Below are 57,671 nucleotides of genomic sequence, written 5' to 3' on the forward strand. Positions count from 1 at the left end.
GTTCATCCTGAGCCAAGATCAAACTCTCCATTGTAAAATGTTCTACACCCATGCGAACACGGGCTGATGTCGAGTGCTGACCTTGCTCACATATTTGACGTTATCGTCTAATTCGTTTCGCTTGGTTTGTTTCACTGTGTTCTTCCCGAAGAAAGAGCAGTAAGTGAAACACTTACTATTTTGTCTGTTTCCGTCATTCAAAGAACGTGTGTTACTTCCATTTGAAGTAACAGTGCGGAGTTTGTTTCATCTCCTTTTCGGTGGTATTGCAGCGCCCTGTTCGATTTGCGAGTGCAAAGGTACGAGGACTTTTCTACTTGGCAAGCTTTAGTTAGAAAAGTTTTTGTTGGCTTTTCTTGTCGCTTTTTAAGCTTTCCCGTTTCCTATCGAAGCGGGGTGCAAAGGTACGGTGGCTCTTTTCGGCTTTGCAAGCGGTTCGAAAAATAAATTCTTTCGAGGCTTTTTTTAAGCGTTGCAGGTGGTAGACAATTGTACAGCCTGCAGGAGTTCCGACACTTTCAAAATTTCGCAAGAGACTTTCGTTTCGTGGCGCCCCGTTGTCCGTTTGACGTTTTGGGACTGCAAAGGTAAGAGGAGTTTTTGGAGCAGCAAGGGTGCTCATACGAAATACTTGCAAGCAGGTTATAAGTATCTGATTGATGCGATGAAAAAAATCTGTTTGTCATGTTATGGCGTGTTGTAGTATCGCTGTTGAGCTCATTCAGCTCAGATGTGAAGCCTGGCATTTGGCACTCTAATCGCAACAAATGAGGCAGACTTAATTTGATTTAAAGCTGTTGTTTGAGCTCAATTTCGCCCTATTTGCTTATTCAATAGATAGCAGAAGCTTAAATAAGATTGATAGGTACAAAGAGAAAAGCGCCGTAAGTGGCCCTTAGAGGTCCAGCTTACGACGCTTTTCTTATCTAGCACTTGGCAATGCCACTGTTATACGGTAGCCTTACATGAGCATTAGCGGTGAAGGGTGCTCACTCTATCGGGACCCACACTTACAATGCTGATGGGCACTTGCAGTTCCTGTTCTAGGAAATCCAGGTAGGATTGTAGGTTGGCAGGAAGTTGGGCAGCATCGGTGAGGGCAGTGAGGTCGGTGTTCCAGCCCGGAAGGGTGCGGTACTCGGGGGTGATGGTGGTGAGCTCGCCGGGGTCGGGAAGTTGGGGAGTGCTTTCGCCAGTGGCGGTGCGGTAGTGGGTGCAGGCCTGTATTTCGGTGAAGCCGTCGAGGACGTCGGCTTTCATGAGGTGGAGTTCGGTGACGCCGTTGAGCATGATGGCGTAGCGAAGGGCGGGCAGGTCTATCCAGCCGGTACGGCGGGGGCGGCCGGTGGTGGAACCGAACTCGCGGCCGGCTTGGCGGATTTGCTCACCGACTTCGTCGTGGAGTTCGGTGGGGAACGGGCCGCTACCGACGCGGGTGCAATAGGCTTTGGTGATGCCGTACACTTTATCTATATGACGCGGGGCGATGCCAAGGCCGGTGCAGGCGCCGGCGGCGATGGTGCTGGAAGAGGTGACGTAGGGATAGGAGCCGAAATCGATATCCAATAACGAACCTTGGGCACCTTCGGCGAGGATGCGCTTGCCTTGGCTGAGGAGGTCGTTGAGGAGGTATTCAGTGTCGATGAGTTGCAGGGTGCGTAGGAATTCGACGGCGGAGAAGAATTCAGCTTCGAGGGATTCGATTTCGAGTTCCTTGTGATTGTGAGCGGCGATGGCGGCGTGCTGGGCCACGGCCTCTTTATAACGCTGCTCAAAATCAGGGAGTAGAATGTGGCTGACGCGGAGACCGACACGACCGATTTTGTCGGAATAGGTGGGCCCGATGCCTTTGAGGGTGCTGCCGATTTTGGTGTTGCCGCGGGCTTCTTCGCTGATGCGGTCGAGGGCGCGGTGCGAGGGCAGAATGAGTTGGGCCTTCTTAGAGATATAGAGGTTTTTAGCCCAATCCACTCCCCTATCGGTGAGCTTTTGGAGTTCGGCGCGAAAGACGATGGGGTCGAGGACCACGCCGTTGCCCACGATATTGAGGATGTGCGGGTGAAAAATGCCGCTGGGCACTTGGTGCAGAACGTGCTTGATGCCGTCGAAGGTGAGGGTGTGGCCGGCGTTGGGGCCACCCTGGAAGCGGGCTACGGCGTCGTAAGTGGGTGCGAGGACGTCTACAATTTTGCCTTTGCCTTCATCGCCCCATTGGAGGCCTACTAATACGTCTACTGGCATGTATTCTTGGTGTTCGGTGGTTGGCAGAAACTGCTACCTGATTGAAATTGATTTTTCGACAAAAAAACAGCCGCCCTATTGGGCGGCTGGAATAAGCTGTTGGCGGGCAGCGGCTTCGTCCGAAGCTACTGTAAAAATGTTGGTTAGTTTGGTTAGCGCCAGCATTTTCTTGGGGTGTTCGGCGGGATTGATAAGGACCAATTCGCCGCCGCGGCTGCGGAACTTGGTGAGCAGCGATACGAGGACGCCGATACCGGTGCTGTTGATGTAGCGGACTTCGGACAAATCGACGGCGCAGTAGTTCAGCGACTCGCCGAGGTGTTGGTTAACAGATTCTAAGAGTTGGTCGGTGTCGGGGCTCCCGATTAGGTCGCCGGCGAGGCGAACGTAAAGAATACCGTTCTGAACGGTGCTGGTGGTGGTCATGCGGGAGTAGCGGAAGAGCGAGCGGCAGCCTGAGCGCGACAATCGCCGCAAATGCCGTAAAGATTTAAAGAATGGTGCAAGATATGGAAGTTCAGAAGCTCACCGACCATGGTCTGGATGCCGTGGATGCGGGGGTCGCAGAATTCCACCACTTTATGGCATTCGGTGCAGATGACGTGGTCGTGCTGCCGGTAGCCGTAGCTCTTCTCATACTGGGCAAGATTGCGGCCGAACTGGTGCTTGCTAACCAAACCCTGCTCCACCAATAAGTCGAGGGTATTGTAAACCGTGGCGCGGCTTACTTGCAGGCCGCGTTCCTTCATACCGACGTAGAGTTCCTCCACGTCGAAGTGCCCGGAGCGGGCGTAGATTTCTTCGAGAATGGCATACCGTTCGCCGGTTTTGCGAAGGCCTTTGTTTTCGAGGTGGGCGGTGAAAAGCTTGCGGACTTCCTCGAGCTTATCGGTATTGAGGGTAGCTTGGGAGGCGGCACTTGAGGTATGCTTGGCCGCGTAGCCCGTTTCGGAAGAACCGCCCACCTCCTGCCCTACCGCGTGGGCGGGGGCATTGGGGGCATGCGGAGAAGCTACTTTGGAGGAATTCACAGTATATATAAGGTATAGTGGGACAAAGGTAGAAACGCCGGCTAGCTAAGTAGCAACGTCGGCTTTAGGTTTTACCGTTCGAAATAAAGGTGGTAATGATTGGCGCAACCCGGGTTGAAAGCGGCTTGGCACTTGGGGCAAGTATTGTCGCAGGCCAAGTACTCGGCAATGGTGAGGGTGCTTTTGCAATTGCCACAGTAGATGGCCTCGTGAGAAAATTCTGACTTGGGCCAGACCACCGGCGCATGGTTCACAGCTTCGTTGTGGCACTCTATGCAGGCATAAAAGGCATCGCAGCACTTGAATTTGATGGCAATAATGTCACGGTCGGAATGGTAATGGGCACACTGGGTCCGCTCATTCACACCCGTGCCGTGACAGACCAAATGGCCTTGCGCTTCTTCTCTCATGAATCGAAACGCTCTACCTGAAGCACGCCATTCACCCGACTCAAGCGTTGGATAAGTTTGTTAAGGTGGTCGGTGTCGTTGACAAAGACCATAATCTGGCCTTCAAATATGCCGTCGTTGCTATCCACCGTAATGGCCCGCATGTTTACCTTGAGGCTAGTACTGATAATGCGCGTCACATCGTTGACCAAGCCCACTCGGTCGGTGCCTTTGATGCGAATGCCAGCCAAGAAGGCCAGTTCCAATTGCTCGGTCCATTTGGCCCGCACAATGCGGTTACCGTAGTTCGACATTAAATCAACTGCGCGGGGGCAGCTGGTCCGGTGGATGATGATGCCAGTTTCGGTTTCGAAGCCGAACACGTCATCGCCCGGAATCGGGTTGCAGCAGCGGGCGATGCTGTAGTTGAACTTGTCGGTATGCTCGCCTACCACAAGCATATCCGGCCGTACGCCACGGATTTTCTGCACTTCGTGGTCAAACTTTTTCGGCTCAAGTACCGAAGCCACACTCCCAACGGGCTTGGCGGCGTTGAACAACGACTCGCGAATGGTGCGCCCGTCGACTTGCCCCACCGCCAGCCGGTAGTAGAATTCCTGCGCGGTGGGCACATTGAAATAGGCCAGCAACCGGTTGAAATTTTCCTGGGTGAACGGCACCCCAATAATCTCCAAACGCTTTTCCAGCAAGTGACGGCCATCTTCGGCCTTGGCGCGCCGGTCGTCGCGCAGAAAATCTTTGATTTTAGAACGGGCCTTGGTCGTAATGACATAAGTAAGCCACTCTGACGTCGGACGCTGCTTGTGCGACGTCAGGATTTCAACCTGGTCACCGTTGTGCAACTGGTAGCTCAGCGGCTCCAGCTTCTGGTTGACTTTCGCTCCTAGGCACCGCAAGCCTATTTCGGTGTGAATTTCGAAGGCGAAGTCCAACGCCGTGGCCTTATCCGGCAAAATCACCAGCTTGCCCTTGGGTGTGAAGGCATATACCTCTTTCACGAACAGGTTCTGGCGGAACTCGTCCATGAATTCGAGCGCACTAGAATTGTTCGATTCCAGCATTTCGCGCACCTTATTCACCCAGCCTTCGAGCGAGCTTTCGGGTTGAATGCTACCCGTATCCTTGTATTTCCAATGGGCCGCGTAGCCTTTCTCGGCGATGTCGTCCATGCGCCGCGAGCGGATTTGCACTTCCACCCATTGCCCGGCGCGCGACATTACCGTCGTGTGTAGGCTCTCGTAGCCATTGGCTTTGGGCGTGGACACCCAGTCGCGCAACCGGTCCGGGTTGGGCTGGTAGAAGTCCGTCACAATACTATACACCTGCCAGCAAGCCGCTTTCTCCTGCTCCGGTGGCACATCCAAAATCACCCGAATGGCAAACAGGTCATACACCTCGTCGAAGGTGATGTTCTGCTTCTTCATCTTTTTCAGGATGGAATAAATGCTCTTGGGCCGGCCCTTGATTTCGTATTCAAAGCCCTGCGCCTTCAGCTCATCATCAATCGGCTGCACGAAATCCTTGATAAACCGATTCCGCGCGGCCTGGCTCTGCCGCACCTTGGCCTTGATTTCATTGTACGTTTCGGTATCAGTGAATTTGAGGTACAAATCCTCCAACTCACTCTTTATAGTATAGAGCCCCAGTCGGTGGGCCAACGGCGCATACAAATACAGCGTTTCCGAAGCAATTTTTAATTGCTTGTGCCGCGGCATCGAGTCCAGCGTCCGCATGTTGTGCAGGCGGTCGGCAATCTTGATGAGAATGACGCGCACATCCTCGCTCAGCGTAAGCAGCATTTTCCGGAAATTCTCCGCCTGCTCGCTCGTACCGTACTCAAAGACCCCCGAAATTTTTGTCAGCCCGTCGATAATCCGGGCCACCTTGGTGCCAAACTCGCGCTCGATATCCGAAATTTCCGTCGGCGTGTCCTCCACCACATCGTGTAGCAGCGCGGCCACAATGCTGGTCGTGCCCAGCCCAATTTCCTCCACCGCAATCTGGGCCACCGCCAGCGGATGCAGAATATAGGGCTCCCCAGACTTGCGACGCATCTCCTTATGCGCCTCAAGGCTCTGATTGAAAGCCTTTTTGATGAGCTTCGGGTCGCCGTCCTTTAAGTAAGGCTTGGCGGTACGCAGCAAGCGGCGGTAGTGGCGCAGGATTTCCTGGCGCTCGGCTTCGGGAGAGATAACGGGAGGCATAAGTAGTAAAGTAACAAAGCTCGGGAAGAAAAGGTGGCCCCAAAGGCACTACGCAGACTAGTTACACTTGGGCTTTGCATGCAATGGATTTCCCGAGTACCTTTGCGGGCCCGTAGCAAATGGCCGCGCGGCGCACATATGCGGATATGGCGAAATTGGTAGACGTGCCAGACTTAGGATCTGGTGCCGCAAGGCGTGTGGGTTCGAGTCCCTCTATCCGCACTTTTTTGATGTAGGCCTTCAGTCGCATAGGCTGGAGGCTTTTTTTTCAACTTTTCAACCCGCCAGCGGAAGCCGGCTCCCCTGTTTTGAACATTACCCTCGACAAGAACGACGAGCAGCTCACCGGGCTGCTGACCGTGCACCTGACCGAAGCCGACTACGCTCCCACGGTTGATAAGCAAATCAAAGAGTACACCAAGCGCGCCCAAGTAAAAGGCTTCCGCCCTGGCATGGTGCCCGTGGGCATGGTGCGCAAGATGTACGGCAAGGGCATCTTGGCTGAGGAAATCAACAAAATGCTGGGCAAAGCCGTGGACTCCTATATCAAGGAGAACAACATCAAACTGCTCGGCGAGCCCCTGCCCGTGCAGAGCAACGTGGATTTCGACACCGACAAGGATTTCGACTTCCAGTTTGAGTTGGGCCTGCTGCCCGATTTCGAACTGCCCGCCGAAGGCAAGTTGAACGTGGAGCGCCACCAAGTAACCATCGACGAGGAGACGCTGACCCAGACCAACGAGCAAATTGCCCGTCAGTACGGCGAGACGACCAACCCCGAGGTTTCGGAGGCGGGCGACTACCTCTTCGGCAAATTGAAGAAGGCCGATGAGGAAGGCGAAGGCCGCACGGTGTTGCTGCCCATCAGCAAAGTAACCGGCGATGCTACGCAGTTCGTTGGCAAAAAAGGCGGCGACTCGATTACGTTCGACCTGCAAGCTGCTTTCGGTAACGACGCCGCTTCGATTTCAAACTTCTCGGGCCTGAGCAAGGAAGAGGCCGCTGCTGCAACCGGCGACTACGTGTTCAACGTGGAGAAGGTGAACCGCACGGCGGCGCCCGAAATGAACCAGGAGCTGTTCGACAAAGTATTCGGCCCCGAGGCAGTTGCTTCGCAGGAAGAGTTCGATGCCAAAGTGCGCGAAACCATCCAGTCGAACTACGACCGCGAGAGCGATGGAGCCCTGAACAACAGTATTGTGGAGCAGCTCGTGAACAATGTGGACATCAAGGTGCCCACTGAGTTCTTCAAAAAGTGGCTGGTGCGTGCCAACGAAGGCAAACTGACGCCCGAGAAGGTGGAAGAGCACTACTCCGACTACGAGAAGGAGCTGAAGTGGAGCATGATTCGCAACAAGGTGGTGGAAGACGCCGGCCTGAAGGTGAGCAACGACGAAATCGTGGACCGCACCCTCGACAAAATCATGGGCCAGTTCAACATGCCGAACATGCCCGACGAAATGCGCGAGTCGATGCGCAGCTACGCCGACAGCTTCCTGAAGCAGGACAACGGCAAAAACTACGTGAGCGAGTACGAGGCCATTCTGGCAGAGAAAGTGCTGGAAAACCTGCGCGGCAAAGTTGTTGTTACGGACAAGCCCGTAACGGCCGAAGAATTCCGGACCCTGCACAGCTAGTAGTAGCCGAGCAGCCCTGATTTTGGAAAAGCCCTTACGGAGACGTAGGGGCTTTTTTCGTTGGTGTTCCAACAACATTCGCTTACTTCGCTCGTCTTTGTAACCTCACCCGCGCAAGCTCACACCGTGCGCCCCAATTTTCTCCAATGAATCCATTACTGAATAAGCAAGAGTTTCGCAAGTTTGCCGTGAAGGGCCAAGGACTTAACGGCCTAGGAGTGGACCAGTACCTGACGCACATGGAGGGCATTGCCCGCCAAAACTTTACGGGCATGACCCGCTCGGTGATTGAGGAACGCCCCACGCGTTTCGCCGAAATCGACGTGTTTTCCCGTCTCATCATGGACCGGATTGTGTTCCTGGGCACGGCCGTGGACGACTACATCGCCAACATCCTGACGGCCCAAATGCTGTTCCTGGAGTCGGCCGATGCCAAGAAGGACATTTTGCTGTATATCAACTCGCCCGGTGGCTCGGTATATGCCGGTTTGGGCATTTACGACACCATGCAGTACGTGAACCCCGACGTGGCCACGATTTGCACGGGCCTCGCGGCTTCGATGGGTGCCGTGTTGCTGGCCGGTGGTGCCGCCAACAAGCGTTCGGCCCTTCCCCACGCTCGGGTCATGATTCACCAGCCATCGGGTGGTGCGCAGGGCCAGTCGTCGGACATTGAAATCACGGCCCGCGAAATCCTGAAGCTCAAGAAGGAGCTGTATGACATTTTGGCCCAACACACGGGCAAAACCTACCAGGAAATCCATGACAATTCGGACCGCGACTACTGGATGCGCGCCGACGAAGCCAAAGAATACGGCCTAATTGACGAGGTTTTGGAGAAGAAGAAAGACTAATGACGGATTCAGTCGGCTTCGACTACTTGCAATAAAAAAGCCCCTGCAGATTTGGCAGGGGCTTTTTTATTGCAAGCAATCCGGCCATTCCACTGCTGATAAGCAGCTAAAACTTACCGGTGAGTCCTACTTTGAGGTAGGTTTGGTCGTAGCCCAATTCTGTAAACACACCCAGGTTTTCCAGCAGAAAGTAGCGGCCGCCCACAAAAATACCCGGCGTTAGCTTGGCACTGCTGCCAGCCTCGGGCGAGGCGGTGCTGCCTTCGTACGAAGCTTTGGTGTAGAGCAGCCCAACTCCTAAGCCCGCGTAGGCATCGAACTCGGGCAAAACAGGATAGTGAAATGCGCCGCGCAGGGCCAGCAATACGTCGCTGTACTTCCATTTGCCGCCGCTATTCAGGTTGTAGGTAGCGCCTTGGTAGCCGGCTAGCACACCGGCCCCCAGCACACCCGGCCCAATGGCGAAGAGGCCCCGCTCGTAGGAGAGGTTAATGGCCGGCGATACCGACGGACTGCCGCCAATATTATCTGCGTCGTAATTGCCACGGCTTCCTACTCCAATTCCCAGGTTTAGCACTTGGTTGCCGACCACAAAGGGCCCGTTGGTGAATGTGGTGGGCAACACGGTTTCCAACAGAGAAGGCTCGGATTCGGGCGCTGTCGCTGGCTTAGTAGCGGGCTTAGGCGCTGGGGATGCGGGCCGGGAAGTGGGTTTAGGAATCGGTTTGCGGCTGGATTGGGCCTGAACTCCAAACTGGGGAAGTGCAGCTACCGCAGCGGCCGCTACTAAAAGGCTAAAGGCTCTTTTCATAGAACTACAAAGTAAGAGGTTCGCGAATGAAAAGAGTCGAAAGGGCCCAGCTATGGCAACCATTGAAAAACCAGATGATGCAACCCGTAGTTGTGCCCCAAAACAAACCTCGCGCCGAAGCCGGCCGCAGCACAGGCAACCCTCCGGCCCGAAGTGGTGTCCAGGTACCATCTCCCAGCCTCGTCAGCTCGCTTCCCCAAAGGGCACGCATTTTCCAAGCCCTCCATAAGCTTCCGCTTGCCATTTTAAAGCAAGTGCTACCTAGAAAATAGCTTATCTATGCTTTTCCGAATGGCACCATTTTTCTGGTAACCGGCGTTGGGGCTGTTGTACCTTTGAGCCCGCTTGTTCGAAAACCTGCCTTCCCACCCTCTATTCTATTCCTCTTTTCCGTGGCCGAAATATCCTGTTCCTTTTGCAATAAGAGCAAGCGCGAAGTCGCCGTTATGATTTCGGGCATCAACGCCCATATCTGCGAAAAATGCGTGGGCCAAGCCCAGCACATCCTCGACGAAGAAGCCAAAGCCCAGGACGCCAGCAAGCAACCCAAGTTCAATCTTCTCAAGCCCAAGGCCATCAAAGACCACCTCGACCAATACGTGGTGGGCCAGGACGAAGCCAAGCGCGTGATGTCGGTGGCGGTGTACAACCACTACAAGCGCCTGATGCAAAAGCCCTCCGACGACGAGGTGCAGATTGAAAAATCGAACATCATCATGGTGGGCGAAACCGGCACCGGCAAAACCTTCCTGGCGCGCATGCTGGCCAAAATCCTGCAAGTGCCCTTCTGCATTGCCGATGCTACCGTGCTGACGGAAGCCGGCTACGTGGGCGAAGACGTGGAGAGCATTCTCACCCGCCTGCTGCAAGCGGCCGACTACAACTTGGAAGCGGCCGAGCGCGGCATTGTGTACATCGACGAAATCGACAAAATTGCTCGCAAAAGCGACAACCCCAGCATCACGCGCGACGTGAGCGGCGAGGGCGTGCAGCAGGCCCTGCTGAAGTTGCTCGAAGGCACCAACATCAACGTGCCGCCCCAGGGCGGGCGCAAGCACCCCGAGCAAAAGATGATTTCGGTGAATACCGAGAACATACTCTTCATCTGCGGCGGCGCCTTCTCGGGCCTCGACCGCATCATCAAGAGCCGCCTGAACACCAAGCCGATGGGTTTCGCCAAGACGAACCTCGACGACCAGGTGGACACCCAAAATTTCCTGCGCTACGTCTCGGCCCAGGACATCAAGAGCTTTGGCCTGATTCCGGAGCTCATCGGCCGCCTGCCGGTGCTCACTCACCTCAACCCGCTGGACCGCACCACGCTGCGCATGATTCTGACCGAGCCCAAAAATTCGCTCGTGCGCCAGTACAAGCGCCTGTTCGGCATGGAGAACATCGAGCTCAGCTTCACGGAAGACGCCCTCGAATACATAGTGGAGAAGGCCGACGAGTACCGTCTTGGCGCTCGGGGCCTGCGCTCCATCTGCGAGAGCATCATGACCGATGCCATGTTTGAGATGCCTTCCGAAGAAGGGGCCGATGCGCTACTCATCAACCTGAGCTACTGCCGCAGCAAGTTTGAGAAGTCTCCGCTGCGCCACCTGCGGGCAGCTTAGCAGGAAATCCTATTGGTTTTGAACAGAAAAAGGTCCGCCAATTGGCGGACCTTTTTCTGTTCAAAACCACGCGGTTACGGCGAGCTGTTACTCCACCATCACGCGCTGAATACTGGGGGCGCGACCATCCATCTGCACCGAGAGCAGATAAGTCCCGGCAGCCAAGCCGGCGGTGCTCAGCTCGGTGGCACTGCCACTGAAGGTTCGGGTGGCGACCAGCTGGCCCAGCACGTTGCGAAGCGTAGCCTGCGCCTTGGTGGCAGAAGTAGCCAAGGTCACGTTTAGCAAGGCTTTGCCCGCAACGGGGTTGGGCCACACGCTGAACTCACTTTTGGTGGCATTGGTGGTGGCGGTAGCAGTTGATACGGTGAAGAGGACGCCGTTGCTAGTACCGCCGGTGGTGGTTACTACTACGTTGCCGGTGGTGGCACCAGTGGGTACCTGCACCGTCAGGCTGGTGGCGCTGGCCACCGTGACGGTGGTGGCGGCGGTGCCATTGAATGTTACACTGCTGGAAGCAGCAAACCCGCTGCCTGTGACGGTAAGGGTAGTACCCACCGGGCCACTGGTGGCATTGAGGCTGGTGATAACAGGAACCAGCGGAACCGGAGCACAGCTCGCGCTCAGTGCAAAGGCTCCGGTTTCGCCGTCGTAGCCCCCCACCATTACCAAATAACTCGTACCGGCCACCGAGCGAAAGGTAACCGAAGAGGCCAACGAATTTGCGCCGCAGGTTTCGTCGTCGTCGTTATCGCCAACGCACGTGAGCGCCTGACAAGTCCCCGAAAAAACGAAGAGCTTGGTATCGTAATCCGTGATAGAGCTACAAACAGAAACCGTGATGTTGCCTCCCGTGCCCACTATCGAATAAAATACCCCTCCATTGTCGATGGTTGTGGAGCAGCCGGAGGTTGGGTCACCGGTATTGGTATTAGCCACTGAAGTGCCCCTCACCGTCTGGCCACAAGCCAAGGATATGGCATTGGTACACAAATCATTGGCCGGCGGAATCAGGAAGGAAGTGGTGGAGGTGCCTACTCCCCCGGCAGCCGTAACCACAATGGGGCCCGTGGTGGCCTGGGCCGGCACCGTCACGGTAAGCTTGGTGGATGAATTCACGGTGAAGATGGGCGCTACGGTGCCGTTGAAGGTCACCCGCGTAACGCCGACGAAGTTTTCGCCGGTGAGTTGCACCACCGTGCCCGCCCCCCCGGCCGTGGGGGTAAATGAAAGGATGACGGGTGCCTGAATCACGACAAAATTAGTTGTCGACTGGGCCGTATTCACTGGCGTCGTCACGGCAATGGGGCCGGTAGTAGCCGCGTTGGGCACCGTCGCGGTGAGTTGGGTAGCCGAGTTTACGGTGTAAGCAAGTGACACGGCGCCGTTGAAAGTCACCCGGGTTGCGCCCGTGAACGCCGTTCCCGTGATGACAACGCTGCTCCCGACGGGGCCAGTAGCGGGCGTGAAGCTGGTGATGGTAGGCGGAGCGCCCACCACAAATGGCGTAACCGAAGCCACAGTGCCCGTAGGAGCCGTAATGGTGATGGGACCGGTGGTGGAGCCCGCCGCTACCGTAGCCGTGAGCTGCGTCGCAGAGTTTACCGTGAAGCTGGCCGCGGCGGTTCCATTGAATTTTACCGATGTAGCGCCGGTGAACTGCGAACCCAGCACGGTAACGACCGTGCCCGCCAGCCCGCCGGTGGGCGTGAAGCTGGTGATGGAGGGCCCCACCGACGGCGGAGTAATGGTGAAGTTGGCGTTCGAAATATCGAAAAAGTAGTTGTCGACGGCTTCCACCATCAGGCGGGCCCGGGTTTCGGCGGTAGCGGGGCTGGGCGCCACTACCACGGCCGAGCCGTCGTTCAGTTCATTAGCAGCCAACAAGACGGGATACGTAAGGCCGCCATCGAGGCTGAGGCGGAGGTTGACGCGGGCGCAGCTAACCGGCGCCGCGGTGGTGCCGGCAACGTTCCAGGTAACGGTTTGGGCGGCGCCACCGGTCCAGCTAACGGCCGAGTTGGGGGCCGTCACCAGGAACGGGCCGGCCGAACTGCTTACATCCAAACTCACCAGCGAGCTGTAGTTCACGCCGCCAATTACTCCGAGCGGGCTCACATGCTGGTCTCGGGCTGTACACCGAAACGTGAGGGCGCGCGTCACCGTAGGCAGACGCTCGCCAAGCACGGTATTGTTGACCAGCAGATTACTCAACCGCGGAAAATAGCGCGTGCCGGATGCGGTAGGATTAAACGAGCGAAACAAAGGCACATTCTGTCCCGGAACCTGGGCCGTAGTGGGCGTACCGCTGGGCCCGAGGTCCAGTTCCTCCCAAGAATAAGTGAGGGCGTCGTTTTCGGCATCGGTGGCCGTGGCCGTCAGTTTGAAAGGCGTACCAATGGGCAAGGTTTTGCCGCTGGCCGGTACGGTTACGACAGGCGCGGTATTGCCGGTGGCCTGGCTGGTGCCGCAGGTAGTGCCATCAATAAAAGCACGCATCTCCTCGTAGGTGCCCGTGTGAAAGGTGGCGTCGGAGCTGGCTTGCAGGTCGTTGGCCGAACCACAGATGCCGGCGTAGGCCATGATGGTGCTCCCCGAGCCCGGCTCCCAAGCCGTCTCGCGGTTGCGGTTGCCGCCGGCGCAGTTGTCGGCGTTCCCATTGAAAGGGTGGTTGCCGCCAAACTGGTGGCCCATTTCGTGCGCAACGTAGTCAATATCAAATGCATCGCCCACGGGGTTGGGAGAACCCGTGACGCCCCCGGCTTTCTGGGTGCTGGAACACACCACGCCGAGGTAGGCCACGCCACCACCGCCGGTGCTCACCACGTGGCCAATGTCATAATTGGCAGTACCGATGATGCGGTCCACGTTGATTTGGTTTTGGTCGAGCATCTCGCCGCCATCCTCGTTGGAATACGCTGGGGAGGGCTGCGGACCGGTGCCGCTCAGAAAAACCAGTTGGTCATTGTTCGGCACCAGTACCATGCGCACGGACAGTTCCTTCTCGTACACGCCCACCACCCGGTTCACGGTGGTGGCCTCGGCGGCCAGTACGCTGGCCACGGTGTTGCCTTTGGTCACGGCGTATTCGGGGGTGCAGGCCAGGGCCAGGCGGTAAGTGCGCAGTTGCGGCCCGCTGGCACGCGCCGCTGCCAGACTACCCTTCTGGGCCGCCAGCCGCTTGGCAGTGGCTTTTTGGGTAGCAGCCGTGGGCGCAAAGCCGCAGTTGAGGGCCGTACGGGCAGTGCCCCGGTTCATGTCGCGGTGGTAGAAGCCCAGGTAATGGCGGGAATCATTGCGCGTGACAGGGTCGATGTAGAAGCTGTTGCCATCACCAGCCAGCACTTGGGCATGAAATCCCTGCGGCGTCATCTCCAGCCGCACGGTGGCCGAAACGTCGTCGAGGCCACTGCCGGCGTAGGTTTTAATGCTGGGGAACCGGGCCGCCAGCGCGGGCGCCAGCACCGAGGTTTCGTGCACGGCAAACCGGCCGGTGCCGCCGTTGGGCAAGGGCAGCGCGAGCACCAGCGGCGCGGCCGTGGGTTGGGTTTCTTTCGGGGCAGCTGCCAAGGCTGCGCGCAGGGCGGGAACGTCCAGTGTCAAGGCTTGCGAGCGAAACAGGGCAGCCGCCAGCGGCGATGTTGCCGCTACTGCCCGGGCCTCGGCATTGGCCTGGAAAAACTTGGCTGGCGAACGTTGATAGGCGGTCTGCTGGGCCTTCACACTCAGGGAAGCTCCCCAGGCCAGCAACAGCACCGTCCCGATATGATTTAGATTCGCTTTGAACGTAGAAAAGAAAAACGACCGTTGGGTGGCCAAACGGCCGGAGTACCATTGCTGCATTAAGAATTGGGCCTGAGGTGAATTAGTAAATCTAAGAAAAAAAATAGGCTTGTGGTCAAGCCGACCAGCTAGCTACTCGGCCTGCAAGGAAGAAGCATCAAAATTGCCCTTGTTTACCTCCTGAAAAGGCAATTGCCTCGGTTCTATTGCGGAGGTAAACCGCAAAGAAAAAGCTCCGGCGCTGTGTGCCGGAGCTTTTTCTTTGCGATAATTCGCCAACCCAAACCAATCTCTTGCCTCAGCCAGCCTTTAGGTATTTAACCATCAGCTCGGCGGTTTTTTTGGCGGCTTGCTGCTGCCCCAGCTTCTCACGTATTTCGGCATAGCCGGCCTTCATGCGGGCCATGTAATCGGCATCGGTGAGCAGGAGCTTGAGCTCGTCGAGCAGATTGCGGGCATTGAAGTCGTTTTGAATAAATTCCTTCACCACGGCGCGGCCCGCAATCAGGTTCACCAAGGAGATAAACGGCACCTTGATAACCATTTTGCCGATGGCATAGCTCAGGGCGCTGGTGCGGTAGCACACAATCTGGGGCACGTCAAACAGCGCCGTTTCGAGGGTGGCCGTGCCGCTGGTTACCAAAGCAGCTTTGGCGTGGCTCAGCAGGTCGAAGGTTTGCTCGAACAGAAACCGGATGCCGTTGCGCTCGAAATGGCGGTAATAATTGGGGTCCAGGTTGCTCACGCCAGCCACCACAAACTGGTATTCCTGAAAACCGGGCAAAATGGCAATCATCTCGTGCAGCATTTCCTCGATTTCCTGCTTGCGCGAGCCCGGCAACACAGCAATAATGGGCCTGGCGGGGTCGAGGCGGTTGCGCTCAAAGAAGTCCGGCGACGGCTGGAATTCGGCCACGGCATCGGCCGTAGGATTGCCGGTGTAGTCGACGCCGTAGCCGAATTTGTTGTAAAACTCTGCCTCGAAAGGCAGGATGACGAACATCTTGTCCACCCGCGCCTTTACTTTTTCCACCCGGCCCTGGTTCCAAGCCCATATTTTGGGCGAGATGTAGTAAAACACCTTAATGCCGTGGTCTTTGGCAACTTTGGCCATGCGCAGGTTGAAGCCGGCGTAGTCCACCAGAATCAGCACATCGGGCTTGTAGGCCAGCAAATCGGCCTGGCACTGCTTCAGGTAGCCGCGGAATTTGAGGACGCTGGTGGCCGCCTCCACAAAGCCCATGATGGCCAAATCCTGGTAGTGCCGCACCAGCTCGCCGCCTACGGCCTGCATTTGGTCGCCGCCCCAAAACCGAAACTGGGCGTCGGCGTCCTCGCCCTGCAACTCGCGCATGAGGTTGGCCGCGTGAAAGTCGCCCGACCGTTCGCCGGCAATTAGATAGTATTTCAACTGGTTATGTCATCCTGAGCGCAGCGAAGGACCGTATCACGTCCGCACCGCAAGGGTTAATAATTCTGACGAAAGTGCCCGTGATAGGAGGCTTTCTTCGTCAGCAGGACCCGGAGCTAGCCGCCGTAGTATTCCACGAAGTTGCGCGGAGTTTCGTAGAGTTTCACGCAGTGCAGCTGGGCGGTGGTGATGGCGGGCAGCTCGCGCTCCAGAATTTGCCAAAAGGCAATGGCCAAGTTTTCGGTGCTGGCCATGAGGCCGGCCATGAAGGGCACGTCCAAGTTCAGGTTTTTGTGGTCTACCTGGTCGGTAATGTGGGTGCGCAGCAAGTCAGAAAGCGCCTTCAGGTCTACTACAAAGCCGGTTTCGGGGTCGGGCTGGCCTTTCACCGTCACCACTAGGTCGTAGTTGTGGCCGTGCCAGTTGGTGTTGGCGCAGGGACCAAAAACCTCGCGGTTGCGCTCGTCGCTCCACTTGGGGTTGTGCAGCTTGTGGGCAGCGTTAAAATGTTCCTGGCGGCTAACGTAAATCATTCTCGGGTGTACTGGTGCTATCGATGGGCTGATGTGCTAAAACCGGCGTGCCTCACGCCTGGAACTGCTAGCGGCTTCAACTGAAGCCCTGACAAGCCGCCTGAATCCGCGGCGCCAGCGCATGAGCAAAGCAGCACATCAGCTGTTTTTTCGCAACAAATATACGAAGAAGGGTACCCCGAACAGGGCCGTGACCAAGCCCACCGGCAGGCCAGCGGGCGGGTAGAGCACCCGGGCCAGCAGGTCGCAGGCCAGCAGAAAACCACCGCCCAGCACCGCACACACCAGCAAATTGTAGCGCCCCGTGGTGCCCAGCAGCCCCCGCGTGAGGTGCGGAATGAGCAAGCCCACAAAGCCCACCGGCCCGCACAGCGCCACCACGCCCCCCGTGAGGCCCGCCGCCAGCAGCACCAGCAGCCAGCGCCGCTGCGCCACCGGCAGCCCCAGGGCCGCGGCCCGCTCCTCGCCCAGCAGCAGCAGGTTGAGGTCTTTTTGCAAAAAAGCCAGCACAAATAAACTGATGGCCAGTGCCGCCGCCGGATAGGGCAGCACGCGCCACCCGGCCTGCTCAAAACTGCCGAAAGCCCAGAATACGATGCTGCGCAAGTTGCCCTCGGCGCTGGCCAGAAACGTGAGCAAACTGCCAACAGCCGCAGCCAACGCCCCCACCGCCACGCCCGCCAGCAACAGCGGCGCGGGCAGAATGCGGCCGCGCCGGGTGCCCAGGGCCACCACCAACAGCGTAGCGCCAAAAGCGCCCACTAAAGCCGCAATCGGTGGCAAATACACGCCCGCTACCGTGAGCGACGGCACCAACACAAACGAGGCAATGGCTCCCAGCGAGGCTCCCGAAGCCGTGCCCAGCAAATATGGGTCGGCCAAGGGGTTGGTAACCAGGGTTTGCAGCAAATAGCCGCTCACGGCTAGGCTGGCTCCGGCCAGCAGCGCCAGCACAATGCGCGGCAGGCGCAACTCCACCAGCACGAGTTGGGCCGGGTCGGTGGGGTCGTAGTGGCGAAAGGTGTTAAAAATGAAGCTGTACGATGTCGAATAACTGCCCACCCGCAGGCCGAGCACCACCAGCCCCAGCGTGAGCAGGAGGCCGAGAAATAACCATAACGCGGGACGACGGTCAGGCATCAGTTGGCCGGCACGTAAGGTTGACGCAGCAGCTTTTGCAGCTCCCGCACCGACTCCACCACGCGCGGGCCCGGGCGTTCCATCAGGTTGCCGGTGATGGGGTATACGCGACGGTTGCGGCAGGCTTTTATGCGGCGCAGTTCGGGGTAATTCCGGAAGAACGTGCTGTCCAGCTTGCCGAAGCTGCCGCCGAGCAACACATCGGGGTTCAGCTTGAGAATGTACTCGCGGGTGAGCGCCGGGTAGGGCTGCGGGAAGGTTTCGGTAACGGCGTTCTGCCCGCCGGCCAGCCGTATTTCGTCCGTGAACAGCGTGTTTTGGCCATAGCAATAAATCGGGTCCTGCCAGGTAATAGCCAATACGCTAGGCGGGGCAGCACTTTTGGGCGTGGTAGCCACCAAAGCAGCCAATTTCCGCCGCAACGAGTCGGCTAGTTGTGTAGCCTGGCGCTGGCGGCCCAGCAGGCGGCCCAGTTCTTCAATTCCAGCAAACACGTCTTCGACTTTGCGGAAACGCAGGTAATACACCGGAATTCCCAGCTCTTGGAGGCGCTGAGCGTCGTCGACGGAGGTGATGCCTTCGACGGTGAATACGACATCGGGCCGCAGCAGCACCAGTTTTTCCAGGTCGAGCGGGTAGTTGTTGACCACCGGCTTCCGGAGCACGGCGGCGGGGTAATTGTCCTGCGGCACACGGGCCACGATGGTGGCGGTGTCGGCCACGGCGTACAGCATTTCGGTCATGCTGGGGGCCAGCGCCAGCACGCGGCGCGGGTGCGCGGGCAAGGTCAGGCTCCGGCCCAGGCCGTCCTTCACCACCACGGCCGCCGCGGGCCGGGACTCGGGCTGGCAACTGGCCAGCAAAGCAGCCGTTAAAAACAGATACAAAACGCGCATGGGGCAAAGGTAGGCCCGATGGCCAACCACGGAGCGCAACGGTTTACCTTTGCCCCAACCCAACTTCGCCCCCTATGATAGTAGTTACCGGCGCGGCCGGCTTCATTGCCAGCTGCCTTGTTTCCCGTCTCAATGCCGCCAATTTCAACGACGTGGTCGTGGTGGATAATTTTTCGGTTGAAAAAAAGCTGCCCAACATCAAGGGCAAAAAGCTACGCGAATACGTGGACCGCGAAACCTTCTTCGAGTGGCTTGATGCCCACCACGAGCAGGTAGAGTTCGTGTTTCACCTTGGCGCCCGCACCGATACCACGGAGATGGACCCGGCCGTGTTCGACCTGCTCAACATGAACTATTCCAAGCAGATGTGGCAGGCCTGCGTGCGCTACAACCTGCCGCTGGTGTACGCTTCGTCGGCGGCGACTTACGGTGATGGCACGCTGGGCTACACCGATACCGACGAGGCCTTGTTCCCGCTCTACCGCCCGCTGAATCCTTACGGCGACTCGAAGAACGACTTCGACAACTGGGCGTTGGCCCAAGCTGAAAAGCCGTATTTCTGGGCGGGGCTGAAGTTTTTCAACGTGTACGGCCCCAACGAGTACCACAAGGGCCGCATGGCTTCGGTTATCCTGCACGCCTTCAACCAGATTCAGCAAACGGGCTCGATGACGCTGTTCAAATCGCACAACCCGGACTACACCGACGGCGGACAAATGCGCGACTTTGTGTACGTGAAGGACGTGGTGGAAGTGTGCTACTTCCTGCTGAACCACCGCAAAGATTCGGGCATTTACAACCTGGGCAGCGGCCAGGCCCGCACCTTCCTCGACCTGGCGTTGAACACGTTCAATGCTCTGGGCCGCACGGCCGATATCCGCTTCAAGGACACGCCCGAGGACATTCGCGACAAGTACCAGTACTTTACCGAGGCCGATATGAGCAAGCTGAAAAGCATTGGCTACGACCGTCCGTTTACCCGCCTGGAGGACGGCATTGCCGATTACGTGCAGAATTACCTCGTGCCCGGCCAGTATTTATAAGCGCGAAATTTCTAGCTTGCCGAGCAGGAGAAAGGCAACCATTGGGCCAGCCATTGGTTGCCTTTCTTCTTCTGCCGTTATTACGGCGCGGCGTGCGGTTGCACTTGCGGAGTTTTACTGTCCTTCCCATCCCATTCGGCTATTGTGAATAAACCCGTTGCGCCCGTTATCACTGTTGTGGGCGGCGGCTTTGCGGGCACGGCGCTGGTGTTGCAGTTGCGGCGGCAGCCAGCGCTGGCGCTGGCCCGCATTCACCTCATCGAGCCGCGGCCCACGCCCGGGCCGGGCCTGGCCTACTCCGCCCGGCGGCCCGAATACCTGCTCAATGTGCGTCCCAACTCGCTGAGCCTATACCCCGACCAGCCCGAGCACTTTGTCACGTGGTTATTGGCGCAGCCCGAGAGTGCGGCCGGCCTGCCCGAGTTTGCCTCCCGCGCCGCTTACGGCCGCTACCTACACGAAGAACTAGCCGCCGCGATGAGGCACGGGGCGCCCCTGCCCGTGGTAGAATGGCACGCCACCACGGCCGTAGCCGCCCCGCTCCTTCCCGATGGCCGCCGGACTGTGCACTTAACCGATGGCACCGAAATCCAAAGCGAATACGTGGTGCTGGCGCTGGGCAACTTTCCGCCCCCACCGCCCGCCGGTCCCGATTTGAGCTACCTCACCCACCCCGGCTATCACGCCGACCCGTGGGCCGCCGGCAACATCCGCCGCATTGGCCCCGATGAACAGGTGCTGCTCATCGGCTCGGGCCTGACGGCGGTGGACGTGCTGTTGGCCCTGCGCCAGGATGGCCACCGGGCCCCAATTACTGTGGTGGCCCGCCACGGCCGCTGGCCCGCCGCGCACGGCCCCATTGTGCCGCCCTACCCCAGCTTCTACCCCGAGCTTTCCCAGGAAACCACTGTTACCGGCGTCGTGTCGATTGTGAAACGGCACCTGCGGGCGGCGGCGGCTGATGGCATCGACTGGCGGCCGGTGCTCGATTCGTTGCGGCCCGACCTGGGCCGTATTTGGGCCGCGTGGCCGTTGCTGGAACAGCGGCGGTTTTTGCAGCACCTGGCCAGCCTGTGGGCGGTGGTTCGCCATCGCAGCCCGGCGCAAAACGCGGCGGCCGTGGCCGCTCTCGTCGCCTCGGGCATGGTGCAGATGCAAATCGGAACGGTGCGCGAAATCCTCTCCGAAGGCGAGCGGCTTCGCGTGGGAATCCGTACCCGGGGCACTGCCACGCAATGGCTCACGACGCAGCACGTCATCTGCTGTGCCGGCCCGCTCCTGAACTATAGCCGCATTGCCGACCCGCTGGTGGTAAGCTTGCGCGAAGCCGGCCAGCTTACGCCCGACCCGCTGGGCCTGGGTTTGCGCACCGATGCCCACGGCGCCGTACTCGGGAGCGCTGAAACTGCCTCACCGGCATTATTTACGCTGGGACCTAGTCGCCGGCCCGCCTATTTCGAGTCGACTGCGGTGCCGGAAATACGCCAGCAGGCGGTGGACTTGGCTGCTGAAATAGCAGTGCGTGAAGCCAAGAGGCAATCCAATCCAAAAGCGTAAATAAAAAACGCCTGTCACCCTGAACTCAACTCAGGAAGACAGGCGCTGGAAAAAGAATGCTAGAGTGGCGGGAGGCTGCCCAAAGGCAGATGCTGCTACAATCACGCTGCAGCGGCTACCTAAGCCGCCATGCGCGGCTGGTTTGGGTAGAGGGGCAACACAGGGGTAACGTCAGGCACGAGCGTAATCGACGGCACGGCGTGGACAGCAGCTACGGCCGTTGCATCAGCATGGCGGCGCAGGGCGCGCATCAGCAAGTATTTATATTTCTCAGCATCGGCCAAAGCTTGCTCAATGGCTTGCACGGCATCCGTATAAGCAACTACCGGCTGCAATTCCCGGCGCGGACGGCGAGCTTCAAAAACGTGGGCTTCGAGGTATTCGGCAGCAGACTTCATAGCTAAAATTAAGGCTGGTTATAAGACAGTATTGGCGTGCTTTATTAACCCCAAATACCTTATTTTCATTCCTTAAACGGCATATTATTCAGCTAATTTTAGCCAGCATAAACCGCCATAATTTCGCCCTTGCTCCTACTTGAAACTCAGACGATTTTCAGCACCACTTTGCCAAATTGCGCACCGGCTTCGAGGCGGCGCAGAGCCGCTTCGCCTTCAGCCAACGGGAATACTTCGTCCACAACGGGCACAATTTCCTTTTCGGTTACGAGTTGGAGCATCGCCGCAAAATCCTGTTCAGTGCCCATAGTCGAGCCCAGAATGGAGAGCTGCTTCCAGAATACTTTGGCGGGCGGCAGCTGCGGAATGGCGCCCAGCGTGCCGCCGTAGAACACGATGCGGCCGCCGGGCGCGGCCGCATCCAGCAAGGCATTGAACGCGGGCCCGGCGGCACTGTCGATGATGACATCAAACGGGCCTCCGGCCTGCTGCACCAAGGTTTTCACCCAGTTTTCGGCGTTGTAATTAACCCCTCCCTTCGCCCCCAGCGTTTGGGCGCGGGCCAGTTTCTCCTCCGAGCTGGAGGTAACCCAGACCTCGGCGCCCTGGGCCGCGCAAAGCTGGGCAGCCAGCAGGGCCACTCCTCCGCCCACGCCAGTGACCAGCACCCGCTCCCCGGCTTGCACCTGCGCCCGCGTGAAAGCGGCCCGGTAGGCCGTGAGGCCCGCCAATGGCAGCGCCGCGCCCTGCTCATAACTCAAGTGCGCTGGCAAGGGAAAGATGTAGCGAGCGGGCAGTGCGATGTACTCGGCAAACGTGCCGGGGTCGGGCATGCCCAGCACCACAAAGTCTCGGGCTTGCGCCCGGGGGTTGTCGCCCCAGCGCAGTCCGGGATTGATGAGGACGCGCCTGCCCACCTCGGGCGCCGAGGCCGGCACCCCGGCACCGTGCGCAGCCACTTCGCCGGCGCCATCGGCCCCCAAGGTGCACGGCAGCTTAATACCAGCGTATAGGCCCTGCTGGATGAATACATCGCGGTGATTGAGCGCGGCGGCGTGGAGTTTTACGAGGATTTCACCCTCAGCCGGCGTGGGCGTGGGGACGTCGCGGATGGCCGCGGGCTGATGAATGGCATCGAGCTGAAGGGCGTGCATAAGGTCGGGTATCGGTGAGCGGTAGACAATGGTAAGCAATAAGGCGGCAGGTTGTTTGCGGCGGCACGGCCGCGGTATTGGCGGGCTGATTCCTTAGTTTCCGCTATTTCCTTTGAGGCCCGCCAGCGCCAGCGGCCCCGCGACCAACAAGCCCATGAGCAGGCCGCCGAGGTGAGCCGCGTTATCGATGTTACCGGTCAGGCCCGAAATCAAATTACTGAGCACCAGGTACAGCACCAGGCCCAGCATGGCACGACGGTCGGATTTGTCGAGCAGGATTTTTTTGCTCACCAGCAAAGCCAGCAGCAAGCCGTAGAGGCCAAAAATGGCGCCGCTGGCCCCCACGGAATTCACGCCGCTGCTGTGCCACCACAAGCTGGCCAACCCGCCGCCAACGCCGCTGGCCAAGTACACCAGGGCCAGGCGCAAGGGCCCCACCCGGTCTTCCACCAAAAGGCCAAGGAGCCAAAGCGAAAACATGTTGAGTAGCAGGTGCGACAGGCCGGCGTGCAGGAACAACGAGCTGAACAGCCGCCACGGCTCGCCGTGCAGCGTGAGGCCCGACACATTGGAGCCCCACTGCACCAGCTCCCGGCCCATGGGGTCGGAGGCCGATACGCCGCTGAAGACCATCAGGCCGAAAATCAGCAGGTTGAGGTCGAGCAGCAGCGGCGTGGCCAGGAAGCGGCGCGACGGAATAAACAGCCCCCGGAATAGCTGTCCCACCAGCTCGGCCCAGGTTTCGTGCGGGACGGGCGCTGGCGGGGGCACGGTTGGAGTAGCTTCAGGCAGCAGCTCCCGGCGGCGCAGCTCGGCCACAGCGGCGGCCCCCACGGCTGGTGGGTAGCGGGCCGCGTTTTGGGCCAGGTACAGCAGCTCGGCGTCGGGCTTCTGGGCAAAAAGCTGCGCGGCCAAGGCCGCGGTGGAACCGGGAGCAGACTCGGGAACGGGTTCTTCCATGGGAGCGGGACGCGGCAAGGAATGCGCCACCTTGCATCAACCGGCCACTTTGCCAGGTGTTGGGGCGCTAGAGCTGTACGCGCCGCACCATGGTGTTATAAGCGCGGCCCGTGACCGGTGATTTGGGCAGCAGCCCCGACAGCAGGTCGCTGACATCGGCTTCGCGGCGCTCGGTTTTTTCGTTTTCGAAGGGCTGCGGATTTCTGGCTACCAAATACAAATCGGCCAGGCCTTCCTGCTGCTGGTTGGCCACGCGGGTCATCAGGTCGAGGTGGGTGGCCATCACCGGACCCAGTTTGTAGCCATAGACGGTGGCTTTGCGCCACGGTTCCCAAGCGGCTTCCACGGATTCGATGTGGCCCACCAATGCCGCGTCGAACTTGCCCTGGCGGGCCTTATCCAACACGTATTCGGTTTTGGTCTGGGCCGTCCAGAAACGCTTGGCCAGCTCCCGGTACTGCCGCAGGTGCTGGGCATTGGCTTTTTCGGCGGTGGGCACTTTGCGCAGCTGCTGGGCCACGGTTTGGGCCACCACGCCGTCGTAGTTAGGGATGGCGCTGGTGGCGACTTCGACCAGCCGGGGCGGTGGCAGGCGGCGCTTGGCTTCCTGCCGGGCTTGCAACGCGGCTTCCTGGGCGCTGCTGCGCTGCTGCAGGAAGTAGGTGCCGCCACCCAAGACCAGAAGCCCCAATCCCAACCCAACAATCTTACCCCAGGGTTTGGATTCGATGATTTCGGGCAGCGGAGCGGCAGCTGCGAGCGGGGCCGTGGGCGCTACGCCCCGGCGCCGGAGCTCGCGCCGGGCGGCGTCTACCAGCGTTTCTTGGTAGTAGTCGGGGTGTTCAACGAAAAACAGCAGTTCGGCGTCGGTTTTCTTGTGGTAGAAGTCGGTAGCGGCGTCAGACACGGCAGTGGGTAAAAGCTGGGGGATGAAAGCAATTGGCAAGATGGCGAACGAAGGCCAATAAGTTGCTACCAACCGTTGGGCTCCGGGGCCGTAAACCGTTGCATAATGGCCGCAACCGCGTTCCATTCCATCAATTTTATCGCTAAACACCATGCCTTCCCCCGAGCAAATTCCCACCGACCCACGCCCTGACCAAGCCAGCACCGGCGGCGAAACCCCCACGCAAGGCGCTGACCGCGACCAAAACGCCCCCGGCAACCCCGAAGCCGGCACCACGGCCGATGGCGCCATGCCTACCAGCACCCAGGAAAATATGGGCGACGGCGCCGGCATCCGTGGCGACTATGGCAACGCCAGCCAAACGAACGGCCTAGAAGGCGGACCCGACCAACCTGAAACGGACACCGAGCTGACCGGTTCGTAAGCCAGCGAAGCTGCAACGCTCCCTTTATCGTGCCGCGGTACGAAGCATTTTTATTTCCGTCACAGAAATGGTGGCGATGAAATGAGATACGTCGGACCGCGGCATTTGCATTGCGAATGAGTGTTCTGCTTAGCAGCTCGACAGTTCTTGTTTCGCGGGGGCGGCTTGCGGCGTAATTTGCAGCGCTTATTCGTGTTGCTAATTTCTATTAATGGTCCGATTGTCCGCCGCTAGCCGTTTCCTATTTTTTCTCTTATTTATTGCCTATACTGGCCTAACCGCGCCAGTTCAGGCCCAACCGGCGGACGACGAGGACACTCCCTTGCCCCCCAAGCGCGAGCTGCGCGGCATGTGGATTGCCACCGTCGAAAACATTGATTGGCCCACCCAGCGCGGCCAAACGCCCGAACAATACCGCCGCGGCTACCTGCGCCTGCTCGATGCCGGGCAACGGGCCGGCCTCAACGCCGTGTTTGTGCAAATCCGGCCGGCTTCCGATGCCTTCTATAAATCGGATATCGAGCCCTGGAGCAAGTGGCTCACCGGCACGCAGGGCAAGGCCCCGGCCAACGGCGACGACCCCCTGCCCTTCCTCATCACCGAAGCGCACCGGCGCGGCCTGGAATTTCACGCTTGGTTCAACCCCTACCGGGCCACCATGGATTCGGTGACGGCCCGCCTGGCGGCCAACCACCCGTACCGGCAGCACCCGCAGTGGTTTTTGCGCTACGGCGGGCAGTTGCTGTATAATCCGGGTTTGCCCGAGGTGCGCGCCCACATCACCCGCGTGATTCTCGACGTGGTGCGGCGCTACGACATCGACGCGGTGCATTTCGATGACTATTTCTATCCGTATCCCGCAGCGGGCAAGGTTTTGCACGACGAAGCCGCTTTCCAGGAGCATAACCCCGAGGGCATTGCCAAACTGGCCGACTGGCGCCGCAACAACGTGAACGTGCTGATTCATGACCTGCACGACAGCATACAATCGGCCAAGCGCTGGGTGAAGTTCGGCATCTCGCCTTTCGGCGTCTGGATGAATAAATCGGCTAATCCGCTGGGCTCCGATACCCGCGCCGGCCAGCCGTCCTATGCCAATCTGTACGCCGATTCGCGGCTGTGGCTGGAAAAAGGCTGGATTGATTACATCGTGCCGCAGCTCTACTGGAGCACCAATTTCAAGCTCGTGCCCTACCCCATTTTGCTCGAATGGTGGACCCGCAACCACTTCGACCGCCACCTCTACATCGGGCACGGCACCTACCGCATGCTGGAAAGCACCCGCTCCGACACCACCTGGCGCAACCCGCGCGAGCTGCCGCGCCAAATTCGCCTCAACCGTTCGTATGGCGACGAGGTAACCGGCAGCGTGTTCTTCTCGGCCAAATCTCTGCTTGCCAACCCCCTGCACACCACCGACACGCTACGTCAGGACCTCTACCGCTACTTGGCACTCGTGCCCACCATGCCGTGGATGGACGCGCTGCCGCCCCAGCCCGTGGCCAACCTGATGCTGCGCCGCCTAAGCAACTCCGTCACACTGAGCTGGCAGCCGGGCCCCGTGGCCGCCGATGGCGACGCCGCTACCTATTACGTCCTCTACCGCTTTGGGGCCAACGAGCGGAGCACGCCCAACGACCCGCGCCGCATTCTGGCGCTGCCGCGCCCCGCGCCCGGCTTCCCGGCCACTTACGTTGATACGACCGCCGTGCCGGGCCAAGCCTACGCCTACTACGTCACGGCCGTGGACCGCCTGCATAACGAGAGCCGGCCCATGCGCGTCATCACCAACGGCCAGCGCATGCCCGAATTAGCCCAGGGCCAGGTGCCAGCCGGCACGCCCCGCACCGCCGCGGCTGCCTCAGCTGCCGAGCCCACGGCTACGGCGTCCACGCAGCCGGGTGCGGTGGCGCCTGCGCCGCGTATCGTGCTGCAGCCTACTATTCCCGGCGAAAGCCCAGCGGGCGCCAACCAGCTAATCAAAGTCAAAACCAAAGTAAAGGCCAAGCCGCGCGGCTTTTTCTCCCGGCTTTTTGGCCGCTAGTTTTTTTTTGCAACTGGCCCAAAACGGCGCCTTCCGGTCGGGAAGGTGCCGTTTTTTTTGCGCCGGGGAAGTCGATTAACCTGAACCGTTTTGCAGCAATACGCCGAGAAAACAATCTTTTTATCCAGAATCCGTACCTCCTAAAGTCGCTGGCACCGGGCCTGGGCACCGATGAAATTAACTGCAGTAGTTATCACCTCGTTATCAATGACTAAAAAGATATTCACTTGGTCCATTGCCTTGCTTAGTGTGCTGCCGCTGCCCGGTCGCGCCCAAATTGGCCAGGTAGCGCCGCCGGTTGCACCGAAGCCGGAGGTGGCGGCCGCACCGGCTGTTCCGGCCTCGCCCCGGCAGCTGTTTCCGGGCCTATTTGAGGCGGTGCAGCTGGGCCGCATTTTTGCCGATAACAAAACATTTGTTGATGCCGCGCCCCGGCAGCGGCCGGCCACCATTCTGGCGGCTTGGAACCGCGAAAAAAAACAACCCGGCTTCAAGCTAAAAGCCTTTGTGGAAACCCACTTCGACCTGCCTACGGATAGCGCAACGACCTTCCGCAGCAACGTAGCGGCCGGCCTGCGCCACCACCTCGACACCCTATGGACCGTGCTGGCCCGGCCCGCCGCCCCTCCCGCTAGCCCCGACGATTCGCTGGCTGCCTACCGCTCCTTGCTGCCGTTGCCCAAGCCCTACATCGTGCCCGGTGGGCGTTTCCGTGAAGTGTATTATTGGGATTCCTACTTCACGATGCTGGGCCTAGCCGAAGCTGGCAAGAACGAGCTGCTGAACAACCTCACCGACAACTTCGCCTTCCTGATAAACCGCTACGGCTTCGTGCCCAACGGCAACCGCAGCTACTACCTCACCCGCTCGCAGCCGCCGTTTTTTGCTAGCATGGTGGCCTTGGTGGCCAAGGACCAGGGCAACGGCGTGCTGCTGCGCTACCGCGCGGCACTGGAGCGCGAATACCGCTACTGGATGCTGGGAGCCGAGAAACTGGCGCCCGGCACGGCCGCCCACCGGGTGGTGCGCCTGCCCGGCGGCGCGGTCCTGAACCGCTACTGGGACGAGAGCGCGCAGCCCCGCGAAGAGTCGTATGCCGAAGACGTGGCCGCCGCCAAGCGCAGCAAGCAGCCGCCCGCGCAGTTCTACCGCAACGTGCGGGCGGCTGCCGCTTCGGGCTGGGACTTCAGCAGCCGCTGGTTTCAGGCCGGGGGCGGACTGCCCACCATTCAAACCACCGATTTGGTGCCCGTGGACCTCAACTGCCTGCTGTACCAGCTGGAGCAAACCCTGGCCGAAGCCTGCCAAGCGGCCGGCCAGCCGGCACAGGCCCGCAGCTACGCCACCAAGGCCAGCCGCCGCAAAGCCGCACTCCTGGCCCTGAGCTGGGACCCGAAGGTGGGCTGGTTTCAGGACTACAACTGGCAGCGGCGGCAGCGCTCGCCGGTGCGCACCTTGGCGGGCATGTTTCCGCTGGCGTTTGGCTTGGCCACACCTGCCCAAGCCAGCCGGGTGGCGACCAACCTGAAAGCCAATTTCCTGAAACCCGGTGGCCTGGCCACAACCCTAAGCACAACCGGCCAGCAGTGGGACGCGCCCAACGGCTGGGCGCCGTTGCAGTACTTGGCCATTGACGGGCTGCGGCGCTACGACCGGCGGCCGCTGGCCGATACCATCGCGCTGCGCTGGGTGCGGCTGAACCGCCGCGTGTTCACCCAAACCGGCAAGTTGCTGGAAAAATACGACGTGGTGGCCCCCAGCCGGCCGGCCGGGGGCGGCGAGTACCCCCTCCAGGACGGATTTGGGTGGACCAACGGTGTGCTGCTGCGACTGCTGGAATGGTATAAGTTGAACTGAGGGCGCCCACGCCCATTTGGCAGCTTTGATTCCGGGACGGGTTTCGCCAACTTTCGGCCCGCATTCACCAGCCCCTGCTTCCCATGGTTTCTCCCCTTGCCACCTTGCCCGCCACGGCCGGCGCTCGGCTGCCCGTCAGCATCTACGCCGATTCGGATGCTGCTTCCGCCGCCGTTGCCGCGCAAATTGCCGACCTGATACGGGCCCGCGCGGAAGAAGCCAAGACGTGTGTGCTGGGCCTGGCCACCGGCTCCTCGCCCACTCGCGTGTACGAGGAGTTGGTGCGGCTGCACCGCGAAGAAGGCTTGAGCTTCCAGAACGTGGTCAGCTTCAATCTGGACGAGTACTACCCTATGGCGCCGGATTCGTTGCAGAGCTACGTGCGCTTTATGCGCGAGTACCTGTTCGACCACGTCGACATTCGGCCCGAAAACGTGCACATTCCCGATGGCACCGTGCCGCCGGAGCAGGTGGGCGCGTTTTGCCAGCGCTACGAAGCGCAAATTCAGGAGGCCGGCGGCATCGACTTGCAATTGCTCGGCATCGGCCGCACGGGCCACATCGGGTTCAATGAGCCGGGCTCCGGGCCGGCATCGCGCACGCGCCTCATCACCTTAGACCACGTGACGCGCACCGACGCGGCTTCCGATTTCTACGGCGAAGAAAACGTGCCCCGCCGCGCCCTCACCATGGGCGTGGGCACCATTCTGGAAGCCCGCCACATCGTGCTCTTGGCCTGGGGCGAGGGCAAAGCCGCCGTGGTGAAGCGCATGGTGGAGGGCGATGTTACCGACAACGTGCCGGCCACGTACCTGCAACGCCATCCCGCCGTGCAGGTGGTGCTGGACGAAGCCGCCGGCGCCGACCTCACGCCCCGCAAAACGCCTTGGCTGCTGGGCCTGCCCTGCCTCTGGCACGACGCCGCGCTGGTGCGCAAAGCCGTGACCTGGCTGGCCCGCACCGTGAGCAAGCCCGTGCTCAAGCTGATGGAAGAGGACTACAACGAAAACGGACTCTCGGAGCTACTGGCGCAGTCGGGGCCGGCCTACGACATCAACATTCGGGTGTTCAATGAGCTGCAGCACACCATCACGGGGTGGCCGGGCGGCAAGCCGAATGCCGACGACACCTACCGGCCCGAGCGGGCGGCGCCGTTTCCGAAACGGGTGCTCATCTTCAGCCCGCACCCCGACGACGATGTGATATCGATGGGCGGCACGCTGCTGCGGCTGGTCGACCAGGGCCACGAAGTGCACGTGGCCTACCAAACCTCGGGCAACATCGCGGTATTCGATGACGAAGCCATTCGCTTCGCGGAGTTCGTGGCCGATTACGACCACGCCTTCGGGCTGCCCACCAACGAGCCTGCTGATAACCTTTACCACCGGGTTTCGGATTTTCTCAAAAACAAGCGGCCCGGGCAAGTCGATTCGGCCGAAGTGCAGCAGATAAAAGGTCTTATCCGGCGCGGCGAAGCCAAAAGTGCTTGCCGCCTAGCCGGCATTCCCGAGGCCAACGCGCACTTTCTGGATTTGCCTTTTTACGAAACCGGCCGGGTGCGCAAAAAACCGCTGGGCGACGAGGACATTCGCCTCACCATGGAGTTGATGAACCGGATTCAGCCTCACCAGATTTACGCGGCCGGCGACCTGAGCGACCCGCACGGCACGCACCGCGTGTGCCTGGCGGCCGTTTTTCAGTCCATTCAGCAACTCCGCGACTCCGGTACGCCGTGGCTGGATGACTGCTGGGTATGGCTGTACCGCGGCGCCTGGCAGGAGTGGGATATCGACCAGATTGAGATGGCCGTGCCGCTCTCGCCGCAGGAGCTCACGCGCAAGCGCCGCGCCATTTTCAAGCACCAGTCGCAGAAGGACCGGCCCCTGTTTCCCGGCGCCGACCAGCGAGAGTTCTGGCAGCGCAGCGAAACCCGCAACCGCACCACCGCCAAGCTGTATGATGCGCTGGGCCTGCCGGAGTATGAGGGCATAGAGGCCTTTGTGCGGTGGCAGTTTTGAGGTGGTGAACATCAAGCTCCCCTCCTCAGCTGAGGAGGGGATGCCAAGCCGCAGGCTTGGCTGGGGTGGTTGAACTCGTTGAACGATACCTGAACAACCGCCTCCAAAGACGCTTCAATGAGTACGCCACAATCCCCCGGTCCCGGTCGTTCAACGAGTTCAACCACCCCCGTCCGAGCCTGCGGCTCGAACGTCCCCTCCTCAGCTGAGGAGGGGAGTTTGTCATTCTATCTTGCCCCCATGAACCCCCATCTCGCCCGCCTGCACCACATTGCCAGCCAGCCCAGCCGCCGCATCATCGGCTTGATGTCGGGCACTTCGCTTGATGGGCTCGACGTTGCCTTGTGCCGGCTCACGGGGCATGGCCCCGGCACGCAACTGGAGCTGGAGCAGTTCCGCACTGTGCCGTATGGCGAGGACACGCGCGCCCGCATCCGCACCGTGTTTGCCCGGGAGCAGGTCAGTTTGGAATACCTCACCTTGCTCAATCCCTGGCTGGGCAGCCTGCACGCGACGCTGGTGCTGGACTGCTTGCGCACGTGGCAAATACGTCCCGACGAAGTAGACCTGATAGCCAGCCACGGCCAAACCGTGTATCACGCGCCGCAGCACCAGCACCAACGCATCGAATTTCCTCACAATGCCACCCTGCAGCTCGGCGACGGCGACCATGTTGCCGTTGGCACGGGCATTATCACCCTCAGTGACTTCCGCCAGAAACACGTGGCTGCCGGCGGCGAAGGGGCCCCACTGGCTGCTTACGGCGACTTTTTGCTGCTGAGCAGCCCCGACGAGGAACGGCTGCTGCTCAACCTGGGCGGCATTGCCAATTTCACTTACCTGCCCCGCGCCGGCGGCGACACCCGCACAGCCTTCAGCACCGATACCGGGCCGGGCAACACCTTGCTCGACGCTACGGTGCGCATTTACCGCCCGGGCCTGCAGTACGACGAGGACGGCCGGCTGGCAGCCGCTGGCCGGGTGCACCAAGGGCTACTATCGGCGTTGCTGGGCCATGATTTTTTCGTGGCACCGCTGCCCAAAACCACTGGACCCGAGTTGTTCAGCCCCGATTACCTGACCGACGCACAGGAGCGTAGCGGCACGCTGAGCCTGAGCCTGGAAGACACGCTGGCCACGCTGGCCGAGTTCAGCGCCATGGGCGTGGCGCGGGCCGTGGAGGCCGCTTTTGCCGAGCGGCTGGCGCCCACAGCTATTTACGTCAGTGGCGGCGGGGCGCGCAATCCGGTGTTGCTGGCGGCGCTCAAACGCCACCTGTCGCACGCCCACTTCGCCCCCACCGACGTCCTGGGCGTGCCGGGCGATGCGAAGGAAGCCATCCTGTTTGCGGTGCTGGCCAACGAGGCGGTGGCGGGCCAACCCATAGCCATTGGGGCGGGGCGGCAACGCGTGCCGGCCGTGAGTTTAGGCAAAATCTCCCTGCCCGGATAATCGGATTAGCCGGCTCCTGTACGCGAAGAAATAACGACCTTAGCCAGCACAGTTGCTTGTACTGGGCCATCGGCCCACCGTTTTCACCATCCCATGCCAAACACGACCCGCCTCGCCAGCGCCCAGCGCGCCGAATCGCAGCCCAGCTCGGACGCCACTTCCGGACCCGGACGCCTCGTCTCGCTCGATGTTTTTCGGGGCCTCACCGTGATGGCCATGATTCTGGTGAACAACCCCGGCGATTGGAGCCACATTTACCCGCCTTTCGAGCACGCAGCATGGAACGGCTGCACGCCCACGGACCTCATTTTCCCGTTTTTTCTGTTCATCGTGGGCGTTAGTCTGGTGTATGCCCTGGACGGCCAGAAGCAACTGGGCGGCTCCCAAAGCGCCGTGCTGGGGCGGGTGTTGCGGCGCGCGGCCGTGCTTTTTGGGCTGGGCCTGTTTCTGGCGCTGTACCCCAAGTTTGACTTCTCCACAGTGCGGATTCCGGGGGTATTGCAGCGCATTGCGCTGGTGTTTTTGGGGTGCAGCGTTATCTTCTTGAAAACCAGCTGGCGCACGCAGCTCGGGCTATTGGCTGCCTTTTTGGTGGGCTACGCGGTGCTGCTGCAGCTTGTGCCGGTGCCTGGTTTCGGGCCTGCCAATCTGGAGCCCGCCACCAACCTTGGTGCTTGGCTCGACCGCCTGCTGTTAGGCGAAGCGCACCTCTGGAATCAAAGCAAAACCTGGGACCCCGAAGGCCTGCTGGGTACTTTGCCAGCCCTGGGCACCGGGCTGCTGGGCGTGCTCACCGCCCAATGGCTGCGGCGCCCGAACCAGGAGCCCGCCGCCAAAGTCGCGTGGCTGTTCGTGGCCGCGGGGGCAGTTACCATCCTGGGCCTGCTGTGGGAGCCGTGGTTTCCCATCAACAAAGCCCTGTGGACCAGCTCGTATGTCCTATACACGGGCGGCCTGGCAATGGCGGGCCTAGCCGCGCTCTATTGGGTTTGCGACGTGCAAGGCCACCGCGGCTGGACGCGCCCGGCGGTGGTGTACGGGGTCAATGCCATTCTGGTATTCAGTTTGTCGGTGGTATTGTCGCGCACGTTCGCACTTTTTAAGCTGCCGGGGCCGGGCGGCAACACGCTGGGCCTGAAGGACTGGCTTTACCAGTGGGGCATCGCGCCTTTTTTCACCGACCCCCGTGCCGCTTCGCTGGCGGGAGCGGTGGTGTTGGTGCTTATCTGGCTGGGCGTATTGAGCTGGATGTACAAAAAAGGCCTCGTGCTGAAAGTCTGAACCCATATCCGGCCGCTATGCCCGCCGGTCTATACATTTACCACCCAATGCCACTTAGCACTTCTTCCCGGTTAGCTATGCGCCTTTTCCTTCTACCGTTCCTGGGGCTTTTCACGGCCCAGCTATCTCAGGCACAAGACCTGACCAGCCGGGGCCTGATGACACCCAGCCGGCTCCTTCCCTCGGGCCAAGAAGCGGGAGGCCAACCCTACCAGAGCCCACATACAGCCCAGCCAGCGCGTAATTCGTCCGCCGGCCCCACGACCCTAACCGACCCGTCATCCTCCCACATGCTGCCGTATTGGACGCGGGGCACGGTGCTGCCCTACTCCGGGCCCGCAGAGCACCCCTGGCTCAAATACGACCTCGTGTTTAATAAACTCGTGTCCCGTTTGCCGTCCGGCGAGTCCAGTCAGGTTGACTTGGATAACATCAAGGAATTCAGCTTGGGCGATTCGCTGCTCAGGACCCAGCGCACCTACCGCCGCTACCTCAATGCCCGCATTGAGAACCCGGCCCTTCGGTTGGCGTTCTTTGAAGTGCGGTACGATGCCGGACGGGCGGCCCTGCTCTGCCGCCGGTCGGTGAGCGAGGTTTCCGACAATTCACAGCGGGGCCGCAATTCGGCGTTGCGCCAGCGCGTGGTCACCACGTATTTCATCAAAACCCCGGATAATAACCTGGCCCTCGTTACTCTAGCCGAGCCGGCAGTACTGGCCGCCCTGGGCCCAACCCATGCCGCGCCCATGGCCGCGTACATTCACCGGAAACGCCTGAAGCTGACCGACGAAGCCGATGTAGTTGAACTACTGGCCTATTACGACACCCTGTAGCGCCTTCTGGCCTGCCGATGCCACTGTGAACCGCCCAACGGCGGGATGCAGTGGCATCGTCGCGTTCGGACTAGTGGTGGAGTGGCCGCAGCCCACCTTCAAAATCTCACTCCCAAGCAGCAGTTGGCTCTTTTATTTCCGAACTTGAGCCTTTCCTCAGTAGCAAGCAAATCCACGTATGAAAATCCTGATTATCGGCGGCGGCAATATGGGCCTGACTTATGCTCGCAGCTTTGTGCGGGCTCATATCACGTCCCGGCTCGATTTGCGGCTGCTGGCCCGCTCACCCGAACGGGTACCAGCCCTGGCCATTCACGAAATTGGCACCGTGTGGGGCCATCCCAGCGAGTGCGTGCCGGGCGCCGATTTGCTCATTCTGGCTGTGAAGCCGCAGGATTCGGCGGCGCTGTTTGAAACGCTGCGCGAACTGGTGCAGCCGCAGCAGGTGGTGCTCAGCATTATGGCGGGGGTGCGCATTGCCACCTTGCGCGAGGCGTTGGGCACGCCCAAAATCATCCGGGCCATGCCCAACCTGCCGGCCCAAATCGGCATGGGCATGACGGCCTTCACCAGCACCGACGCCGTGACCCGCGCCGAGCTGGTACAGGTGCAAAACCTGCTCAGCACTACCGGCAAAACGGTTTATGTGGAAGAAGAATCGGCCATTGACGCCGCCACGGCCATTTCGGGCAGCGGCCCGGCCTACGTGTACTACTGCATGGATGCCCTAATGACCGCCGCCACCCAAATGGGCTTCTCCCCTGCCGAGGCCGAACTGCTGGTGAGCCAAACCTTCCGCGGCGCAGTGGAACTCTACTCCCAATCGGGCTTGAGCTGCACCGATTGGATTGCCAAAGTGGCTTCCAAAGGCGGCACCACCGAGGCCGCCATGCACGCCTTCGGAACCGGCAAAGTGCGCGAGGGCCTCATGGCCGGCGCCGACGCTGCCCGCGACCGTGCCGAAGAACTTGGTAAGTAAAAGGTAGCGCGGACTCTGTGAGTCCGCGCATGGGCGAACGATTTCAGCAGAGCGCGGACTCGCAGAGTACCTGCCGGGCACGGCCACGCTACGCCACCGAGTACCCCGCAAAGTCCTTTCGCAGCTGGGTTTTCAGTAGTTTTCCCGTGGCGGTGTGGGGCAGTTGCTCCACAAATTCCACGGCGTCGGGCTCGGAAAACTTGGCCACTTTGCCTTTGAAAAAAGCCAGCAGGTCCTCGGCCGAAACGTCCATGCCGGGGCGGCGCACCACAATGAGCAGGGGCCGCTCGCTCCACTTGGCGCTGGGCACGCCGATGACGGCAGCTTCGGCCACGGCGGGGTGGGCCACGGCCAGGTTCTCTAAATCGATGCTGGAAATCCACTCGCCGCCCGACTTGATGACGTCCTTCGAACGGTCGGTGATTTGCATGAACCCATCCAGGTCGATGGTGGCCACGTCGCCGGTGCGGAACCAGCCGTCGGCGGTAAGCTCGCCGGGGGTGCCGCTTCGGAAGTAGTCGGCCACTACCCACGGCCCGCGCACCAGCAAATCGCCAAAGGCCACGCCATCGTGCGGCAGTTCGTGCCCGTTGTCGCCCACAATTTTCATGTCGACACCGAACACCGCGCGGCCCTGCTTGGCGCGCACCGCCAGGCTATCGGCAGAATTTAAGGACTGATGCTTGGTCTTGAGGTGGCCAGCCGTGCCCAGAGGACTGGTTTCGGTCATGCCCCAGGCGTGTTTGATGGTGACGCCCAGTTCCTCCTCGAAGGCTAGCATCAGGGCCGGCGGGCAAGAAGAGCCGCCCACTACCGTCCGGCGCAAGGTGCTGAATTTGTGCTTGCCTTCGCGCATAAACTGCAAGAGGCCCAGCCAGATGGTTGGCACGCCCGCCGAGAAGGTAACACCTTCGCTTTCAAATAGCTCGTAGAGACTGGCGGCGTCCATGCCCGCGCCGGGCAGCACCAGCTTGGCCCCGTTGAGTGGGGCCGCATACGGCAGGCCCCAGGCATTGACGTGGAACATGGGCACCACGGGCATGATGACATCCAGCGCCGAGCAGTTGAGGGCATCGGGCAGCGAAATGGCCATGGCGTGCAGCAGCGTGGAACGGTGCGAGTAGAGCACGCCCTTGGGCTGGTCGGTGGTGCCGGAGGTGTAGCAAAGCGAGCAGGCCGTGTTTTCGTCGAACATGGGCCACTCGTAATCAGGGCTTTCGGCCGAGAGCAGGTCTTCGTAGCTGCAAAGACCAGGCAGCTCGGAACCAACGGGCAGATGCTTGGCGGCGGCCATCAGCACCCACTTTTCGACTGTCGGGCACAGCGGCGCGAGGCGTTCTACCAACGGCAAAAACGTGAGGTCGAAGAACAGCAGCCGGTCCTCGGCGTGGTTGATGATGTAAACGAGCTGCTCGGGAAACAGGCGCGGGTTGATGGTGTGGCACACCGCTCCGATACCGGCCACGCCGTAGTACAGCTCGAAATGCCGGTGCGTGTTCCAAGCAATGGTGGCCACCCGGTCGCCGTTGGCAATGCCTATTTTAAGCAGCGCATTGGCCAGTTGCTTGCTGCGCTGGTGCGCATCGGCATAGGTGTAGCGGTGCAGGCCACCCTCGGGCAAACGCGAGACAATTTCAGCATCGGAATGCCACTTAGCGGCGTGCTCGATTACGCCAGCTACGCGGAGCTGGTCGGCCATCATTAGTCCTTGCATGGATTCGTGGGAGTGAGGGTTGGGCGGGAATGCAGGGACCCAAGCTAGCCAATATTCAAGGATATTGAAACAAGAAGCGCTTGGATTTTCCAAGCGCTTCTTGCCATCAACATGCGGAAAGCTTACTTCCGCACCGCCTCAATAGCCAGCTGTAGCAAGCTCGAGCGCACACTCAGTTCCGTGAGCTTGTTGTTGGTTCGCGACGGATGTACCCGGTTCGTGAGCAGCACCACTACCAGTTCCTCCTTCGGGTCTACCCAGAAATACGTGCCCGTAAACCCGGTATGGCCGAAACTGCTTTGCGAAGCACCGGGAGCAGAGTTCTGGCCGGGGTCAGCAGCCGGGCGGTCAAAGGCCAGGGCGCGGCGGTTGTCGGGGCAGAACTGGCAGCGGGTCCATTCGGCCATCAGTTCTTTATTGAACAGCTGCTGGTTGCCGTAGCGCCCGCCCCAAGCGTAGGTTTGGGCCAGCTTGGCCACGTCGTTGGCATTGCCGAACAGGCCGGCGTGGCCCGAAAGCCCGCCCAGCAAGGCCGCCCCCTCGTCGTGCACGGTGCCGTGCAGCAACTGCCGCCGGAAAGCCAAATCAACCTCCGTGGGCACGATGCGGCGCAGCGGAAACCGGTTGGTGGGCCGAAAACCCAACGTGCTGGCGCCCAGCGGCCGGTACACCTGCTGCTGCAGAAAAGCATCGAACGACAGCCCCGTGCGTGCCTTCACCAACTCTGGATACAGAATAAAGGACAGGTCCGAATACACGTAGCCCGGCTTCTCATTCAGCGGCGACTCCCCAATTTCCTTGTAAATACGCTTCGGCAGCGTTTTGCGCGCCCACAGCTCATTGGCGGCTTGCAACGGGAAGCGGGCCGAAGAATCGGCCCGAAAATAGCGCCGCCGCAGCTGGCCGTTCTTCTTTGTCAGGTCTTTCCAAAACGGAATCCAGGCCTGGAGGCGGGCTTGGTGCGTCAGCACGTCGCGCAGCCGCAAGCCGGCCTTGTCGGTGCCGCGCAAGAAGGAAAAGTAGTTACCCAAGGTGCTGTCCGGGCTGAACTTGCCTTGCTCCTGCAGCTTGAGCAGCGCCGGCGTAGCCGCCATTAATTTGGTGAGCGAAGCCAGGTCGTAGAGGTCGTCGTCGTGCACGGGGCGGGGCACCGTGGTGGGCGCTGAAGCTGGCCCTTGGGCGGCGGGTTGGGCCCGTTGGCGGCGCTGCTTGCGCCTTCCATCCGCTCCCGGCTCGGCTGCCCCGCTCCCAAAGCCGGCGTAGGTGTGGTTGCCGTAGCTTTTGCGCAGCACCACCGTGCCACGCCGGGCAATGACCACCTGCGCGCCTGGAAATGCCTGCGCTGCCAGGGCCCGGCCCACGAGGCTGTCCACGCGGGCTTCGAGGCGGCCGTCCATGTCCACGTCTTCGGGATAGGCGTAGCGCAGGCGCTGGCTGCCAGCGGTGCGCAGGCCGAAGCCACGCGGGTAGCGGTCCGATACCGTAACGGGCAACTTGCCCGTGGCCATAATGCCACCGAAAATGGCCTGCACGGCCAAGCTTTGGGCATTCGGGCTTTCCTGATAAGCCAGCACCACGCCAGCAGCGCGTTCCAGGTCGCGCACTTTGGCTACGGCGTAGGCCGAGCCGAAAACGCTCAGCACCAAGGTCTGATTTTGGTTGCTGAGTTCGCGCAGCAGCAGGTTGGTTTCGGGCGTGATGCCGAAGCTGGTGGCGGGCAAGCGGCCCAGGCCCTGCATGGCTACTAGCACCAGATTGTAGGGTTTCAGGGCCGCGCGCAGCTTCACCAGCTCATCCAGCGTGGGCGTGGCCGCAACGCGGAAGTGCGCCGCGGGGGCGTAGTCGGCCACGGCTTTTTGGAAATCGGTGGTGTCGCGCGCGGAGCCGCCCAGCACCAGCGTGGCAATGCGCAAGGTGTCGAGCCGCTGGAGCGGCAGCAGGTTCTGTTGGTTGCGCAGCAGCGTGATGCTCAGCTCGGTGAGGCGGTGGCTGAGGTACTGGGCGTGCGGGGCGTTGAGGTCTTCGTAAAGGTTTTTGGTATTGATGGGCTGGTAGCGGTGCAGGCCCGACCACTGCTTCAGGGCCAGCACGCGGCGGCAGTGCTCGTCGATTTCCTGCTGCGAAATCCGGCCGCTGTCCACGGCAATGCGCACCATTTTGAGGGCCAGCGGCACGTTTTTGCTGAACTCCAGAATATCGTTGCCCGCCATGAGGGCCCGCACGTCGGCTTCGCCGGGCGGAAACTTGGTGATGACGCCCTTCATATTCATGGCATCCGTAAAAATCAGCCCTTGGAACCCCATTTCCTTGCGCAGAAAATCGGTCACGATGGGCCGCGACAACGTGCTGGGGCCCGGCACCGTGTCCAGCGCGGGCACGTTGAGGTGCGCCACCATCATGCCGCCCAGGCCACCCGCAATCAGGCTGCGAAAAGGCGGCAGTTCCAGCGTATCAAGCCGCCGCCGGTCGACGCGCACCGTGGGAAGGGCCAGGTGCGAATCGGCGTCCACGTCGCCGTGGCCGGGAAAGTGCTTGGCCACGGCCAGAATGCCCGCGTCCTGCATGCCGTGCATGTACTGGCGGCTGTCGCGTGAAACCGCCGCCGGGTTTTCACCCCAGGACCGAAAGCCGATGACGGGGTTGGCGGCGTTGTTGTTCACGTCCACCACCGGGGCAAAGTTGACGTGCATACCCAAGCGCGTGAACTGCCGGGCTACTTCGCGCCCCATATCGTACAGCAGGGTGGTATCCACGTCGCCCCCCAGGCTCATTTGATACGGGAATTTCACCACGCTGTCGAGGCGCATGCCCACGCCCCACTCGCCGTCCAGCGCCACCAGCAACGGCACGCGGCTTTGGCTTTGGTAGCGGTTGAGCAGCCGCGCCTGCCGGCCCGGCCCGCCCTGAAAAAATATCAAACCGCCGATGCCGTACTGCTGAATGAGCGCCGAAATGGAGTCTTCGTCGACTCGGGTGCGGTTGGAATACGCGGCCACCATGAAAAGCTGCGCGGCCCGCTGGTCGGGCGTGAGCACCCGCATGAGGCTATCGACCCACGGCGAATGCAGGTATTGGGTGAAGGCAGGGGTGCCGGGCAAACCAGCTCCTGAAGCCGAAGGCTTGCGGGCCCTTGCGGTACCATTGGCACCGCTGGCTTTGGTGGGAGCAGTTCGAGGCTTCAGGCTCCCGGCTTTCGCTTTGGGAGCGGAAGGCAACTGGCGGGAACTAGCTGGCGTGGGGGCCAGCGCGGTGCGGCGCTGGGCCGGAGCCAAAAACGGCGCCGTCGACAGCAGCGCCAATAGCACTAGTGACTTTAGGGATGACAGAGGCAAGGGCAGGTTTTTATTACGAAAGTAGTCCTTCCTACTCCGAACTCATCCCATCTCAAGACGACCTAATTGGAGCAGATGCGAGAAGTCATCGGGGACATCCATTCAAGAAAGTTATGCGCCAGACTTAGAATCGCTCAAAAACAATCCTCCGCTAATGAGTCAATTATCACAGCCCATCAAAGGATGCAGACAAGACCTAAGCGCTAAATATTCACATTAATAATTAGTAGTGCCTAACTCTTTTCCCTGGTTTCTCATAATTGCTTTTTTTGATAATTCCATTTTTCTTTATAACTTTTACATACCTGACTATTTCATGTTTTAATAAACCTAAACCGTGGCACACGTCTAATTATTACCCAAGTCAACTATAAGCTGGTCCTTGATTAAGAATCAGTTGAGTGAAAAACAAGGGTGCAACGGCCACCACTGGAGCTTTACTATTCGTCGCGAATAAAAATTATTTTTCACATCAAAATACCTTCTATTTCTATGCAGACATTCTTCAATCCACTTACGATTCGAAATAACTACCTGCTCACCTTGCTGCTTGGGACTTTTGTCCTGCTCCTTGGTTCGCCAAAATCTTTCGCGCAGATTTATTTCAAAACCCAGAATTTTAATGCGCTATATACTCCCCCTGCTACCGGAAATGTATTGGGCTTTTCGGCGACTGGCGGGACCTACTTTAATAACTCGTTCAATGCAATTGCCGGAAATTTTGGAACATACGGAGTAGCGAATAGCGGCAATGGCTTAACCGGCACTTCTGCTACCATAACATTCGACCCCCAGGCTTTCCAGGCGAGTTCCCTAAACAATACCCTGTCTTTTCAGATAGGCAGTATTACCACCGCAACAAATCAAGTTGGATTTGGAAATAACAGTAGCATCAGGGTAACCCTGGCTTTTACGAATACCAGAACATTAATTACAACCACATCCACTTTACTGATAAACCCAGCCAGTGGCAACGGCCCTACTTATCTGGCTGGTGCCACTACTGCCGCCTCCAGAACGTTCACATCAACTGGGTCGAACTCCCTGACTACTATCGTTCCTGCTAACGGGCTGACCGGCATTACCATAAATCTGCCTTCTTTTACTGATGTCACCACCGTTGGGGTAAGCATAGTTATAAATACGTCGCGAAGAAATGTTCTGGTAATAGACAATGTCACCCTTGCTTCAGTATCTCCCCTTCCCGTTGAACTTACCCACTTCGAAGCCACCGCAAAGCCCCAAGGAGTAGTTTTGAACTGGGCTACCGCCACCGAGAAAAATAACGACCGTTTTGAAGTGCAGCGTAGCGCCAACGGCGAGACCTTCCAAACCATTGGCGCGGTGAAAGGCCAGGGCAACAGCAGCAATTCGCAGGCGTATTCGTTTGCCGACAGCCGTCCATTGGCGGGCCAGTCGTACTACCGATTGCGCCAGGTCGACACCGATGGTGCCAGCGCTTTCTCGCCAGTGGTGACAGTCCAGATACACTCGGAAGCACGCGTTTACCCCAATCCTACCACCGACGCCGTCATGCTGCCGGCCACTTTGGGCCCCGTGCAGTACCGAATTCTGAATGCCTTGGGCCAAACCATGCTGAGCGGCAACGCCACGGGCAATGAACGCCTCGACTTAACAAGGCTGAACAAAGGCACCTATTTTCTGGAACTGATTGGGACTACTGAACGCTCTTCGCAACGCGTGGTCCGGGAATAGCACCTAGAAAAACGTTTCAAAAAGCCCGGCGTCCCACTACGGACGCCGGGCTTTTTGGCAAGTTCTCTTCTGCTGAAAAGTAGAGCATTGCGACGTTGGGCGTGGCCCAAGCAGCCTAGCCGAGATTTTCGCGTTATTTGGCCCTACTTTTTCGCTTGCTTCAGCTTCCCCTTTTATCCATGAAAAAAATAGTCCTCGCTGGCCTTGTGGCCGCGGCGCTCACCTCCGCCTGCAATCAGACCAAAACCTCTGAAACGGCCACCAGCGACACCGCCGGCTCGGGCTCGGCTGCGGATTCCACCGCGGGCCTCACGGGTTTGTTCACGAGCTTTTGGGAAACGCAGTCGCGCCTCGACCCGCTCTCGGCCACCGCGCAGGGCGACAACCGCTACAACCACCTGCTGCCCAACGACCAGACCCGCGCGTTCCGCGACACGCTGCGCACGTTTTACGGCGACTACTTGGCGCAACTGGGCAAGTTTGACCGCGAGCAGCTGAGCGACAACGACAAAATCAGCTACGACATCTTTAAGTATGAGATGGAGCAGCGCCTGGCCGGCCTCAAGCTCAACACCTGGATGATTCCGACCAACCAGTTCTGGGGCCTGCCCATCACGCTGGGCCAGTACGGGTCGGGCGAGGGCGTGCAACCTTTCAAAACGGTGCAGGACTACGACAACTGGCTGGGCCGCGTGCGTGGCTTCACGGTGTGGACCGACACAGCCATTGCCAACTTCCGCCAGGGCATGCGGGCGGGCATGGTGCTGCCCAAATCATTGGTGGCAAAAATGCTGCCCCAGATGCGCGGCAAAGACATTGTGGTAACCGACCCCACCAAAAGCCTGTTCTACGGCCCCATCACGCGCTTTCCCAAGGATTTTTCGGAGGCTGACAAAACCCGCCTGACGGCGGCTTACAAGAAGGCCATCAGCAACGAGCTGGTGCCCGCCTACCAGAAAATGGGCAATTTCCTGGAGAAGGAATACATGGCGAAGGCCCGCACCACCAGCGGCATCACGGGCGTGCCCGGCGGCCCCGAAATCTATAATTACTACGTGGGCTACTGGACCACCACGACCAAGAAACCCGCCGAAATTTACCAAACCGGCTTGGCCGAAGTGGCCCGGATTCGGGGCGAAATGGAGCGCGTGAAAACCGAAACCGGCTTCAAAGGCGACTTGAAAGCGTTTTTCACTTACCTGAAAACGGACAAGAAGTTCATGCCCTATAAGTCGTCCAAAGAAGTGCTGGACGCTTTCCGCAAAATCCAGGCGACTATCGACCCGAACCTGAAAAAGATGTTCGGCCGCACCCCCAAAACGCCGTTTGAGATTCGGCAGACGGAGGCGTTCCGCGCCGCGTCGGCCTCGGCCGAGTACAACCAGGGCTCGCCGGACGGCTCGCGGCCCGGCATTTTCTACATTCCGATTGTCGACGCCAGCAAGTTCAACACCACTTCGGGCATGGAGTCGCTGTTTCTGCACGAAGCTATTCCGGGCCACCACTACCAGATTTCGCTGCAGCAGGAAAACAACGACCTGCCCAAATTCCGGCGCTTTGCCTGGTACGGCGCCATGGGCGAGGGCTGGGCACTCTACTCCGAGAGCCTGGGCAAGGAGCTGGGCCTCTACACCGACCCCTACCAGTACATGGGCGCGCTGGGCGACGAAATGCACCGCGCCGTGCGCCTGGTGGTGGACACCGGCCTGCACTTCCGCAACATGACCCGCGAAGAAGCCATCAAGTACATGATGGACAACGAGGCCATTTCGGAAGACGGTGCCACGGCCGAAATCGAGCGCTACATGGCCATCCCCGGCCAAGCCCTGAGCTACAAAACCGGCGCCCTGAAAATCCAGGAGCTGCGCGCCAAGTACCAAAAGCAGCTGGGCAGCAAGTTTTCGCTCTCGAACTTCCACGACGAGCTGCTGAAAGATGGCGTGATGCCGCTGGCCGTGCTGGAGAAGAAAATGGACGCTTGGGCTGCCCGGCAGAAATAACTTTGGCCTTAAATCCATCAATTAAGGGTAATTCCAGCCCTTTCATTCCTTATTCCTTCCTTATGATTCAGCACGTAGTCCGCCGCGCGGGCACGGCCTTGGCCCTTTTGTTCAGTGTTGCTACCGCGCAGGCGCAGTTTGGCCCGGGCACCCAATGGACCAAAGACGGCTACAGTTACCTTCGGGTACAGCAAGATTCTGTGGTGCAGCTCGATGCGCGCCAGCCCAGCAAGGGCCGCACCATCATCAGCAAAAAGCAGCTCATTCCGGCTGGTCAGACGGCCCCGCTGAAGGTGCGCCGCTTTGCCCTCTCCGAGGATGGCAAGTTGGCACTACTCCACACGAACACCAAAAAAGTATGGCGCTTCGACACCCGCGGCGACTACTGGGTGTATAACATGGCCACCCAAGAACTGACTCAACTCGGCAAAGGCCGGCCAGCGTCGTCGCTGATGTTCGCCAAGTTTTCGCCCGACGGCAGCAAAGTAGCCTACGTGAGCGAGCACAACCTCTACGTGGAAAACCTGGCCGACCACCGCATCACCCCGCTCACCACCGACGGTACCGAGCGGCTCATCAACGGCACCTTTGACTGGGTGTATGAGGAGGAGTTGGACTGCCGGGACGGCTTTCGCTGGTCGCCCGACGGGCAGCGGCTGGCCTACTGGCAACTGGACGCGACCAAAACGCGCAACTATTTGATGTTGAACACCACCGACGCCCAGTACCCCTTCACCGTGCCCGTGGAGTACCCGGTGGTGGGCGAGGACCCGAGCCGCGCCCGGGTAGGCGTGGTGCCCGTAGCGGGCGGCGCTACCAAGTGGATGGACATCCCCGGCGACGCCGTGCAGCACTACCTGCCGCGCATGGAATGGGCCGACAACGACGCCCTGATTGTGCAGCAGCTAAACCGGCGCCAAAACGAGAGCAAGCTCATACTCTGTACCGCCGCAACGGGTGCGGCAAATCCCATTTACAGCGAAACCGAAAAGGCGTGGATTGACGCCAAGGACGGAGCAGAAGGCTGGAACTGGTACAACAAAGGCAAAAACTTTGTGTGGATGAGCGAAAAGGACGGCTGGCGCCACCTCTACTCCATGGACCGCACCGGCAAGCACAAACTGCTAACGCCCGGCAACTACGACGTCATCAGCTTGACCTCCATCAACGAAGCAGCGGGCACTATCTACTTCATGGCCTCCCCCACCAACGCCACCCAGACCTACCTCTACCAAGTGCCGCTGAAAGGCGGGAAAGCCACCCGCGTAACGCCGGCTGCTTTGGCTGGCTCGCACCGCTACGACGTTTCGCCGAACGGGAAAATCGCGCTGCATAATTTCTCCAGCAGCACGTCTTTCCCGGTGGCCGATGTGGTGACCCTGCCTGCCCACCAGCGCGTGAGCGGCGGCGAAATTCCGGACCGGGCGAAGACCATGAAAATGCCCAAAACGGAGTTTTTCCAAGTAAAAACCTCCGAGGGCGTGACGTTGGACGGGTGGATGGTGAAGCCCACTAATTTCGACACCACCAAGAAATACCCCATTGTCTTTATGGTGTACAGCGAGCCGGCGGGCCAGACGGTGGTCGACCGTTTTGGCACGGGCCTCAACGAGCTGTACCAGGGCAACATGGCCGATGACGGCTACATCTACGCCTCGCTCGAGAACCGGGGAACGCCGGCCCCACGCGGCCGGGAATTCCGCAAAGCCATCTACCAAAGCATCGGCAACCTGAACATCCGTGACCAAGCGCTGGGCGCGCAGGAGGTGTTGAAAAACGCCTTCGTCGACACCAGCCGCGTGGCGGTGTGGGGGTGGAGCGGCGGCGGTTCTACCACTCTGAACTTGATGTTTCAATACCCAAAGATTTACAAGACCGGCATTTCCATTGCCGCCGTGGACAATCAGCTGAACTACGACAACATTTACCAGGAGCGCTACATGGGCCTGCTGCCCGAAGACAAGCACTTTTTCGTTGATAATTCGCCGCTGGCCCACGCCAAGAATTTGCGGGGCAACCTGCTCCTCGTGCACGGCACTGGCGACGACAACGTGCACTACAACAACGCCGAGCAGATGATAAACGAATTGGTAAAGCACAACAAAACCTTCCAACTCATGGCCTATCCCAACCGAACGCACAGCATCTCGGAGGGCGAAGGCACCAGCACTCATTTAGCCTCAACTTACACCAAGTTTCTAAAAGCGAATTGTCCCCCTGGCGGGCGTTAGGCCGTTGATACTTGTGCTATAAAAGCGGTGGCTGGAAAGACAATTTGACTTTCCGGCCACCGCTTTTTTTATGGCCGAAAGCGCCTCCACACTAGTTTGAGTGGGGCGCAATTGGTAAGCAAGAAGTTGCCAGTAAACTTTACGAGTAAAAACCCCAAAAATGCGCAGGCCCCTTGTGCCTCATCAACCAAACGGCGAGCTACATTTGACTTTAATCGTACTTTTTACAGAGTTCTTATGATTCGAATTGGTTTACTCAACATCTTCCTGCTGGCTGTGCTGGTTGGCCCTGCGGTAGCTCAACAGGCTGTGCCGCCCACTGCCCCACTCGATGTGGCGGCTGTGGATGCCGCAGTTGCCCGCACGCTAAAGGCGTTTAACGTGCCGGGCATGGCCGTGGCCGTGGTCAAAGACGGCAAGGTGGTGATGTCCAAAGGGTATGGCGTGAGCTCGCTAAAAACCCAGGCGCCGGTGGACGAGAACACGCTCTTCGGCATTGCCTCGAATACCAAAGCCTTCACCGCCGCGGCCCTGGGGCTGCTGGTGGAAGAAGGCAAGCTGCGCTGGGACGACAAGGTGACCGAACACATTCCCGAGTTCAAGATGTACGACCCCTACGTGACGGCGGAGTTCACCGTACGCGACCTGCTCACGCACCGCAGCGGCATGGGCCTGGGCGCCGGCGACCTCATGTTCTTTCCGGACTCGGCCGACTTTACGGTTAAGGATGTCATCCACAACCTGCGCTACTTCAAGCCGGTGTCGTCGTTTCGCAGCAAGTTCGATTATGACAATAACCTGTACATCGTGGCCGGCGAGGTAGTGGGGCGGGTATCGGGCCAGTCCTGGAGCACTTTCGTGGAAACCCGCCTGCTCAAGCCGCTGGCCATGAACAGGAGCAGTACTTCCTTTTCCCGCCTCCCCGAGCCGACCAATGTGATTGATGGCCACGGGTCCGTAGATGGCACGGTCCGGGTGGTCCGGCGCGACTTGGGCGAGATGATTGGCCCGGCCGGCGGCATGTACAGCAGCGTCGCCGACCTCAGCAAATGGGCCATGATGCTGCTTGGTGGCCCCGGCGCTCCGGCTTCCCTCCTCAAGCCCCAAACGCAGTGGGAGTTGTGGTCGCCCCAAACCATTCTGCCCGTTCGCCCGTTTCCGGCGGCGTACGCCGCTTTTAGTTATAACACGCACTTTTCAGCCTATGGCTTGGGCTGGTTCCTGCGCGACGTGCGCGGGTATAAAGAAGTATCTCACACCGGTGGCGAAATCGGCATGGTGACCAAGGTGACGCTGCTGCCCGAGTTGCACCTGGGCATCATCGTACTCACCAACCAGGAAAGCGGAGCAGCCTTCGAGGCCGTTTCCAACACCATCGTGGACCACTACCTGGGCATGACCGGGCTCGATAACGTGAAGCTAATGGTGGACTTAACTGCGGCCAACAAGTCTGGTGACGACAAAGCCACCGCCGCCGTGTGGCAGCAGGTAGCTGCGGCCAAGAAAAAGGAGCCGAAACGCCCGGACTACAAACCCTTCGTGGGCCGTTACCACGACGCTTGGCTGGGCGATGTAGACCTGTATATGCAAGGCAACCAGCTGTGGCTGAAATCGGTGCGGGCGCCGCGCCTGGTAGGCCAGGTATTGCCGTATCGGGGCAGCACCTTCGTCGTTCGCTGGAAGGCCCGCAGCTTCAATGCCGACGCTTTTGCTGCTTTCACCCTCGACGAAATGGGCCAGGCCAGCAGCATCAAAATGAAGCCGATTTCGGAGCTTACTGATTTCAGCTACGACTTCCAGGACCTGGACCTGAAGCGGGTGGAGCAGGCGGCCATACCCGCAAAATGAATCCACAATTTCATGTGCGCCAGCGTACTTTCGACGGAAACTCAACGCCCTCTCTAATCCTCACCGGAACCACTTCTCGTTTTAAGCTACGCGGCCTTTCCGGCATTGTGCTTATTGCCTTGGGCATTGGGCTAGCGTGCACCTTCAATAAAACCAGCGACTGGCCTGCGGAGATGAAAACCGTGGCCATTGCTACCGCCTATTTCGCAGCCGTTGGCGGTGCCGCGTTGTTTAGCAGCTTTACCCACCAACTGGAATTCAAGCAAATGAAAACCAACCTGCTAGGCATGGCTGGCTTCTTATTCATGTTGCTGCTGCTGAAATTGTAATTCCACAATAGGGTGCTGTTCTGCGTGCGTGGCGCTGTTTATAAGCGTAGCACCTTGGCTGTGCCAAAAAATCATTAGGCCCAGCGAGAGGCCCTATTGGCTTGGACACGAGGTGGAGACGCATATTTGTGTCTTCTTGGTAGCATCAGAAGCCTTTGCTTCGCGCCTTGGTTTAACTGCCAGACGCAACGGGCGTCACTACGTTACACAGCACATGAAAAATCCACTTTGTCAAACGGCTGCCTGGCTACTGATGGGCCTGAGCTTTGCCGCTCCATTGGCGGCCTCGGCCCAGAAGAAGCCCGCGGCGCCCGTTCGTAAAACCGCCGCCGCCAATGCCCTCTCAGCCATCAAGGAGAGCGACCTCAAGCGCGACGTATTCGCGTTGGGAGCCGACCATTACCGGGGCCGCGAAGGCGGCACGCTCGACGAGCTGAAGGCTTCGGTGTGGCTGGCCGACCAGATTCGGGCCATCGGCCTGCAGCCGGCCGGCGACGACGGCACTTACTTCCAATGGTTTCACTTGCAGCGCACGCGCCTCACCAAAGCCAGCCAGCTGAGCATTGGCACGCGCCAGCTAAAGCCCAACCAGGACGCCATGATTGTTGCCCCCACCAATGCCACAGTGGCGGCGCCGCTCGTGTTTGTGGGCACCGGCACGCCGGCCGAAATAGGAAAAATCGACCTCAAGGGGAAAGCCGTGGCGCTCCAGATTTCGGGCGCCCCTACCGATGGCATCAGCTACCGGCGCTACCTGTTCGGCAAGTTCAGCAGCCAGTCGGCGGAGCTGTTTAAGGTGGGCGCGGTGGCGGTAGTATTTATTTCCGACGCCCCGGCGCAGGCCATTTACGACCACTGGAGCCACATTTACGAGCGTGGGCGCTTCGGCCTGCCCGGCGACCCCAATACCAAAGTCGTGGACCAGCCCCCCGTGGTTTGGCTGCCCGCCACGGCCCTGGACTGGGCCCGGCAGGCGGGCCAGCAGTTCAACGCCACCCTGCGGGTGGAAACCTTCCTATACCCTTCGGTGAACATTGTGGCCAAAGTGCCGGGCACCGATGCGCTGCTGAAAAAGGAAAACGTCCTCTTCAGCACCCACCAGGACCACGACGGCGTGCGGTCGGCCGTGGCCGGCGACTCCATCTACAACGGCGCCGACGACAACGCCACCGGCTGCGCGGCCCTGCTGGCCATTATGCGGGCCTTCCAGCAGCAGCCGGCCCGCCGCTCGGCCCTGTTTGTGTACCACGGCGCCGAGGAGCGCGGCCTGCTGGGCTCGCGCTACTACTCGGCCAAGCCCACCGTGCCGCAAGAGTCCATCGTGGCCGTGCTGAACGCGGAGATGATGGGCCGCAACGCCCCCGACAGCGCGGCCCTGCTGGGCTCTATTCCGCCGCACCGCAACTCTTCGGATTTGGTGAACCTGGCCTTGGCCGCCAACCAGGCCGGCCCCAAATTCAAGCTGGACACCGAGTGGGACAAGGCCACGCACCCCGAGGGCTGGTACTTCCGCTCCGACCACCTGCCCTACGCCCGCCTGGGTATTCCGGCCGTGATGTACACGTCCCTGCTGCACGTCGACTACCACACGCCCAAGGACGAGCCCGCCCGCATCGATTACCCCAAGCTCACGCGCATGACCAACTGGATGTACCTCACCGGCTGGGCCGTGGCCAACCGCGCCGCCCGCCCCGCCCCGGAGCCCGGCTTTAAGCTGGAACGCTAACCAACCCATGAAGCACAAATCGTTTTTCGGCCTCGACCGCCACTTGCTGGCAGTGGTTTTTTTCTGGCTGCTGGCCCTCACGCTTCGTGCCCAAACCGCCACGAAAGAGGGATTTATTGACGTGCCGGGCGGCAAGGTCTGGTACCAGATTCTGGGGGCCGACAAGCCGGGCGTGCCCTTGCTGGTGCTGCACGGCGGGCCAGGCTCAGGCAGCGGCGCGTTCGGCAACTTCACGGCGCTGGCCGATGAGCGGCCGGTAATTTTGTACGACCAGCTAGGGTGTGGCAAATCGGACCGCCCCGACAACCCTAGCCTGTGGACGCTGGGCCGCTACGTGGAGGAGCTCGACGTGGTGGTGCGCACGCTGGGCTACCCCAAACTCCACTTGCTGGGCCACTCCTGGGGCACCACGCTGGCCACTGAATACGTGCTGACCAAGAACCCGCCGCAAGTCGTTAGCCTGATTGAGTCGAGCCCCTGGCTGGACACCAAACGCTGGCTTGCCGACGCCCGGCACTACGTGGCCGAGCTGCCGCCTGCCACCCGGGCGGCGTTTAAGCTAGAAAACGCCCCTGATTCCGCGAGTCGTCGCAAATACCAGCAAGCTGTAGACTATTACTACAGCCTGCACGTGTGGCGCAACCGCCCGGCCGTGCTTACGTGGGAGCGCGGCGGCGGCAAGCAGGCCTACGAAACCATGTGGGGCAAAAACGAAACCACCTCCACGGGCAACATGAAAAACCATTCCCGCACGGCCGCCCTTAAGAACCTAACGCTGCCCGTCCTGTACCTCTGCGGCCGCTACGACGAGGCCACGCCCACGTCAACCGCTTTTTTTCAGAAACGCACGCCTAATTCCCAGCTCGTGGTATTCGAAAATGCCTCCCATACCGCTTACCGCGAAGTGCCCAATTTATACTTCAAAACCGTGCGCGAGTTCCTGCGCCAGCATTAGTGCCAGCTTTGGAGCCGCCACCGAGGCAAGGGCACCTCCACGGGCAGGCAGCTGAACATTTGGGCGCCTCCGCCGGTCATTGCCGCGCTACCTTCACCCGCTACTCCCTATGCGCCACATCACCGCCGCCGACATCCAGAACTTTGAGCGGATTTACCGTCTAAACCTCGTCAATGGCCTGCCGGGCTTCAAGCCGGCCAACCTCATTGGCACCGCCGCCCCCGACGGCGCCACCAACCTGGCCGTCTTCAGCTCGGCCCTGCATCTGGGCTCCGACCCGGCGTTGCTCGGCATTGTGACGCGGCCCACTACCGTGCCCCGCCACACCTACCAAAACCTCAAGAGCAGCGGCTGCTACACCCTCAACCACGTGCCCGTGGCCCTCGCGGCGCAAGCCCACTACACTTCGGCCGACTTCGGGGCTGAGCTGTCAGAGTTTGAGGAATGTGGTTTCACCGCCGTTTACCGCGACGATTTTCCCGCGCCTTACGTGGCCGAGAGCCCGCTTAGCGTCGGCTTGCGGCTGCGCGAAGAGCTGTCGATTTCCAACGGCACCGTGCTGCTGGTGGGCACCGTGGAGCACGTGTACCTGCACGAAGCCGGCCTGCGCGACGATGGCACCCTAGACCTCGTGGCACTGGGCAACGCCTGCATTTCCGGCCTCGATGGCTACCACGAAGTGCTGCCGCCCGTTCGATTCGGCTACGCCCGCCCGGGCCAGCCGCCCGTAGCACAGTAAATATTCTGGGGCATCCAGCAATCCAAAAAAGGCCGCTTCATACGAAGCGGCCTTTTTGATATTAGTGAAAGGTGAGGCTACGGATACTGGGTTTCAATTTTCCGGCTTTGCTGGTCCGAATAGCGCAGGTCCGCATATTGTTGGCTGGATGGTTTTGGGCTCAACTCATCGGGGCGGCTATACGCTGACTGCTGAAAAGAATAAGGCTGGTCCGAAAAAGCCCGCGGCCGCCGATACTGCCAATCCGGACCCGATGGCCCTGGCTGCGCGGGATTGTCGCGGTACCAGGCGCGATAGGAATAATCGGACGCCCGCATTTTTTTCCTTTTGCCGTTGCCGGTTCGCTCCCCTCTTTTGCGCCCGTTGCCGGCCGTGGCCAGTGCCACGGCGCCAATAGCCAGGCCCGCCACGGCCAAGCCCTTCAGCCACGGATTGACCACAGGCGGGGGCACCGAGCGTACGCCATCGGCATCGGCCGTGGCGGCTTGGTGGGCGTAGCGGCCAATTTTGGGACGTGCCAGCTCATCAAACCGCGTGATGAATTCGGCCAGCTGGCGGCGCAGGGCCTCCCCGTACATGGGAATGCCGTGGCCGGTGGCCGCCACCTCGGGCTCCAGCCGGGCCAGCAGTTCCATGGAGGCGCGGGCCGCGTCCCAGTCGGGCGTGAAATAGGCCGGCGGGCCGTGCACCTCCTGCTTTTGGGTGAGGGTGGAAAGGCCCGATTCGGCAAAGACGGTGGTAAAGGCATCGCCGGCCACCAGCACTTTGTCGTGCTCCCGGAAGTAGGACACGTGCCCGAACGTGTGGCCCGGCGTGTGCAGCCAGCGCCAGCCGGGCAGGCCGGGCACGCTGCCATCGGCCGGCAGGGCCTGCACCCGCGCCCCAAAATCGTAGGGGTGTTTGGGATAGGCAAACGAGAGGTAGGCCATCATGCCCCCGCCCACGGTGGGGTCGGGCGGCGGAAAGCTCGAGCGCCCCGTGAGGTAGGGCAGTTCCAGCCGGTGGGCGTACACGGGCACGTTGGGCCAGGCCGCCATCAGGTCTTCCAGGGCGCCCACGTGGTCGAAATGGCCGTGGGTGAGCAGAATGGCTTCCGGCGGGTTGTTGGCGCCAAACTGCTCTTCGGCGTGCTGCTTGATTTTGTGGGCCGAGCCGGGCAAACCGGCGTCGATGAGCACCCACGGGCCCTGCGGCTGGTCCTGCGGGAAGGCGTAGTACAGGTTCACAAATACGTCGCGCAGCACACTCAGGCCCGGCACAACAGCGGTGAAGGCGGGCGTCGAGGCCCGGCTAGCTTCGTTGGAAAGCATAGGTGAAACAGGGGTTTTAGTGAAGTGAGAAGAACAAAACGTGGCCTTGGCCGCAGATATTACGACAGCAAACGGCCCGTAGGTTGGCTTTTTATTGGCACGGCCGAGGCTATCCGAAGACTACGGCTGGCCTTGGGGCCAACGCAAAAAGCCCGCTACCGGGGCGGCAGCGGGCTTTTTCTCAATTCAAAAAATTTATTTCGGCTGGGGCTTCGTTTGCGGCTGGTCGGTCTTGACCCCGTTGCCGGTTGTGGCCTTGCCCACGGGGGCCATGGTGCCGCTGGCCGATTGGCCGGCCGCAGCGCTACGCCCGGCCGGGGCCGAGTCGATTTGCTCCTGCACGGTGCCCGTGGCGATGGCAGCCGCCGAACCTACGCCAGCAGCTGGGTTGGTTTCCTGCTTGTAATTGATGCTGTCGCGGTTCACATCGACTTTGTGCCAGCCGGGGGCGTTGTTGAAACCATGCCGGAACTGGGCGTTGTCGCCAGGGGTCCACTGGTAGTCACAGGACGAGAGAGAGCCGGCCAGGGCAGTACCCAGCAGCAAGGCCAGGGCGGAACGGGAAGAAAGCTTCATGAAAAAGTGCTTGGGATTGGGATTCAAATGTACGGGGATTTCGAGGAGAAGGGTGCATTGGCGGCCAAGTCTAAGCTCAGGTCATGCGCGGCGCAAGCGCTACTTTAGTGGCTCACTCCTGCTGTGCTTTCCCGCCATGCCCGCTTCGTCCGACCCCAACCAGCCTTCCCGCTTTCGGCGCGCCCTTGGGGCCGTGGGGCGTGCGGCCCTGCTGCCCGTGCGCGGCGCGGGCTACCTCGTGCGGTCAGGCCGGGCCCACCACCACTTTTTTCTACCGGTGCTGAACGGGGCCTTGGGCGACCAGCTGGCCGCCCGCTACGATTCCCGCGCCATCCGGATGAGCTTCCGCCGGGGCGGGCACGATGTGCCCGTGGCCGAGCTGCGCCTGAGCGAGCCGCACCAAAAAACGGTGGTATTCGTGCACGGCCTCATGGGCGACGAGCTGATTTGGCAATCGGGCTTCCAAGACGTGCCCGGCAGCCGGCGCTACGGCCCGCGCCTGGCCGAGGAGGAGCACCTGCGCGCCCTCTACCTGCGCTTCAACTCCGGCCTGCACCTTTCCGAAAACGGCCGCGAGCTCAGCCGCCTGCTCACCGAACTGGTCGAAACCTATCCCGATGCCATCGGCGAGCTGGTGCTGGTGGGGCACAGCATGGGCGGGCTCATCATCCGGTCGGCCGGGTATTATGGCAGCCAGCCGGCACCCGAACTGGCCGGTGAAATCCAGGCTGCTCAGCCTGCGCCCTGGCTGGCCCATTTGCGGGCGGTGTTCCTGCTGGGCACGCCCAACGACGGCTCGTGGCTGGAGCAGAACTCCCACCTCACGGCGCGGCTCCTGAACCGCATCAACCTCTTTCCGACCCGGTTTCTGAGCAAGGCGCTCAACCAGCGCAGCAACGGCATCAAGGACTTGCGCTATTCCATTCTGGTGGACGAAGACTGGCAGGACGCCCACGCCGACGACCTCACGCCGCCGCGCACGGCGGTGCCGCCCCTGCCCGGCGTGCAGTACCACATTCTGATGGGCGCGTGGCTGCGCACCACCCGGCCCTCGGCCCTGCGCGAGTATTTTGGCGACGGGCTGGTGGGCCAAGGCAGCGCCCGAGGCCACGCCACGTTTGGCGACGAAGCGGCCTTGCCGGCGGGGGCCAACGTGCGCACGGCCGTGTTCAGCCAGCAGCACCACGGCGGGCTGCTCACCCACCCGGAGGTATTTCAATACCTCAAGACCTGGATTTGACCAGGGACTCCAAGAAAAAGGCCCTGTTCGATGAGAACAGGGCCTTTTTCTTGGAGTCAGCGTTAGCAGGTGCCTCAGGTAGTAGTGCCGGTGGTGGTACCCGTGGTGGTCGTCCCAGTGGTAGTGGTGCCGGTGGTAGTGCCGCTAGTGGTGGTGCCCGTGGTAGTGGTGCCGGTGGTGGTTCCCGAGGTGGTCATGCCGGTAGTGGTGCCAGTGGTAGTGGTGCCAGTGGTGGTGGTACCAGTGGTGGTGCCCGACGTAGTGCCCGAGGTGCTGCCGTAGGTGGTACTGCCCGTGGTGGTGCCGGTGGTGGTGCCAGCATCCGTCGCGCCCGAAGTCGTACCGCTGGTGCTACCCGAAGTAGTGCCGCTGGTGGTACCAGCGTTTTCGGAAGTGGTGCAAGCGCTGAAGAAGGTGAGCGCCGAGCACATGATGGCACCGGTCAGCCCAAAAAGCCATTTACGTTTCATAAGGGAAGGAAAAAGTGGAAAGGAAAGTGATACAGCTAATAGCTCTTAACCTATACGAGGGTTGAAAGCGCGATTTACCCGGATTTTTATGCGGGTAAATACCTAATTATTAGTCTTTATTCTTGCTTGACACCGGCGTTTTGGCGGGCAAAGCACATTCGCACAACACCTCCCGGACGGGAGTGGCCAGCTTGTAATCGGGCAGTGACACTTCCTTCATGTACACCACCGCCAGGTGTTGAAGCGCAGGCCGGGCGGGGTTGGTGTGCCAGATGCGCAGCAGGTAGTTGCAGTAGTAAGGCCGCATCCAGGCGTTGCTCACGAACAGGTAATTCTCGGAATACTTGCGCCACCGGTCGTTTTTGAACAGCGCCACCACCGAGGCGGGCTTCGCGTAGCGCACGGGCGCCCCGGCACGGTTGAGGTCGAGGCGGCGACCGTTGGCGGCAGTGCCTTCGAGGATGTACCAGCCGTCGTCTTTGAACACCGTGGGGGCAAACATGCCCCAATGCTGGTCGACCCGCAACAGGTAGCCAAACCCGCGCAACGGCTCCGGCATCAGCCCGCCCGCGGGGCGCAGCACGGCCACGTCGTCGAGGTTCCACCAGCACACGTAGGCCAGCACCCCGGCCACAAAGGTGTCGCGCACGGTGCGGGCCAGCGCCCGGGAATGAGGCGCGGGCGCGGCGCGGCGTTCGAGGCGCAGCCGCCAGGGCAGTTGCCAGCCGGGCAGGCTGGGCCACCCGCTTCGAACGCGGGCGATGAGCGGTGCCAAGCGCGGCGTGAGCCAGTCGAGCGCCCGCGGTGGCAGCAAGCCCGTTATCGAAGCAAAATTGACGAGGAAGAAAATGCCCACGAACAGCGTGAGGCTGATGGTGAGGTGAAACGCCACCAGCACCCCCACCACCAGCAGGCGCCACCACGCCACGCCCACCGGAATAAACAGCGCAAACGGCAGCAACAGTTCGGTATAATAGGCGCCAAACGTGAGCACCCGCAGCAATTCCGGGTACGGATAGAGCAGCTTGCCAACGGGCAGCACCACTTGGTCGAGGCTAAAGGCGTAGTAGAGCGCGGTGCCGTGCTGCGTCCATTCGGGGCCGTTTTTGAGCAGGGCCGTGCACCAATACAGCAGCGCCAGTTGCACCACGTAAGCCACAGTGGCCGCGCTGAAATACTGCAACCGGACTGGGGCAGGCCGACTCCGCGCATCCCAGGCCCACACCCGTCCCCAGGGCAAAAACATGCCCCAAAACAGCAGCATGCGCAGCAAGTCATCGCCGCCCTGCCCGATGAGCGGATTGCGGTTTTGCAACGACACCAGCAGCACCCACGACGCCACCGTAGCCAGCCGCGTGTGGTGGCCCAGCAACAGAGCCACAGCCAGCCCCGCCGCCGCCACAAACAGCAGCGCCTGCACCAGCCACAGGCCGCTGGCGGCGTGCAGCGAAAACTGGTAGGGGGTCCAGCCAAAGGCGTGCAGGGCGGCCAGGGGCAGCACGCCCAGGTTGGCATAATGGGCTTCAAGGTCGGTGCTGCGAATGGCCAGGTCGGTGAGCAGTACGGCTGCCGTGGCCATGCGCAAGAGCGCCAGCGCCCGCAAATCGAGCACAAAAGGCCGGCGCACCACCCCCCAGAACCCAGTTCTATTGTTGGGAACAGAGGGACTTACGACTGGGGCCGTAATCGGCCGAAATTCGCCAACGTGAAGATTTTCCAAGCCGCGTTATCAGGTAAAAGGATGCCTTTAGCTGATACGCTATACGGGCGATGGCAGCGGAGCACCAAGCGGAAAACCCGTATTTTTTCGGGGCAACTACGTAGCGGTAGCACAGCGGCGTGATGTCCGTGCACTTGGAATGTGTCTGGAAATGGTCATGCTGAACTTGTCGAAGCATCTCTACCGCTTCGTTGAGAAAGCTCCAAACGAAGCGGTAGAGATGCTTCGATAAGCTCAGCATGACGGAAACAACGTTTTTGTAAAATCCCGGACACTCTTAGAATCCCGAGA

The 57,671-nt window shown here is 60.3% G+C and carries 44 protein-coding genes, 1 tRNA gene and 1 other annotated feature; of the genes, 23 read left to right on the forward strand and 22 right to left on the reverse strand.

From position 1 onward, the window contains the following. Positions 1 to 331 precede the first annotated feature (331 nt). The 6 genes from I2I05_RS19975 to I2I05_RS20000 form a co-directional block, all read right to left on the reverse strand. The gene (locus I2I05_RS19975; RefSeq protein WP_196284033.1) at positions 332 to 622 is read right to left on the reverse strand and encodes a hypothetical protein; all 291 of its coding nucleotides are present in this window, start codon (positions 620 to 622) and stop codon (positions 332 to 334) included. A 350-nt stretch (positions 623 to 972) separates the two neighbouring features. Next, on the reverse strand, positions 973 to 2,241 hold the full coding sequence (locus I2I05_RS19980) for an adenylosuccinate synthase (protein WP_196284034.1): 1,269 nt from the start codon (positions 2,239 to 2,241) through the stop codon (positions 973 to 975). Positions 2,242 to 2,316: 75 nt separating this feature from the next. Beyond that, positions 2,317 to 2,667: an STAS domain-containing protein gene (locus I2I05_RS19985; RefSeq protein WP_196284035.1), complete on the reverse strand. Its 351-nt coding sequence runs from the start codon at positions 2,665 to 2,667 to the stop codon at positions 2,317 to 2,319. After that, positions 2,664 to 3,206: a Fur family transcriptional regulator gene (locus I2I05_RS19990; protein WP_196284077.1), complete on the reverse strand. Its 543-nt coding sequence runs from the start codon at positions 3,204 to 3,206 to the stop codon at positions 2,664 to 2,666. The genes I2I05_RS19985 and I2I05_RS19990 overlap by 4 nt, the downstream gene beginning before the upstream one ends. Positions 3,207 to 3,343: 137 nt before the next feature. Further along, entirely contained in the window at positions 3,344 to 3,682 is a 339-nt protein-coding gene (locus tag I2I05_RS19995) for a CHY zinc finger protein (RefSeq protein WP_196284036.1), read from the reverse strand. Continuing rightward, positions 3,679 to 5,886, reverse strand: a complete 2,208-nt coding sequence (locus I2I05_RS20000; protein ID WP_196284037.1) for a RelA/SpoT family protein — start codon at positions 5,884 to 5,886, stop codon at positions 3,679 to 3,681. The genes I2I05_RS19995 and I2I05_RS20000 overlap by 4 nt, the downstream gene beginning before the upstream one ends. A gap of 140 nt (positions 5,887 to 6,026) precedes the next feature. On the opposite strand from I2I05_RS20000, the gene I2I05_RS20005 reads away from it, so the two are divergent. The 3 genes from I2I05_RS20005 to I2I05_RS20015 all read left to right on the forward strand — a co-directional run bounded on the left by I2I05_RS20005 (position 6,027) and on the right by I2I05_RS20015 (position 8,377). Beyond that, positions 6,027 to 6,108: transfer RNA gene (locus tag I2I05_RS20005), tRNA-Leu, on the forward strand. Positions 6,109 to 6,194: 86 nt separating this feature from the next. Further along, the gene (gene tig / locus I2I05_RS20010; protein ID WP_196284038.1) at positions 6,195 to 7,523 is read left to right on the forward strand and encodes a trigger factor; all 1,329 of its coding nucleotides are present in this window, start codon (positions 6,195 to 6,197) and stop codon (positions 7,521 to 7,523) included. Between the two features lie 146 nt (positions 7,524 to 7,669). After that, on the forward strand, positions 7,670 to 8,377 hold the full coding sequence (locus I2I05_RS20015) for a ClpP family protease (protein ID WP_262895183.1): 708 nt from the start codon (positions 7,670 to 7,672) through the stop codon (positions 8,375 to 8,377). A 106-nt stretch (positions 8,378 to 8,483) separates the two neighbouring features. Here I2I05_RS20015 and I2I05_RS20020 read toward each other — a convergent pair whose 3' ends face one another. Continuing rightward, a complete protein-coding gene (locus I2I05_RS20020) occupies positions 8,484 to 9,002 on the reverse strand; it encodes a hypothetical protein (protein WP_196284039.1) in 519 nt (172 codons plus the stop codon). Between the two features lie 578 nt (positions 9,003 to 9,580). Here I2I05_RS20020 and clpX point away from each other — a divergent pair. Continuing rightward, positions 9,581 to 10,804, forward strand: a complete 1,224-nt coding sequence (clpX, locus tag I2I05_RS20025) for an ATP-dependent Clp protease ATP-binding subunit ClpX (protein WP_196284040.1) — start codon at positions 9,581 to 9,583, stop codon at positions 10,802 to 10,804. A gap of 87 nt (positions 10,805 to 10,891) precedes the next feature. On the opposite strand, the gene I2I05_RS20030 is transcribed toward clpX, so the two are convergent. The 5 genes from I2I05_RS20030 to I2I05_RS20050 all read right to left on the reverse strand — a co-directional run bounded on the left by I2I05_RS20030 (position 10,892) and on the right by I2I05_RS20050 (position 18,567). After that, positions 10,892 to 14,647 (reverse strand): reprolysin-like metallopeptidase, encoded by a 3,756-nt coding sequence (locus I2I05_RS20030; RefSeq protein WP_196284041.1) that lies wholly within the window; start codon positions 14,645 to 14,647, stop codon positions 10,892 to 10,894. Positions 14,648 to 14,885: 238 nt separating this feature from the next. Next, a complete protein-coding gene (gene lpxB / locus I2I05_RS20035; RefSeq protein WP_196284042.1) occupies positions 14,886 to 15,998 on the reverse strand; it encodes a lipid-A-disaccharide synthase in 1,113 nt (370 codons plus the stop codon). Between the two features lie 116 nt (positions 15,999 to 16,114). Then, entirely contained in the window at positions 16,115 to 16,531 is a 417-nt protein-coding gene (locus tag I2I05_RS20040; protein ID WP_196284043.1) for a 6-pyruvoyl trahydropterin synthase family protein, read from the reverse strand. Positions 16,532 to 16,669: 138 nt separating this feature from the next. Further along, complete coding sequence (locus I2I05_RS20045; protein WP_196284044.1) at positions 16,670 to 17,671, reverse strand: FecCD family ABC transporter permease; 1,002 nt, start codon at positions 17,669 to 17,671, stop codon at positions 16,670 to 16,672. After that, positions 17,671 to 18,567 (reverse strand): ABC transporter substrate-binding protein, encoded by an 897-nt coding sequence (locus I2I05_RS20050; protein ID WP_196284045.1) that lies wholly within the window; start codon positions 18,565 to 18,567, stop codon positions 17,671 to 17,673. Before I2I05_RS20050 ends, I2I05_RS20045 begins: the two co-directional genes overlap by 1 nt. A 74-nt stretch (positions 18,568 to 18,641) precedes the next feature. Between I2I05_RS20050 and rfaD the strand changes: the two genes are divergently transcribed. Both rfaD and I2I05_RS20060 read left to right on the forward strand, forming a co-directional pair. Next, entirely contained in the window at positions 18,642 to 19,610 is a 969-nt protein-coding gene (gene rfaD, locus I2I05_RS20055) for an ADP-glyceromanno-heptose 6-epimerase (protein WP_196284046.1), read from the forward strand. A 144-nt stretch (positions 19,611 to 19,754) separates the two neighbouring features. Continuing rightward, positions 19,755 to 21,167: an FAD/NAD(P)-binding protein gene (locus I2I05_RS20060; RefSeq protein ID WP_196284047.1), complete on the forward strand. Its 1,413-nt coding sequence runs from the start codon at positions 19,755 to 19,757 to the stop codon at positions 21,165 to 21,167. Positions 21,168 to 21,286: 119 nt separating this feature from the next. On the opposite strand, the gene I2I05_RS20065 is transcribed toward I2I05_RS20060, so the two are convergent. The 4 genes from I2I05_RS20065 to I2I05_RS20080 all read right to left on the reverse strand — a co-directional run bounded on the left by I2I05_RS20065 (position 21,287) and on the right by I2I05_RS20080 (position 24,586). Next, entirely contained in the window at positions 21,287 to 21,565 is a 279-nt protein-coding gene (locus tag I2I05_RS20065) for a hypothetical protein (protein WP_196284048.1), read from the reverse strand. A gap of 146 nt (positions 21,566 to 21,711) precedes the next feature. Beyond that, positions 21,712 to 22,719 (reverse strand): zinc-binding dehydrogenase, encoded by a 1,008-nt coding sequence (locus I2I05_RS20070; protein WP_196284049.1) that lies wholly within the window; start codon positions 22,717 to 22,719, stop codon positions 21,712 to 21,714. 93 nt (positions 22,720 to 22,812) lie between these two features. After that, positions 22,813 to 23,679 (reverse strand): rhomboid family intramembrane serine protease, encoded by an 867-nt coding sequence (locus I2I05_RS20075; RefSeq protein ID WP_196284050.1) that lies wholly within the window; start codon positions 23,677 to 23,679, stop codon positions 22,813 to 22,815. A 67-nt stretch (positions 23,680 to 23,746) separates the two neighbouring features. Beyond that, a complete protein-coding gene (locus I2I05_RS20080; RefSeq protein ID WP_196284051.1) occupies positions 23,747 to 24,586 on the reverse strand; it encodes a hypothetical protein in 840 nt (279 codons plus the stop codon). Positions 24,587 to 24,737: 151 nt separating this feature from the next. Between I2I05_RS20080 and I2I05_RS20085 the strand changes: the two genes are divergently transcribed. From I2I05_RS20085 to proC, 8 genes are all read left to right on the forward strand, one after another. Beyond that, positions 24,738 to 25,010, forward strand: a complete 273-nt coding sequence (locus I2I05_RS20085) for a hypothetical protein (protein WP_196284052.1) — start codon at positions 24,738 to 24,740, stop codon at positions 25,008 to 25,010. Between the two features lie 211 nt (positions 25,011 to 25,221). Next, complete coding sequence (locus tag I2I05_RS20090) at positions 25,222 to 27,054, forward strand: glycoside hydrolase family 10 protein (RefSeq protein WP_196284053.1); 1,833 nt, start codon at positions 25,222 to 25,224, stop codon at positions 27,052 to 27,054. A gap of 207 nt (positions 27,055 to 27,261) precedes the next feature. Then, positions 27,262 to 28,911 carry an alpha,alpha-trehalase TreF gene (gene treF, locus I2I05_RS20095; protein ID WP_196284054.1) on the forward strand — a complete coding sequence of 550 codons (1,650 nt, stop codon included), beginning with the start codon at positions 27,262 to 27,264 and terminating at the stop codon, positions 28,909 to 28,911. An 83-nt stretch (positions 28,912 to 28,994) separates the two neighbouring features. Further along, the gene (gene nagB, locus I2I05_RS20100; protein WP_196284055.1) at positions 28,995 to 30,929 is read left to right on the forward strand and encodes a glucosamine-6-phosphate deaminase; all 1,935 of its coding nucleotides are present in this window, start codon (positions 28,995 to 28,997) and stop codon (positions 30,927 to 30,929) included. A gap of 240 nt (positions 30,930 to 31,169) precedes the next feature. Beyond that, on the forward strand, positions 31,170 to 32,381 hold the full coding sequence (locus I2I05_RS20105; protein WP_196284056.1) for an anhydro-N-acetylmuramic acid kinase: 1,212 nt from the start codon (positions 31,170 to 31,172) through the stop codon (positions 32,379 to 32,381). A gap of 93 nt (positions 32,382 to 32,474) precedes the next feature. Continuing rightward, positions 32,475 to 33,662, forward strand: coding sequence for an acyltransferase family protein (locus I2I05_RS20110; protein WP_196284057.1), 1,188 nt, complete (start codon positions 32,475 to 32,477; stop codon positions 33,660 to 33,662). A gap of 77 nt (positions 33,663 to 33,739) precedes the next feature. Continuing rightward, positions 33,740 to 34,495, forward strand: coding sequence for a hypothetical protein (locus I2I05_RS20115; RefSeq protein WP_196284058.1), 756 nt, complete (start codon positions 33,740 to 33,742; stop codon positions 34,493 to 34,495). A 178-nt stretch (positions 34,496 to 34,673) separates the two neighbouring features. Then, positions 34,674 to 35,474 carry a pyrroline-5-carboxylate reductase gene (proC, locus tag I2I05_RS20120; RefSeq protein ID WP_196284059.1) on the forward strand — a complete coding sequence of 267 codons (801 nt, stop codon included), beginning with the start codon at positions 34,674 to 34,676 and terminating at the stop codon, positions 35,472 to 35,474. An 88-nt stretch (positions 35,475 to 35,562) separates the two neighbouring features. Here proC and I2I05_RS20125 read toward each other — a convergent pair whose 3' ends face one another. Beyond that, positions 35,563 to 37,188, reverse strand: coding sequence for a 3-(methylthio)propionyl-CoA ligase (locus I2I05_RS20125; protein ID WP_196284060.1), 1,626 nt, complete (start codon positions 37,186 to 37,188; stop codon positions 35,563 to 35,565). Positions 37,189 to 37,310: 122 nt separating this feature from the next. After that, positions 37,311 to 40,520 (reverse strand): glycoside hydrolase family 3 N-terminal domain-containing protein, encoded by a 3,210-nt coding sequence (locus tag I2I05_RS20130; protein ID WP_196284061.1) that lies wholly within the window; start codon positions 40,518 to 40,520, stop codon positions 37,311 to 37,313. Between the two features lie 492 nt (positions 40,521 to 41,012). Here I2I05_RS20130 and I2I05_RS20135 point away from each other — a divergent pair, with 492 nt between their 5' ends. From I2I05_RS20135 to I2I05_RS20170, 8 genes are all read left to right on the forward strand, one after another. Beyond that, complete coding sequence (locus I2I05_RS20135; protein WP_196284062.1) at positions 41,013 to 42,236, forward strand: T9SS type A sorting domain-containing protein; 1,224 nt, start codon at positions 41,013 to 41,015, stop codon at positions 42,234 to 42,236. Positions 42,237 to 42,415: 179 nt separating this feature from the next. Further along, entirely contained in the window at positions 42,416 to 44,236 is a 1,821-nt protein-coding gene (locus I2I05_RS20140) for a DUF885 domain-containing protein (protein ID WP_196284063.1), read from the forward strand. A 62-nt stretch (positions 44,237 to 44,298) separates the two neighbouring features. Then, positions 44,299 to 46,467: a S9 family peptidase gene (locus I2I05_RS20145; RefSeq protein WP_196284064.1), complete on the forward strand. Its 2,169-nt coding sequence runs from the start codon at positions 44,299 to 44,301 to the stop codon at positions 46,465 to 46,467. A 237-nt stretch (positions 46,468 to 46,704) separates the two neighbouring features. Next, positions 46,705 to 48,315, forward strand: coding sequence for a serine hydrolase (locus I2I05_RS20150; protein WP_196284065.1), 1,611 nt, complete (start codon positions 46,705 to 46,707; stop codon positions 48,313 to 48,315). Next, positions 48,312 to 48,644, forward strand: a complete 333-nt coding sequence (locus tag I2I05_RS20155) for a hypothetical protein (RefSeq protein ID WP_196284066.1) — start codon at positions 48,312 to 48,314, stop codon at positions 48,642 to 48,644. Before I2I05_RS20150 ends, I2I05_RS20155 begins: the two co-directional genes overlap by 4 nt. Before the next feature lie 214 nt (positions 48,645 to 48,858). Beyond that, on the forward strand, positions 48,859 to 50,370 hold the full coding sequence (locus I2I05_RS20160; protein WP_196284067.1) for a M28 family peptidase: 1,512 nt from the start codon (positions 48,859 to 48,861) through the stop codon (positions 50,368 to 50,370). Between the two features lie 7 nt (positions 50,371 to 50,377). Then, entirely contained in the window at positions 50,378 to 51,325 is a 948-nt protein-coding gene (locus I2I05_RS20165; protein WP_196284068.1) for a proline iminopeptidase-family hydrolase, read from the forward strand. Positions 51,326 to 51,434: 109 nt separating this feature from the next. After that, a complete protein-coding gene (locus I2I05_RS20170) occupies positions 51,435 to 52,064 on the forward strand; it encodes a flavin reductase family protein (protein WP_196284069.1) in 630 nt (209 codons plus the stop codon). A gap of 77 nt (positions 52,065 to 52,141) precedes the next feature. On the opposite strand, the gene I2I05_RS20175 is transcribed toward I2I05_RS20170, so the two are convergent. Both I2I05_RS20175 and I2I05_RS20180 read right to left on the reverse strand, forming a co-directional pair. Then, complete coding sequence (locus tag I2I05_RS20175) at positions 52,142 to 53,374, reverse strand: MBL fold metallo-hydrolase (RefSeq protein ID WP_196284070.1); 1,233 nt, start codon at positions 53,372 to 53,374, stop codon at positions 52,142 to 52,144. Positions 53,375 to 53,569: 195 nt separating this feature from the next. Continuing rightward, positions 53,570 to 53,950 carry a hypothetical protein gene (locus I2I05_RS20180; protein ID WP_196284071.1) on the reverse strand — a complete coding sequence of 127 codons (381 nt, stop codon included), beginning with the start codon at positions 53,948 to 53,950 and terminating at the stop codon, positions 53,570 to 53,572. Positions 53,951 to 54,086: 136 nt separating this feature from the next. On the opposite strand from I2I05_RS20180, the gene I2I05_RS20185 reads away from it, so the two are divergent. After that, positions 54,087 to 55,190, forward strand: a complete 1,104-nt coding sequence (locus I2I05_RS20185) for an esterase/lipase family protein (RefSeq protein WP_196284072.1) — start codon at positions 54,087 to 54,089, stop codon at positions 55,188 to 55,190. Positions 55,191 to 55,201: 11 nt separating this feature from the next. Continuing rightward, positions 55,202 to 55,323: a sequence feature (Thr leader region), on the reverse strand. Here the strand turns inward: I2I05_RS20185 and I2I05_RS20190 are convergent. Beyond that, positions 55,265 to 55,660: a hypothetical protein gene (locus I2I05_RS20190; protein ID WP_196284073.1), complete on the reverse strand. Its 396-nt coding sequence runs from the start codon at positions 55,658 to 55,660 to the stop codon at positions 55,265 to 55,267. Its footprint overlaps the feature before it by 59 nt. A gap of 109 nt (positions 55,661 to 55,769) precedes the next feature. Then, positions 55,770 to 57,287 (reverse strand): HTTM domain-containing protein, encoded by a 1,518-nt coding sequence (locus I2I05_RS20195; RefSeq protein ID WP_317192384.1) that lies wholly within the window; start codon positions 57,285 to 57,287, stop codon positions 55,770 to 55,772. Positions 57,288 to 57,671: the final 384 nt, after the last annotated feature.

It is taken from the genome of Hymenobacter jeongseonensis (genome assembly GCF_015694725.1).
GTDB classification, from domain to species: domain Bacteria; phylum Bacteroidota; class Bacteroidia; order Cytophagales; family Hymenobacteraceae; genus Hymenobacter; species Hymenobacter jeongseonensis.

Coding starts and splice junctions, on each gene's coding strand:
- I2I05_RS19975 (WP_196284033.1), bottom strand. CDS start 622: ATGAGCACCCTTGCTGCTCCAAAAACTCCTCTTACCTTTGCAGTCCCA.
- I2I05_RS19980 (WP_196284034.1), bottom strand. CDS start 2,241: ATGCCAGTAGACGTATTAGTAGGCCTCCAATGGGGCGATGAAGGCAAA.
- I2I05_RS19985 (WP_196284035.1), bottom strand. CDS start 2,667: ATGACCACCACCAGCACCGTTCAGAACGGTATTCTTTACGTTCGCCTC.
- I2I05_RS19995 (WP_196284036.1), bottom strand. CDS start 3,682: ATGAGAGAAGAAGCGCAAGGCCATTTGGTCTGTCACGGCACGGGTGTG.
- I2I05_RS20000 (WP_196284037.1), bottom strand. CDS start 5,886: ATGCCTCCCGTTATCTCTCCCGAAGCCGAGCGCCAGGAAATCCTGCGC.
- I2I05_RS20015 (WP_262895183.1), top strand. CDS start 7,670: ATGAATCCATTACTGAATAAGCAAGAGTTTCGCAAGTTTGCCGTGAAG.
- I2I05_RS20030 (WP_196284041.1), bottom strand. CDS start 14,647: ATGCAGCAATGGTACTCCGGCCGTTTGGCCACCCAACGGTCGTTTTTC.
- I2I05_RS20040 (WP_196284043.1), bottom strand. CDS start 16,531: ATGATTTACGTTAGCCGCCAGGAACATTTTAACGCTGCCCACAAGCTG.
- I2I05_RS20045 (WP_196284044.1), bottom strand. CDS start 17,671: ATGCCTGACCGTCGTCCCGCGTTATGGTTATTTCTCGGCCTCCTGCTC.
- I2I05_RS20050 (WP_196284045.1), bottom strand. CDS start 18,567: ATGCGCGTTTTGTATCTGTTTTTAACGGCTGCTTTGCTGGCCAGTTGC.
- rfaD (WP_196284046.1), top strand. CDS start 18,642: ATGATAGTAGTTACCGGCGCGGCCGGCTTCATTGCCAGCTGCCTTGTT.
- I2I05_RS20065 (WP_196284048.1), bottom strand. CDS start 21,565: ATGAAGTCTGCTGCCGAATACCTCGAAGCCCACGTTTTTGAAGCTCGC.
- I2I05_RS20070 (WP_196284049.1), bottom strand. CDS start 22,719: ATGCACGCCCTTCAGCTCGATGCCATTCATCAGCCCGCGGCCATCCGC.
- I2I05_RS20075 (WP_196284050.1), bottom strand. CDS start 23,679: ATGGAAGAACCCGTTCCCGAGTCTGCTCCCGGTTCCACCGCGGCCTTG.
- I2I05_RS20085 (WP_196284052.1), top strand. CDS start 24,738: ATGCCTTCCCCCGAGCAAATTCCCACCGACCCACGCCCTGACCAAGCC.
- I2I05_RS20090 (WP_196284053.1), top strand. CDS start 25,222: ATGGTCCGATTGTCCGCCGCTAGCCGTTTCCTATTTTTTCTCTTATTT.
- treF (WP_196284054.1), top strand. CDS start 27,262: ATGACTAAAAAGATATTCACTTGGTCCATTGCCTTGCTTAGTGTGCTG.
- nagB (WP_196284055.1), top strand. CDS start 28,995: ATGGTTTCTCCCCTTGCCACCTTGCCCGCCACGGCCGGCGCTCGGCTG.
- I2I05_RS20105 (WP_196284056.1), top strand. CDS start 31,170: ATGAACCCCCATCTCGCCCGCCTGCACCACATTGCCAGCCAGCCCAGC.
- I2I05_RS20110 (WP_196284057.1), top strand. CDS start 32,475: ATGCCAAACACGACCCGCCTCGCCAGCGCCCAGCGCGCCGAATCGCAG.
- I2I05_RS20115 (WP_196284058.1), top strand. CDS start 33,740: ATGCGCCTTTTCCTTCTACCGTTCCTGGGGCTTTTCACGGCCCAGCTA.
- proC (WP_196284059.1), top strand. CDS start 34,674: ATGAAAATCCTGATTATCGGCGGCGGCAATATGGGCCTGACTTATGCT.
- I2I05_RS20125 (WP_196284060.1), bottom strand. CDS start 37,188: ATGCAAGGACTAATGATGGCCGACCAGCTCCGCGTAGCTGGCGTAATC.
- I2I05_RS20135 (WP_196284062.1), top strand. CDS start 41,013: ATGCAGACATTCTTCAATCCACTTACGATTCGAAATAACTACCTGCTC.
- I2I05_RS20140 (WP_196284063.1), top strand. CDS start 42,416: ATGAAAAAAATAGTCCTCGCTGGCCTTGTGGCCGCGGCGCTCACCTCC.
- I2I05_RS20145 (WP_196284064.1), top strand. CDS start 44,299: ATGATTCAGCACGTAGTCCGCCGCGCGGGCACGGCCTTGGCCCTTTTG.
- I2I05_RS20150 (WP_196284065.1), top strand. CDS start 46,705: ATGATTCGAATTGGTTTACTCAACATCTTCCTGCTGGCTGTGCTGGTT.
- I2I05_RS20155 (WP_196284066.1), top strand. CDS start 48,312: ATGAATCCACAATTTCATGTGCGCCAGCGTACTTTCGACGGAAACTCA.
- I2I05_RS20160 (WP_196284067.1), top strand. CDS start 48,859: ATGAAAAATCCACTTTGTCAAACGGCTGCCTGGCTACTGATGGGCCTG.
- I2I05_RS20165 (WP_196284068.1), top strand. CDS start 50,378: ATGAAGCACAAATCGTTTTTCGGCCTCGACCGCCACTTGCTGGCAGTG.
- I2I05_RS20170 (WP_196284069.1), top strand. CDS start 51,435: ATGCGCCACATCACCGCCGCCGACATCCAGAACTTTGAGCGGATTTAC.
- I2I05_RS20175 (WP_196284070.1), bottom strand. CDS start 53,374: ATGCTTTCCAACGAAGCTAGCCGGGCCTCGACGCCCGCCTTCACCGCT.
- I2I05_RS20180 (WP_196284071.1), bottom strand. CDS start 53,950: ATGAAGCTTTCTTCCCGTTCCGCCCTGGCCTTGCTGCTGGGTACTGCC.
- I2I05_RS20185 (WP_196284072.1), top strand. CDS start 54,087: ATGCCCGCTTCGTCCGACCCCAACCAGCCTTCCCGCTTTCGGCGCGCC.
- I2I05_RS20190 (WP_196284073.1), bottom strand. CDS start 55,660: ATGAAACGTAAATGGCTTTTTGGGCTGACCGGTGCCATCATGTGCTCG.